Raw genomic sequence first — 57,671 nt, 5'->3', positions numbered from 1 at the left:
AGTACGCGCCGGAGGAGGTCAACACCAGGCTGGTCGACATCAAGGTGGGCGTCGGCCGCACCGGCCGCGTCACACCGTACGCCCAGGTCGAGCCGGTGCACGTGGCCGGATCCGAGGTCGAGTTCGCCACCCTGCACAACCAGGAGGTGGTCAAGGCCAAGGGCGTCCTGATCGGTGACACCGTGGTGCTGCGCAAGGCCGGTGACGTGATCCCCGAGATCCTCGGCCCGGTCGCCGATCTGCGGGACGGCAGCGAGCGCGAGTTCGTGATGCCGGCGCGGTGCCCCGAGTGCGGGACGCCGCTGAAGGCCATGAAGGAGGGCGACATCGACCTCCGCTGCCCCAACGCGCGTACCTGCCCGGCGCAGTTGCGGGAACGGGTCTCCTACCTCGCGGGCCGTGAGTGCCTGGACATCGAGCACTTCGGGGACGTCGTCGCGGCCGCCCTCACCCGCCCGCTGGAGCCGGCCGACCCGCCGCTGGTGGACGAGAGCGGCCTCTTCGACCTCACCGTCGAGAAACTGCTTCCCATCAAGGCGTACGTCCTCGACAAGGACAGCGGGCTGCCCAAGCGCGACCCGAAGACCGGCGAGGAGAAGATCGCCACCGTCTTCGCCAACCAGCAGGGCGAACCGAAGAAGAACACGCTTGCCCTGCTGGAGAACATCGAGGCCGCCAAGGCCCGCCCGCTGGCCCGCTTCATCAACGGCCTCTCCATCCGGCACGTCGGCCCGGTCTCGGCCGAGGCGCTCGCCCGCAACTTCCGCTCGATCGACCGGATCGACGAGGCCTCCGAGGAAGAACTGAGGAACACCGACGGGGTCGGCCCGATCGTGGCCGCCGCGGTGAAGCAGTGGTTCGCCGAGGAGTGGCACCGGGAGATCATCCGGAAGTGGAAGGAGGCCGGCGTCCCTCTCGTGGAGGAGGGGACCGGCGAGGACGAAGGCCCCCGCCCCCTCGAAGGCCTGACGGTCGTCGTCACCGGCACGCTCGAACACTTCACCCGTGACGGCGCCAAAGACGCACTCCAGAGCCGTGGCGCGAAGGTGACCGGCTCGGTCTCGAAGAAGACGTCGTTCGTGGTCGTGGGCGACAGTCCTGGTTCGAAGTACGACAAGGCGATGCAGCTCAAGGTGCCCGTACTGAACGAGGACGGCTTCACGGTCCTGCTCGAACAGGGACCGGAGGCGGCCGCAGAAGTCGCCCTTCCGGCCGAGGAGTAGGGGCAAGTGGCGGTTGAAGGTCACCCGTTCGGCGCATACCAGATGCATACGGGTGGCCGGTGTCCATTCGGGCAACCGTCGACGACCGCTGCCCGTGGAAGCCTTCTGCGGCCTACTGTTGAGATGTGCGCCCGCCGTGTCCGGCTGCGGTCGGGGCATCCCCGTGCTCGTGATGAGCGGGGGGAAGGGTTTTCCAACGCGGTGCCGTCGACGGTTGTCGGTCGACGGGCCGCGTTGTGTGGGCACCGCCGGCTGTGAGAGGGACGGGAATGGAACCGACCGAGAGCGCCGCCCCTGACTCACGGCTGCGCAGGCGCCGGGTCAGCGGCGTCTGGTGGGGAGGCCTGTGGGCGCCGCGCTCCGGGCGGCATCCGGGCGCGGACGGACCGCCGCCGCACACCGCCCTCGACACCCGCGCCCCCGCACGCTCCGCCGGCACCGCCTCCTCCGGCCCGCAGGGCACCTCGGGGCAGCCCGGCGCCGCGCGGCAGGCCGGACCCTCGGGGCTCACCGGCGCCTCCGGGCTGACCGACGCCTCGGGACTGCCCGGCGCGGAGTCCGACCGGCACCTGTCCTGGCCCGCGCTGCCCGCCGCGGTCATCGCGGCGGCCGGGTTCGTGCTCGGCGCCGGGTTCTACCGCGCCTTCGCCGGCAGCCACGCGCTCTTCCCGTCCGGCACGGCCGGCTGGTCGCTGGCCGTGCTGACCGGTGTCATCGTCGGCCACCTCGTGATGCTCGGCCGCGCCCGCTGGTGGGGCGGCACCGGCTCCGGCGCCGCCCTCACCCTCGCCGTCCTGCTGCTGTACGGCTGGGTGTCGGCCGGCATGGTCAGCCTCACCGTCGTCGTCCTGGTCGGCATAGCCCGGCGCCACCGCTGGCGACAGGGCGTCCTGCACGGCGCGGTGGACATCCTCGGCATCGGCGCGGGCGCGCTGCTGCTCGCCGCCTGCGGACCGGTGCCGTCCGTCGAACGGCCCTGGTACCCCGACAACTGGACGGTCTACACCGCCCCGCAGGTGATCCTGGTGGCCGTCGCCTACCTCGCGGTCACCCGCGTCCTGCTCTGGTACCTGCACGCGCCGCGCTTCGGCGGACTGCCCACGGTCGCCCGGACCGCGCTGGTCAGACAGGGTCTGGTCGCGGTGGCCCTGCTCGGGATCGCCCCGCTGATCTGCGTGGTGGCCGTGGCCAAGCCGATCCTGCTGCCCCTGTTCGCGATCCCGCTGATCGCCCTCGACTCCACCCTGTGGATAGCCCGGGCCCGCGCCGAGGAGCAGCTGCGCGACCCGCTGACGGGACTGCCCAACCGGCAGTGGCTGCTGGAACGCATCTGGACCGCCCTGGACGACGCCGAGCGCATCGGCGCCCGGGCCGCGCTGATGCTGATCGACCTCGACCGGTTCCGTTCGGTCAACGACACCCTCGGCCACCTGGCCGGTGACCGGCTGCTCCTCCAGATAGCCGAACGGCTGCGGGGCGCGCTGCCGCGCGGGGCGGAGGTCGCGCGGCTGGGCGGTGACGAGTTCGCCGTCTTACTGCCCGTCGCCGACTCCACCACCTCCGCGACCCGGGTCGCGCGCGGGCTCGTCACCATGCTCAGCTCTCCGCTCGACCTCGACGGGCTCACCCTGGTGCTGGAGGCCAGCGCCGGGGTCGCCGTCTTCCCCGACCACGCGCTCGACGCGGAGGGGATGCTGCGCCGGGCGGACGTGGCGATGTACCAGGCCAAGCGGGACCGTACGGGCGTGGAGGTGTACGAGTCCAAGCGGGACTCCAACACCCCCGACCGGCTCGGACTGCTGGGCGATCTGCGGCGGGCGCTCGACGCGCACGAGGTGCAGCTGCACTACCAGCCGAAGGTCCGGTTCGACGGGCAGGTGGCGGGGCTCGAGGCGCTGGTCCGGTGGGTGCACCCGGAGCGCGGGAAGGTCCCGCCTGACGAGTTCATAGCGATCGCCGAGTCGTCCGGGCTGATGCCGCACCTCACGGAGTACGTGCTGGATACGGCGCTCGGGCAGGTCGCCCGCTGGCGGGCGCAGGGGCTGTACGTCCCGGTCGCGGTCAACGTCTCCCCGCGCGACGTCCACACCCCGGGCTTCGCCGGCTCCGTCGCCGCCCGGCTGGCCCGGCACGGAGTGCCCGCGGGAGCGCTCCAGCTGGAGATAACGGAACACGTCCTGCTGGAGGACCCGCAGCGGGCCGCCGACACGCTGAACGGTCTGACCGGGCACGGCGTGAAGATGTCGCTGGACGACTTCGGCACCGGCTACTCCTCGCTGGTGCACCTGCGCCGTCTCCCGGTGAGCGAGCTGAAGATCGACCGCTCCTTCGTGGCACGGCTGGCGGTCGACACGGAGGACGCGGAGATCGTGCGCTGCACGGTGGACCTGGCCCATTCCCTCGGGCTCCTGGTCGTCGCGGAGGGCGTGGAGGACGACGAGACCTGGGAGCGCCTGCGGGACCTGGGCTGTGACGCGGTCCAGGGCTGGCTGGTGGCCGCGGCGATGCCCCCGGACGAGACGACGGCGTGGCTCCGCGCCCGGGGCTCCCGCGGCTGGCAGCGCCCGGCCGCCGCCCTCCCCGCGGCCGCCACCGACGACTGACCTCTCCCGCCCGGGCCACCGACTCACCCGTTCGGCGCATCCCGGCGACGACCTTTTCGGCGTCCGCTCCCGCGGTCGGCCCCGGCTCCCGCGGTCGGCCCCGGCTCCCGCAGCCAACCCTCGCAGCCGGACCCCGCCCCCGCACCCGGCTCCCGCAGCCGTCCGAGCCCCCAGCCGCCGGGGGCTTCCCCCAGGCCCCGGCCCCGCTCAGTCCGCCCCCGCCGCGAAGTGGCCGATGAGCAGCTTCAGCCGGCGTTCGTGGGCCTCCTCCGGCAGGCGTCCGCTGCGCATCAGGGTGACCAGGCCGTGCAGTCCCGCCCAGTACGTCTCCGTGAGGATCCCGGGCTCGTCGCCCGGGGCGGCGACCGGTGCGACCGCCGCGGACAGTTCGTCGAAGCACTCCCACAGGACCGCCGGGGCCTCGGTGGTGGCGAACGGCAGGGCCACGGTGTGCGTGAACATCGCGTCGTAGAGCGCGGGCCGCCGCCGCGCGAACGCGGTGTAGACCTCGCCCACCGCCGCGAGCCCCGCCCGCACGCCCGACGCGTCCGCGCGCGCCGCCCGCAGCTGCGCCGCCAGCTCCGCGAAGCCCTCCAGCGCGACCGCCGCCATGATCGCGTCCTTGCCCTTGAAGTGGCTGTAGAGGACGGGCTGGCTGTACTCGATCTCGGCCGCGAGGCGCCGTGTCGTCACCGCGTCCCAGCCCTCGGTCTCCGCCAGCTCCCGTGCGGCCGTGACGATCAGCCGCTCACGCTCCGCTCGTTCGCGCTCCCGGCGCGTCTGGATCGACATGAAAGGAACTCTAGCACCGCTAGCAGTTCTGTCGATGCTCTGCTAGCGTCGCTCATGTTCCTAGCGATGCTAGACAACATGAGGGGGAGACTCATGACCGTCACCGCGTACACCCTGGCCGTCGTGCTCAACGTGTTCTGCCTGTTCCTCGGGTACCGGTTCCTGTTCCAGCCCGCCGCCGCGGCCGCCGGCTACGGCGCCCCGGCCGATCCCGCGGGCGACGCCGGCGCCTACCTCACGATCAAGGGCCTCAGGGACGGCACCTTCGGCGTCGTCGGCCTCGTCCTGCTCGCCTTCGCCGGCGCCACCGCCGAGGCCTGGTTCCTGCTCGCCGTCGCGCTCGTGCCGCTCGGTGACACCCTGATCGTCCTGCGGCACGGCGGCGCCAGGGCCGTGGCCTTCGGAATCCACTTCGCCACCGCCGTCGTCGTGCTCATCGGCGCCGCACTGCTCTTCGCCGTCTGAGTCTTCGCCGTCCGAGTCACACCTCACCCACCGGAGGGGACACGCCATGTCGCTGTTCGTGCCGAAGTTCGACGAGACCGTCATCGTCCGGGACGCCGACGCCGAGGTGATCGGGGACGCGCCCGTCGCCGTCAAGCTGCTCGCCGACAGCAGCGCCTCAGGCGGCGCCCTGTCGACCGTACGCGTCACGCTCGGGGAGGGGGCCGACGGCGCCCGCCCCCATCTGCACCGCAACTCCGCGGAGATGTTCTTCCTGCTCGACGGCGAGGCCAGGGTCCTGTCCGGCGACGAGATCGTCACCGCCGAACGCGGCGACCTCGTCATCGTCCCGCCCCACCGCGCGCACGCCTTCGCCGCCGCCCCCGGCAGTCGCGCCGATCTGCTGATCGTGATCGCGCCGGGCGTCGAGCGCTTCGAGTACTTCCGTCACCTGCGGCGCGTCCGCCTCGGCGAAGTCACCCCCGAGAGCCTCCTGGAGGTGCAGGAGCTGTACGACAACCACTTCCTGCGCAGCGACGTCTGGGACGGCCGCGAGGGCTGAGACGAAGGACGCCCCGGCAAACCGTTTCACGGCCACGGCCCCCCGACCCCTAGGATTGGCCCCACACCACATTCACTCACCCCAGAGGAACGCTGCATGCCTGGCATTACGCGCGAGGAGGTCGCCCACCTCGCCCGGCTGGCGCGTCTGGAGCTGAAGCCCGAAGAGCTCGACCACTTCGCGGGACAGCTGGACGACATCATCGGCGCGGTCGCCCGCGTCAGCGAGGTCGCCGACCAAGACGTACCGCCGACCTCGCACCCGCTCCCGCTGACCAACGTCATGCGGGCGGACGAGGTCCGTCCGTCGCTCACCCCCGAGCAGGCGCTCTCCGGCGCCCCGGCCCAGGAGCAGCAGCGTTTCAAGGTGCCGCAGATCCTGGGGGAGGACTAACCGCCATGACGGACAACGTCAACATCATCAAGCTGACCGCTGCAGAGACCGCCGCGAGGATCGCCGCCGGTGAGCTCACGGCCGTGCAGGTCACCGAGGCCCACCTCGCCCGCATCGAGGCCGTCGACGAGAAGGTGCACGCCTTCCTGTACGTCGACCGCGAGGGCGCGCTGGCCCAGGCCCGCGCCGTCGACGCCAAGCGCGCCAGGGGCGAGAAGCTCGGCCCGCTGGCCGGCGTGCCGCTCGCGCTCAAGGACATCTTCACCACCGAGGGCGTACCCACGACCGTCGGTTCGAAGATCCTCGAGGGCTGGATCCCGCCGTACGACGCGACCCTCACCAAGCGTCTGAAGGCCGCCGACGTCGTCATCCTCGGCAAGACCAACATGGACGAGTTCGCCATGGGGTCGTCGACGGAGAACAGCGCCTACGGCCCGACCGGCAACCCCTGGGACCTCACCAAGATCCCCGGCGGCTCCGGCGGCGGGTCGAGCGCGGCCCTCGCCTCCTTCCAGGCGCCCCTGGCCATCGGCACCGACACCGGCGGCTCCATCCGCCAGCCGGCCTCCGTCACCGGCACGGTCGGCGTGAAGCCGACGTACGGGGCCGTCTCCCGCTACGGCATGGTCGCCTTCTCGTCCTCCCTCGACCAGGGCGGTCCCTGCGCCCGTACGGTCCTGGACGCGGCGCTGCTGCACGAGGTCATCGCCGGGCACGACCCGCTCGACTCCACCTCGATCGACGCCCCGGTCCCGCCGGTCGTCGAGGCCGCCCGCAACGGCAGCGTCGCCGGGATGCGCGTCGGTGTCGTGAAGCAGTTCCGCGGCGAGGGCTACCAGGCCGGCGTCATCCAGAGGTTCGACGAGTCCGTCGCGCTGCTGAAGGAACTGGGCGCGGAGATCGTCGAGCTGGACTGCCCGTCCTTCGACCTCGCCCTGTCGGCGTACTACCTGATCGCGCCGTCCGAGTGCTCCTCCAACCTGGCCCGCTTCGACGGCCTGCGCTACGGCGTGCGGACCGGCGACGACGGCACCCGCTCGGCGGAGGAGGTCACCTCCCTCACCCGTGAGGCGGGCTTCGGCCCCGAGGTGAAGCGCCGCATCATGCTGGGCACCTACGCCCTGTCGAGCGGCTACTACGACGCCTACTACGGCTCCGCCCAGAAGGTCCGCACGCTCATCACGCGCGACTTCGAGAAGGCCTTCGAGCAGGTCGACGTGATCGTCTCGCCGACGACCCCGACCACCGCCTTCGCGATCGGCGAGCGTGCCGACGACCCGATGGCGATGTACCTGGCCGACCTGTGCACCATCCCGACCAACCTGGCGGGCAACGCGGCCATGTCGCTGCCCTGCGGTCTCGCCCCGGAGGACAACCTCCCGGTCGGCCTCCAGATCATCGCCCCGGCGCTGAAGGACGACCGCCTCTACAAGGTCGGCGCCGCCGTCGAGGCCGCCTTCGTGGAAAGGTGGGGTCACCCGCTCCTCGAGGAGGCTCCGTCGCTGTGAGTGCACTGAACAAGGCCAAGGGCTTCAAGAAGTCCAAGTCCGGTACGTACCTGTCCATCGCCACCACGGCGTTCGGCGTGATCGGTGTCGCCAAGCGGGTGAAGAAGGCCCGCGCCGAGAACGACACGCTCGTGCTGGTCGACGCCGTCGTGTCCGCCGCCGCCATCGTCACCGGCCTCGCCATCCTGTACCGCGAGCTGAAGCGGCTGGGCGACGACGACGTCCTGCTGGGCTGAGAGGGAAGTTTCACCGTGACCACCACGACCGACCTGGAGTCGTACGAGGACGCGCTGGCGTCGTACGACCCCGTCATGGGCCTCGAGGTCCATGTCGAACTCGGCACCAAGACCAAGATGTTCTGCGGCTGCTCGACCGAACTCGGTCAGGACGCCAACACGCAGACCTGCCCCACCTGCCTCGGCCTGCCCGGCGCGCTCCCGGTCGTCAACGCGATCGGCATCGAGTCGGCGATCAAGATCGGTCTCGCGCTGAACTGCGAGATCGCCGAGTGGTGCCGCTTCGCCCGGAAGAACTACTTCTATCCGGACATGCCGAAGAACTTCCAGACCTCCCAGTACGACGAGCCGATCGCCTTCGACGGCTACCTCGACGTGCAGCTGGAGGACGGCGAGACCTTCCGCGTGCAGATCGAGCGCGCCCACATGGAGGAGGACACCGGCAAGTCGACGCACGTCGGCGGCGCCACCGGCCGTATCCACGGCGCGTCCCACTCGCTGCTGGACTACAACCGGGCCGGCATCCCGCTGATCGAGATCGTCACCAAGCCGATCGAGGGCGCGGGCGCGCGTGCCCCCGAGGTCGCGCGGGCGTACGTCCGTGAGCTGCGCGAGCTGATCAAGGCGCTCGGCGTCTCCGAGGCCCGGATGGAGATGGGCCAGATGCGCTGCGACGTGAACCTGTCGCTGCGCCCGCACGGCCGCGAGAAGTTCGGCACCCGGAGCGAGACCAAGAACGTCAACTCCCTCCGCTCCGTGGAGCGCGCGGCCCGTTTCGAGATCCAGCGGCACGCCGCGGTCCTGAACGCCGGCGGCACGATCATCCAGGAGACCCGCCACTTCCACGAGGACACCGGGTCCACGACCTCGGGCCGCGTCAAGGAGGAGGCCGAGGACTACCGGTACTTCCCCGAGCCGGACCTCGTGCCGGTGGCCCCGTCCCGCGCGTGGGTCGAGGAGATCCGGGCGGCCCTGCCCGAGCTGCCGCTCGCCCGCCGGACCCGCCTGCTCGCCGAGTGGGGCATCTCCACCACCGACATGCAGGCGATCCTCAACGCCGGCGCGCTGGACCTGATCGTCGCCACGATCGACGCCGGTGCCGACGCGGCCTCCGCCCGCAAGTGGTGGATGGGCGAACTGGCCCGCAGCGCCAACGAGTCGGGCGCCCCGCTCGACGAACTGGCCATCACGCCCGAGCAGGTGGCCCGGGTGACCGCCCTGGTCTCCTCCGGCGACCTGAACGACAAGCTGGCCCGTCAGGTCATCGAGGGCGTCCTCGCGGGTGAGGGCACCCCCGACGAGGTCGTCGACAAGCGCGGGCTGAAGGTCGTCTCCGACGACTCCGCGCTCGGCACGGCGGTCGACGAGGCCATCGCCGGCAACCCGGGCATCGCCGACAAGATCCGCGGCGGCAAGGTGGCCGCGGCCGGGGCCCTGGTCGGCGCCGTGATGAAGGCCACGCGCGGCCAGGCCGACGCGGGCCGCGTCAAGGAGCTCATCCTGGAGAAGCTGGGGGTCAGCGAGGGCTGACCTCGGCAGGACCGACAGGAGGGGGTGCGCCCGATACCGGCGCACCCCCTCTCGGTCTCAAAGCCGAAGGCGCTACGCTCGCCCGCCATGAGTGCACGAACCGACTCAGACGCCCAGGACGACATAGACGACGAGGACGAGGAGTACGGCCCCGACGACGCCCGCCGAGCCCGCTGGACGGCGACCGGCACCGGCGCCCTGCTCACCCTCGCCGGTCTCGCGGCCTCCCTGCTGCGCCTCACCGGCTCCGCGCCGGTCCTCGTCCCGGTGGCCTACGCCCTCGGCGCGGTCGTCTGCGCCCTCGCCGCGTTCCTCGGCTCCCGGGGCCGTACCCGGCGCGCCCTGTGGCTGCTCATCGCCGGGGTGATGGTGATGGCGTTCGGCGACCAGGCCGACTGACGTGCCCTGACACGGCGGTCGTTATTGTCCTGTGATCTGCCTCCCAATCATGTGAAAAGGCACACGAACGCCTCAAACGATCTCACTCGCCTGTAAGAGTGGCCTCGCATTGCTCATAAGTTCTTTGCGGGCTTTTCAGTTCAGACACGACTGTTCCCGGTCAAAGATCCACAATTCGTCCCCCCGGGAGCACGTCAGTGGCAGCTCTTGCACGATGGTGTGTACGCAACCGCCTGTTCGCGGTGCTGCTCTGGCTCCTCGCCCTCGTGGGCACCGCCACCGCAGCCGTCGCCACCGGCACCGCGTACTCCAACGACTACGACGTCCCCGGCACCGAGTCCGGCCGGGCCACCCAGCTCCTCACCGAGGGCTTCCCCGGGCTCGGCGGCGACAGCGACACCGTCGTCTGGCACACCACCTCCGCCACCGTCCGCGCCGCCGACGTCGAACAGACCATGACCCGCGCCCTGGAACGGATCGGCGACCTGCCCGGTGTGGCCTCCGTGGCCGGCCCCTACGACGACCAGGGCGCCGCGCAGATCAGCGACGACGGACACACCGCCTACGCCACCGTGACCTTCGAGGACCGCGCCGAGGACATCGACCGGGGTGAGGCCCGGGCCGTGGTCGACGTCGCCAAGGGCGCCGAGTCCGACGGACTGGAGGTGGAGCTCGGCGGCAGCGCGATCGCCCTCACCGAACCCTCCGGCGGACATCTCGCCGAGATCGTCGGCGTGGTCGTCGCCGCGGTCGTGCTCTTCCTCGCCTTCGGTTCGCTCGCCGCCTCGATCCTGCCCATCGCCACCGCCCTGGTGAGCGTCGGCACCGCCTACGCGGGGATCTCGCTCCTCGGGCACGCCATGACGGTCGCCGACTTCGCGCCCATGCTCGGCATGCTCGTCGGGCTCGGCGTCGGCATCGACTACGCGCTGTTCATCGTCACCCGGCACCGGCGCGGACTGAAACGCGGGCTCACGGTCACCGAGGCCGCCACCGACGCCGTGGCGACCACCGGACGCGCGGTGGTCTTCGCGGGCGCCACGGTCTGCATAGCCCTGCTCGGGATGCTGATCCTGCGCCTGAACTTCCTCAACGGCGTCGCGATAGCCGCGTCCCTCACCGTCGTCCTCACCGTCGCCGCCTCCGTGACCCTGCTGCCCGCCCTGCTGTCCTTCATCGGACCGCGCGCCCTCAACCGCCGCGAACGGCGCCGGCTCGCCGAGCACGGGCCCCAGCCGGAACTGCCGACCGGCCTCGCCGCCCGCTGGTCGGCGTTCGTGGAACGCCACCCCAAGCTGCTCGGCACCCTCGCCCTCGTGGTGATCGCCGTCCTCGCCCTGCCGACGTTCTCGCTCCGCCTGGGCACCTCCGACCAGGGCAACGACCCGCAGACGGCCACCACCCGCCAGGCCTACGACCTCCTCGCCGAAGGCTTCGGCCCGGGCGTCAACGGCCCGCTGACCCTGGTGACGCACGTCGACGGCGCCGAGGACCGGCTCGCCCTCGACAACCTCGACGCCACCCTGCGCACCACCGAGGGCGTGGCCTCCGTGACCCCGGTGACCTTCGACTCCGCCGGGCACACCGCGTACCTCACCGTCGTACCGGAGTCCGCCCCGCAGGACCGGCACACCAGCGAACTCGTGGACCGGCTGCGCGAGCAGGTGCTGCCCCGGGCCGAGACCGGTACCTCCCTCGACATCCAGGTCGGCGGGGTGACGGCGGGCTACGACGACTTCGCCGAGGTCATCGTCGGCAAACTGCCCCTCTTCGTCGGCGTCGTCATCGGCCTGGGCTGTCTGCTGCTCCTGCTCGCCTTCCGGTCCGTGGGCATCCCGCTCAAGGCCGCCGCGATGAACGTGGCCGCCGTGGCCGCCGCCTTCGGCGTCGTCGTCGCGATCTTCCAATGGGGCTGGGGCAGCGAGCTGCTGGGGCTCGGCCGGGCCGGGCCGATCGAACCCTTCCTCCCCGTGATCATGGTGTCGGTCCTCTTCGGCCTCTCCATGGACTACCAGGTCTTCCTGGTCAGCCGGATGTACGAGGAGTGGCTGGAGACCGGCGACAACCGGCGGGCCGTCCGCGTCGGGCTCGCCGAGACCAGCCGGGTGATCAACTCCGCCGCGGTCATCATGATCTCGGTCTTCCTCGCCTTCGTCCTCAGCGGCGACCGGGTGATCGCCATGTTCGGCATCGCGCTCGCCGCCGCCGTCGCCCTGGACGCCTTCGTCCTGCGCACCCTGCTGGTGCCCGCGCTGATGCACCTGCTGGGCGGCGCCAACTGGTGGCTGCCCCGCTGGCTCGACCGGCGCCTGCCCCGGATCAGCATCGAACCGCCCGAGTGCCGCGCCGCCCATGAGAGGCTCACCGAGGTAGTGGAGGCGCTGGAGAAGGAGCGAGCACCGGATGTACGCGATATCGCTGGGTGACGACGGAGCCGAGCTGCGGCCCCTGGAGCCGTGGAACGCCGAGGAGTTCCTCGCCCACCTGGAGCGCGGCCGCGCGTTCATCAACGAGTTCATCCCGTTCGCCTCGAAGGCCGTCGACGTGACCGGCTCCCGCGAGGTCCTCCAGCGGTACGCCGACATGCGCGCCGCCGACACCGGCTCGCTGCACGGCATCTGGCAGGACGGCCGGCTGGTCGGCGGGGTGCTCTTCCTGAACTTCGACGCCGAGCAGGCCAACTGCGAGGTCGGCTGCTGGCTGGAGCCCGCCGGCACCGGCCGTGGCCTGGTCACCCGGGCCATGCGGGTGCTGATCGACTTCGCCGTCGAACAGCGCGGCATGCACCGCCTGGAGTGGGTCGCCTCGGCGGGCAACACCAACAGCCTGAACGTCGCCCGGCGACTGGGGTTCACCCGCGACGGTGTGCGCCGCGAGGCCTACCCCTATCGTGGGGTGCGGCACGACCTCGAGGTGTGGTCCGTGCTGGCCCAGGAGTGGCGTGCCGCCCGCGCGGCCGCCGCTCACAACGATCATTAAGGGACCTCTCAGAGAGCGTCCGTACGGTGCGAGGTATGGGAACCAAGACTGTTGACGAGGCCGGCGCCGAGCCCGGCACCGAGGCCACCGACACCATCGACGCCCAGGGCGACGAGAAAACGGTGGACATCACCAAGACCGACCCGCAGGACGAGCTGACGCCGGCCGGCGACGCCGAGGCCTCCGAGGACGCCGACGAACTCGTCGCCGCGCCGGCCGACGGCCCCACCGGCGTCGGCCAGGGCGCGGCCGCCGTCGTCTCCGCCGCCCTCGGCTTCCTGTCGCTCACCGGCAGCTGGATCGGCACGATCGCGGGCGCCCGCCAGACCCTCGTCGGCCAGCTGGAGACCTCCTCGTCCGCGAGCGTCGCGAACCAGATCCAGGCGGTCTACGGCGACGCCTGGCAGACCACCGCGCTGTGGGCCGGCCTGTTCGCGCTGGCCGCGCTGGTCACCGGCGTCGTCGTGCTGGCCCGCCCCGCCTTCGGCAACCCGGCCCGGCCGCAGGCCCCCTGGATCAAGTCCGTCTCCTGGGCGGGTGTCGCCCTCGGGATCATCGGCCTGCTCCTGGCCGTCCTCAAGTACACCGACGCACTGCTCGGCCTGCCGTCCGCGAGCTGAGTCACCGCAGGTCACGAGGGGTCTTAGGCCGGCCGTAAGGAACCTTACGGCCGACCTGAGGCCCCTTTGGCGCGTCTAAGGCCCCGCCCGCCGCCGAAGATGCGGAACTCTCCCGATGTGGCGGACCCCCCTGGCGGACGAAAGTGGAGTCATCGCAGCGAGCGACGACATCACCACCGACCTTCAGGGGATCACCACCATGTACGAGTACGAGCTTCACCAGGCCCGTTCCGCCGAACTGCTCCGCCGGGCCGAGCACGAGCGGCTGGCCCGCGAGGCCGTCCGCGGCCGCCGCGCCGCCCGCCGCGAGGCCACCGAGCGCACCGCGCTCCGCGAGAACGCGGGTGACGGCACCCGGGAGAGCGCCGAGAGCGAACCGCATACCCGGCGCCCCCGCCGGCTCCGGTTCCCCCGGACCGCGTGAACACCGGGGTGCGCGAGGGCGGCCGCACGGGGGTCGGCCGCCCTCCCACGACCGCGCCGCCGGCCGCCGGCCGGCCACCGGCCGCGCACGGCCCGGCGATAACGGGTGGGCCCGTCCCGCCCCCGCGTGCGATGCTCGGCCCCGTGGAGACCAGGTCCGTCAGCCCCGTCTTCGTCGGCCGCGGCGACGAGTTGGACATCCTGAACGACGCGCTCTCCCGCGCCACCGCGGGAGAGCCGCAGGCGCTGCTCATCGGCGGTGAGGCCGGCGTCGGCAAGACCCGGCTCGTCGAGGAGTTCGCCGCCGCGGCATGCCGCCGGGGCGCCGTCGTCGCGCTGGGCGGCTGTGTCGAGATCGGCGCCGACGGACTGCCCTTCGCCCCGTTCTCCACCGCCCTGCGCACCCTGCACCGCGCCCTGCCCGACGCACTGGCCGCCGCCGCGGCCGGGCAGGAGGAGGAACTCGCGCGACTGCTGCCCGAGGTGGGCGAACCCGGGGCCGGCCGCCACGACGAGGAGGGCATGGCCCGCCTCTTCGAACTCACCGCCCGCCTCCTGGAACGCGTCGCCGCCGACCGCACGGTCGTCGTCGCCCTGGAGGACCTGCACTGGGCCGACGCCTCCACCCGCCACCTGCTCTCCTACCTGCTGCGCACCCTGCGCACCGGCCGGCTCGTCGTCCTCGCCACCTTCCGCGCCGACGACATCCACCGCCGTCACCCGCTGCGCCCCCTGCTCGCCGAACTCGACCGGCTGCGCACCGTACGGCGCCTCGAACTCGCCCGCCTCACCCGCGAGGAGGTCGGCCGCCAGATCGCCGGCATCCTCGCCCGCGAACCCGACCCCGCCCAGGTCGACGACATCTTCCGGCGCTCCGACGGCAACGCCTTCTTCGTCGAGGAACTCGCCGTCGCCGCCCACGAGGGCTGCCGCACCGGTCTCACCGACTCGCTGCGCGACCTGCTGCTGGTGCGGGTGGAGGCGCTGCCCGAGGGCGCGCAGCAGGTGGCCCGGATCGTCGCCGAGGGCGGCTCCACCGTCGAGTACCGGCTGCTGGCCGCCGTCGCCGGGCTCGCCGAGGACGATCTGATCGAGGCGCTGCGGGCCGCCGTGAACGCCCACCTGCTGCTCGCCACCCCCGACGGCGACGGCTACCGCTTCCGCCACTCGCTGGTCCGCGAGGCCGTCAGCGACGATCTGCTGCCCGGCGAGCGCTCCCGCCTCAACCGCCGCTACGCCGAGGCCCTGGAGGCCGGCCCGACGCTCGTCCCCGCCGACGAGCGCGTCATGCGGCTGGCCGGCTACTGGTACGACGCCCACGAACCGGCCAAGGCGCTGCCCGCCGTGCTGGACGCCTCCGTGGTGGCGCGCGCCCGCCGTGCCTACAGCGAGCAACTGCGCTTCCTGGAACGGGCGATGGAGCTGTGGGACATCACACCCGAGGAGGTGCGGTCCCGGCTGCGCCCCGTCGACTACACCGAGGCGTACCCGCCCCCACCGTCCGAACCCCGTGGGGGGACCTCCGACGGCTCCGATGCCGCCGCCACCCCGCTGCGCTATCTCGACCTGATGGCCGAGGCCGCCGTCGCGGGCCGCTTCTGCGGGGAGCGCGAACGCGCCCTGAAGACCATCAAACGCGCGCTGCGGCTGCTGCAGGACGAGGACGACCCGGTGCGCTCCGCCTGGTTCTGGGTGCAGCGCTCCCGGCTCGTGCGCGCCCTGGGCCGCGGGAGCGGGCAGGAGGAACTGGCCCGGGCGCAGGAGCTGGTGCGGGGGCTGCCGCCCAGCGAGGTGCACGCCGAGGTCCTCACCCACGCCGCCAACTGGTGCATGGTCCACGCCCCGGGCCCCGACGTCCTCCAGGCCGCCGAGCGTGCGGTCGCCTACGCCCGGATGGTCGGCGCCCGCGAGACCGAACTCAACGCCCGCCAGATCCTCGGGGTCCTCATGGTCGACTCCGGCGACATCGAGGCCGGGCTCGCGGAGCTGCACGAGGTCAAGGACCGGGCGCTGGCCGAGGACATCCCCTCCGTCGCGGTGAACACCTATGTGAACCTCCCCTCCGAACTGGAGGCGGTCGGCCGCTCCCGGGAGGCGGTGCCGGTCCTCGAAGAGGGGATCGCCTTCGCCCGGCGCCACGGACGGCCCGACAGCGAGGCCTGGATGTGGGGCAACCTCGCGGAGTCCCTGTTCGCCGTGGGCCGCTGGGACGAGTCGGACCGGGCCCTCGTGGACCCCGGGCGGGTCGGGCTCGGCGTCGGGGCCATGGGCGTGCACGCCACCCTGCGCACGGAACTCGCCGTGGCCCGCGGTGATCTGGCCGAGGCCCATGCCCAACTGGCCGTCGCCCAGGACTGCTTCGGTTCCCACGAGCGCGCCGCCCAGCACCACCTGCCGCTGGCCCGGCACGCCATCGCCCTGGCGGTGGCCGAGGGCCGCCTCGACGACGCCCGCGCCCACCTCGAACGCGCCCTGGACGCCGGCTTCCCGCCCGCCGCCCAGCGCTACGCCTGGCCCCTGCTCACCGCGGCGACCGCCGTGACCACCGAGGACCTCCTGCCCCGGGTCCGCGACGCCGCCAAGCGGCTCGTCACCGTCGCCCCGGTCTGGCAGGCCCACGACCACTGGCTGCGCGCCGAACTACGGCGGGCCGAGGGCCGCACCGACCCGGGGGAGTGGTCCGAGGCGGTCGCCGCCTTCGAGCGCCTGGAGCGCCCCTACGATCTGGCCCGCACCCGGTACCGCCTGGCCGAGGCCCTGCTCACCCACGGCGGGGACGACGAACGCGACCGCGCCGCCGAACTGCTGCGCCTCGCGCACGCCGTCGCCGCGCATCTCGGTGCCCGGCCCCTCGCCGACGAGGTGGCGCTCCTGGCCCAGCGCGCCCGGCTGGCCCTGGCCCCCGTCGTACGCCAGCGGTCCGCCGATCCGGCCGAGGCGCTCGGGCTCACCACCCGGGAACGGGACGTGCTGCGGCTGGTCGCCGCCGGCCGCACCAACCGCCAGATCGCCGAGCGGCTCTTCATCTCTCCCAAGACGGCGAGTGTGCACGTCTCCAACATCCTGGCCAAGCTGGGGGTGTCGGGCCGCGGCGAGGCGGCCGCGGTGGCCCACCGGCTGGGGCTGTTCCCGCCGGAGACGGACGAGCGGGTACTGGCCTGAGGCGGGCCCGACGCCCGTACGGGGGCACGCGAGGGACGGGTGACGCCGGGGACGCCGGTCAGCTCACCTTCAGCTCCAGGATCCGGTCGTCGCCCTCCTTGGGGGCGCCACGGCCGTCCGTGTTGCTGGTGGTGACCCAGAGCCTGTCGCCGCCCGCCGCGACCACCGTGCGCAGCCGGCCGTACTTCTCGTCCAGGAAGGACTGCGGGTCCGCCGAGGCCTCCGTGCCCGTGAGCGGGATGCGCCACAGGCGCTGACCGCGCAGGCCCGCCATCCAGACCGAGCCCTCGGCGTAGGCGATCCCGCTGGGGGAGGCCTCGTCGGTGTGCCACTGGGCTATCGGGTTCTCGTACCGCGTGTCGTCGGACTCGCCCTCGGCCTGCGGCCAGCCGTAGTTCGCGCCGGGCTCGATCGCGTTCAGCTCGTCCCAGGTGTTCTGGCCGAACTCCGCCGCGAACAGCCGCTGCTTGGCATCCCAGGCCAGACCCTGCACATTGCGGTGGCCGTACGAGTACACCGGCGAGTCCGGGAACGGGTTGCCCGGCGCCGGTTCGCCCTCCGGGGTCAGCCGCAGGATCTTGCCGCCCAGGGACCCCTTGTCCTGGGACAGGCCGCGGTCGCCGCTCTCGCCCGTGCCCGCGTACAGCATCCCGTCGGGTCCGAAGGCGATCCGGCCGCCGTTGTGGATCATGCCCTTCGGGATGCCCTTGAAGAGGGTGTCAGGGGCGCCCAACTGGTCGCCGGGGGAGCGCTTCGGGTCGTAGATCATGCGGACGATCCGGTTGTCCGAGGCCGAGGTGAAGTACGCGTAGACCATGCGGTCCGAGGCGTAGTCCGGGGAGAGGGCGAGGCCGAGCAGGCCGCCCTCACCGGCCGCCGAGACGCCGGGTACCTCGCCCAGCCCGGTCAGGTCGCCCGAGTCCTCGTCGACCAGGGTGATCGTGCCCTCGTCGCGGGAGGCGACCAGCAGGCCGCCCTCGGGGAGCTGCACCACGCCCCACGGGCTGTCCAGGCCCTCGGCGACCGTACGCACCACCTCGACCGTGCCCTTCGCGGGCGGGGTCTCCTCGGCGGCCGGCGAGGACGAGCCCCGCGCGGCCGAACGGCCCGGCGAGGCACTCGCGCCCCCCGACGACCCCCCGTCGTCCGAGGAACAGCCCGCGGTGAACAGCAGGGCACTCGCGGCCAGCGCGGCCGGTACTGCACGACGTCGCACGATCGCGCTCCCTTCGACACGGCGATTCCCGAAGCGGCTTCCCCCTGTCCTACGCCGGAGCCACCCCACTGGTTCCCGATCGGCCCCGACCCGACCCGAAAGCGCGACTCACTCCCACGATCCCCGGGCGGACGGCAGCTCCGCCACCTCGGCGAGATCCCGCTCGGTCAGCCGCGTCCCGGCCGCCCCCGCGTTCTCCGCCACCCACCGCTCCTGCTTGGCGCCCGGCACCGGGACCACGTGCCGCCCCTGCGCCAGCACCCAGGCCAGCGCCACCTGCGCGGCCGTCACACCGTCCCCGTGCCGGGCCGCCACCCTGCGCAGACCGGCCACGATCGGCTGGTTCGCGGCCATCATCTCCGCGGTGAAACGAGGGTGCCGGGCCCGCATGTCGTCCGGTTCGAAGCCCTCCCCGGGGGTCAGGGTGCCGGTGAGGAAGCCGTTGCCGAGCGGCATCGCCGCCAGGAAGCCGATGTCCCGCGCCGCGCACCACGGCAGCAGGTCGTCCAGCGCCTCCGGCGACCACACCGACAGTTCCGCCTCCACCGCGCTCACCGGGAACACCTGCTGCACCCGTCGCAGCTGCCGGATCGTCGCGTCGTACAGCCGCCCGCGGGAACGCCGGCCGCCCCGCGCGCCCACCGCGCACAGCCCCAACGCCCGTACCTTGCCCGCCCGGACGAGGTCCGCCATCGCGCCCCAGGTCTCCTCGACCGGGACCTCGGGGTCGGCGCGGTGCAGCTGGTAGAGGTCGATGACGTCCGTCTGGAGCCGGCGCAGCGACGCGTCGCAGGCCCGTCTCACATACCCGGGGCGGCCGTTGGCGACGATGTGCTGCTCGCCCACCAGCAGTCCGACCTTCGTCGACACGAAGGCTTCCGCCCGCCGCTCCTTCAACACCCGCCCCACCAGGAGCTCGTTGGTGAACGGGCCGTACATGTCGGCCGTGTCCAGGAGGGTCGAGCCCAGGTCCAGCGCCCGGTGCACCGCCCTGAGCGACTCGTCGCCCCGCTGCCGGGACCCGCTGTAGCCCCAGCTCATCGGCATGCACCCGAGTCCGACGGCCCCCGTCGCAAGCGCCCCCGCGCCGATCGTCCTGCGCTCCACCTGCTCGTGACCCTCCCTTTCCCGACCCCCAACCTAACCTCTGTGCACACGGGTGCCTGACATAGCCTCCTGACATGAGCATCGACGCGCCCCGTGACGTATGGCTGCCCATCCCGCCCGACGAGATCGACGGGCTTCCGGAGGGGCTCGACTACCTGTTCTGGGACGGGGGCGAGGGGGGCGATCAGGCGTACCCCGGGGACCCGGCGCGGTGCGCCGTGTACGTCGTGCCCTACATGAAGCGGCAGCAGGTCAGGGTCCGGCCGCTGCGGGAGATGCGGAACCTGCGGGTCGTGCAGACCCTCACCGCGGGCGTCGACGACATCACGGCACGGCTGTCGGACCTCGCGCCCGGCGTCCGGCTCTGCAACGCGCGCGGTGTGCACGAGGCGAGCACCGCCGAACTGGCGCTCGCCCTGACGCTCGCCGCCCTGCGCGGCATCCCCGGGTTCGTGCGCGCGCAGGACCGGGAGCAGTGGCGGAGCGGGTTCCATCCGGCGCTCGCCGACAAGAACGTCCTGATCGTCGGTTACGGCGCCATCGGTGCCGCGATCGAGGACCGGCTCGTGCCGTTCGAGGTGGCGCGGGTGGCGCGCGTCGCGCGCTCCCAGCGCACGACGGCGCGCGGTCTTGTGCATCCCTTCACCGAACTGCCCGCCCTGCTCCCCGAGGCGGACGTGGTCGTTCTCTCCACGCCCCTCGACGAGACCACCCGCGGCCTGGTCGACGGCGCCTTCCTGGCCCGGATGAAGGACGGCGCCCTGCTGGTCAACGTGGCCCGCGGCCCGGTCGTCGACACCAAGGCCCTGCTCGCCGAACTGGAGACGGGCCGGCTGACCGCCGCCCTGGACGTCACCGATCCCGAACCCCTGCCCCAGGGACACCCGTTGTGGCACGCGCCCGGCGTGCTGATCAGCCCGCACGTCGGCGGCCCCACCTCCGCCTTCCTGCCGCGCGCCAAGCGGCTGCTGGTGGACCAGCTCGGCCGTTATGTGAACCAGGAGCCGCTGCGCCACGTGATCCTTACGACGGGGGTGGCAGGCGCGTAGTCCGGTTCCGGCACCCTCCGCAGTTCTGTGGAAGCGGTCCGTACCCGCAGGCCGATGATCGTCACGGAGAGTAGAGAACCTATGTCCCTGAGTGACGAGACTGGTGTATCGTCCCGACAGGGGCTGCGCCGCGACCTTTCGGCGCCGGGGACGGACATTTCAGACTTGTGAGGGGGGCGACGGGCGATGCACGGCCTATGGACGAACGATCCGACGCGGCGGAACCGCCGGCGGCGGCCCTGGCGCACGGTCACGCGCAGAAGCGATCACGACACTCACCACTGCCCTCCCCACCCCAGGCCCGGCAACGGCCGCAGGAGGCAGGCGCATCCAGCGCACCGGGACCCGAGGGACCCGGGGGCGGCGCGGACCGGGAGGACCCGGTGAGTTCGCCGACGACCTCCTCCACCTCCCTCCTCGACGGAGTCGAGGGAGCGCTGCGCAAAGCGGCCCCGGTGAAGGCGCCGCCCACCGGGCCCCCGTCCACCGCCGGCGGGCGGAACATGGTCCACCAGTTGGTGCTGGCCCTGTTGTGCGCGGGATACGCCGTCGGTTCCGCGCTCGGCTGGGGCTCCGACCAAGTCGCCCTGATCATGGGGGACTTCGGACTGACCGCCGCGGCGGGCACCGCCGCCGTCTCCTGCTTCCTCTACGCGCGCACCCGCCGTGTCCGCTTTCGACCCGCCTGGCTGCTGTTCTCGCTCTCCTCGGCGATGGCCGCCCTGGGCAATCTGGTCTGGGGGTGGTACGAGGTCGTCCTGGACCGGCCCGTGCCCAGCCCCAGCTACGCCGACCTGTTCTTCCTGTGCTTCGCGCCCCCCGCCATCGTCGGGCTGCTGGTCCTGGCCGCCCGGCCGGTCACCAAGGCGGGCTGGGTCTGTCTGGGACTCGACGCCTGGCTGATCGCCGGCTCGCTGCTCACCCTCTCCTGGAGCCTCGCCCTCGCGCAGGCCGCGAAGTTCGACGGCCCGAGCGTCGCGCACGCCGCGCTGTCACTGGCGTACCCGCTGCTCGACATCGCCCTGGTGAGCATGGTGCTGGTGCTGCACTTCCGGCGCTCTGCGGTGAACCGCACGGCGGTGAACACGGCCGTCGGCGCGCTCGCCCTGACCGTGATGTGCGACGCCCTGTTCACCTCGCCCCTGATGCACCACAGCTACCGCTCCGGCCAGCTCCTGGACGCGGGCTGGTTCGCGGGCTCGCTGCTCCTGGCGTACGCGCCCTGGGCCGCCTCCCGACGGCAGGGGCCGGCCGGGGACGAGGGGCACACGCGCGTGGTGCACGAGCACCTGCCGGGAGCCCGCCCCGGCGGCCACCAGCACCACCACGCCCCCGCGCAGGGCGGCGACCACGGCCGGTATCCGGTCACCCGGCCCATCACCGGCTCGCTGGCCGCCCTCACCCCGTACCTCGCCGCCGCCGTCTGCACCCTGGGGATCCTCTACAACGTCCTCAACGGCCGCAGCGTCGACCGCGTGGTGCTGCTGACCGGCGGCGCGGTCGTCCTCGCCCTCGTGGTGCGCCAGGGCATCATGCTGCTCGACAACATCACCCTCACCCAGGAGCTGGCCCAGAAGGAGAACCACTTCCGCTCCCTGGTGCAGGGCTCCAGCGACGTCATCATGATCGCCGCCCCCAGCGGCATCCTGCGCTACGTCTCCCCGGCCGCCGCCGGTGTCTACGGGCGGCCCGCCGAGGCGCTGGTGGGCACCGAACTGGCCGATCTCATCCACCCGGAGGACCTGGGCTGCGTGGTGCACGAGGTGCGCCGCTTCCTCGCCGCCAGCCCCCAGGACGAACCCACGACCCGGATCGAGTGCCGCTTCCGCTCCGGCGACGGGGGAAGCTGGCTGAACGTCGAGTCCACCGTCAACCGCCACCACGGCGGCCTGATCTTCAACAGCCGGGACGTGACCGAACGGGTGCGTCTACAGGCGCAGCTCCAGCACAACGCCGAGCACGACCCGCTCACCGACCTGCCCAACCGCGCCCTGTTCACCCGGCGCGTCCAGCAGGCCCTGTCCGGCCGGCGCAGCTCCGACCGGGGCGCCGCGCTGCGCAACACCGCCGTCCTCTTCATCGACCTCGACGGCTTCAAGGCGGTCAACGACACCATCGGGCACCAGGCGGGCGACGAACTGCTCGTCCAGGCCGCCCGCCGGCTCCAGGAGGCGGTCCGCAAGGGCGACACCGCGTCCCGGCTGGGCGGCGACGAGTTCGCGGCCCTGATCGTCGGGGACACCACACGTGACCGCGCCGCCCGCGAGGGGCACATCCTGGAGCTCGCCGACCGCCTCAGGCTCACCCTCTCGCAGCCCTACCTGATCGATGGCAACGACGTCAGGGTCGCCGCGTCCATCGGTGTCGCCTTCGCCGAACCGGGCCTGGGCGCCGGTGAGCTGCTGCGCAACGCCGACCTCGCGATGTACCGCGCCAAGGCGAGCGGCAAGGGCCGGGTCGAGCTGTACAAGCCGCAGATGCAGCAGGACGTCGTCCGCAAGGCGGAGCTGGCCACGCGGCTGCGGGCCGCACTGCACGACGGCGAGTTCGCGCTGCTGCACCAGCCCGTGGTGCGGCTGGAGGACGGCCGGATCTCGTCGGTCGCCGCGCACGCGCGATGGCGCTCCTCGCAGGGGGTGCTGTTCACCCCCGCCGAGTTCCTGCGGGTGGCGGAGGACGGCGACCGGACGGCCGAGCTGGGCCGCTGGGTGCTGGAGGAGGCGGTCGCGCAGGCCGCCGACCGGTTGGCGAGCGGCCTGACCGTACCGGTGGGCGTGCGGATGAGCGCCCGGCGGCTGGTGGACCGGTCGATGCCGCCCGGTTCGGTGGAGGCGCTGCTGACCCGGCACGGCCTGCCGTCCGGGGCGCTGGTGATCGAACTGTCGGACCTCGACCCCAAGGTGCCGCTGGACGACCTGGAGCGCCGTCTGGGCGCCCTGCGCCGGCACGGCGTCCGGATCGCCCTCGACGGCTTCGGCGGCGGCTACGGCGCGCTCACAGCGCTGCGCAGGCTCCCCGTCGACGTCCTCAAGCTCGACCGGGGGCTGGTCGAGGGCGTCGTCGAGTCCGCCCGGCTGCACAAGATCACCAGCGGGCTGCTGCGGATCGCCTGCGACCTCGGGCTCCAGTCCGTGGCCGACGGGGTGGATCTGCCGGAACAGGTCGTCGCGCTGCGCGCCATGGGATGCACCCATGGCCAGGGCATGGCGTTCTCCGCCCCGCTCGACGAGTACCGGCTGCGCCGGGCGCTCGCCGCCGGCCGCTACCCGGTGCCGTACGGGCCCGCGGAACCCGCGTTCGCGGGCGGAGGTGCGGGGGTGTACACCAGTGGTGTAGCCGCCGTCCTGGGGAGCGGAAGTGCCCTTCGCTCACATAATGAGACGCCTGTCCCACCCACTTGACAGTCGGTGCGCGCCAGGGGGAGGGTCAATGCCATGCGCACCCGAATTCTCGTACTTGGAAAGCGCGTCGGCTGAAGCTGGTGACGTCCGGACCGACCCGGAACTCCCAGCGACCCACACCCGGCGCGCTCCCCTCGCTTGCCTTATGGCACGAGGGGTTTTTTGTTGCCCACCCTCAGTACCACCCTCAGCATCGAGAAGAGAATGCCGATGACCGAGCAGGCCACCGGGGCTCATCCGCAGCCGCGGCCCCGATCCGGAGGACAGCACTCCGCCCCCGTCGAGCACGTCACGGGCGCGCAGTCCCTCATCCGCTCCCTCGAGGAGGTCGGCGCCGAGACGGTATTCGGCATTCCCGGCGGTGCGATCCTTCCCGCCTACGACCCGATGATGGACTCCAAGCGGGTCCGTCACGTCCTGGTCCGGCACGAGCAGGGCGCCGGCCACGCGGCCACCGGCTACGCGCAGGCCACCGGCAAGGTCGGCGTCTGCATGGCCACCTCCGGCCCCGGTGCGACCAACCTGGTCACGCCCATCGCCGACGCGCACATGGACTCGGTGCCCCTCGTGGCGATCACCGGGCAGGTCGCGTCGAAGGCGATCGGCACGGACGCCTTCCAGGAGGCGGACATCGTCGGCATCACCATGCCGATCACCAAGCACAACTTCCTGGTCACCAAGGCCGAGGACATCCCGCGGGTCATCGCGCAGGCGTTCCACATCGCCTCCACCGGCCGCCCGGGTCCGGTCCTGGTCGACATCGCCAAGGACGCCCTCCAGGCGAAGACCACCTTCTCCTGGCCGCCCACCATGGACCTGCCCGGCTACCGCCCGGTGACCAAGCCGCACGCCAAGCAGATCCGTGAGGCCGCCAAGCTGATCACGGCCGCCAAGCGCCCGATCCTGTACGTCGGCGGCGGTGTCCTCAAGGCCGGCGCCACCGCCGAGCTGAAGGTCCTCGCCGAGCTGACCGGCGCGCCCGTCACCACCACGCTGATGGCGCTGGGCGCGTTCCCCGACAGCCACCCGCAGCACCTGGGCATGCCGGGCATGCACGGCTCGGTGGCCGCCGTCACCGGTCTCCAGAAGGCCGACCTGATCATCGCCCTCGGCGCGCGCTTCGACGACCGCGTCACCGGCAAGCTGGACAGCTTCGCGCCGTACGCCAAGATCGTGCACGCCGACATCGACCCGGCGGAGATCGGCAAGAACCGTGCCGCCGACGTGCCGATCGTCGGGGACGCCCGCGAGGTCATCGCCGACCTGATCCAGGCCGTGCAGAAGGAGCACAGCGAGGGCGGCGCGGGCGACTACAGCGCCTGGTGGAAGGACCTGAACCGCTGGCGCGACACCTACCCGCTGGGCTACGACCTGCCCGCCGACGGTTCGCTCTCCCCGCAGCAGGTCATCGAGCGGATCGGCCGGCTCGCCCCCGAGGGCACGATCTTCGCGGCGGGCGTCGGCCAGCACCAGATGTGGGCCGCCCACTTCATCCAGTACGAGAAGCCCGCCACCTGGCTGAACTCCGGCGGCGCGGGCACGATGGGCTACGCGGTCCCGGCCGCGATGGGCGCCAAGGCGGGCATGCCGGACCGGGCCGTCTGGGCGGTCGACGGCGACGGCTGCTTCCAGATGACCAATCAGGAGCTCACCACCTGCGCCCTGAACGGCATCCCGATCAAGGTCGCGGTCATCAACAACGGCGCCCTGGGCATGGTCCGCCAGTGGCAGACGCTGTTCTACAACCAGCGCTACTCCAACACCGTGCTGCACAGCGGCCCGAACGACGTCAATCCCGAGGCCCGCGGCACCCGCGTCCCCGACTTCGTGAAGCTGTCGGAGGCCATGGGCTGCCACGCGATCCGCTGCGAGTCCGTGGACGACCTCGACCGGGTCATCGAGGAGGCGAACTCGATCAACGACCGCCCGGTCGTCGTGGACTTCATCGTCCACGAGGACGCGATGGTGTGGCCGATGGTCGCCGCCGGCACCTCCAACGACGAGATCATGGCCGCCCGGGACGTCCGCCCCGACTTCGGCGACAACGAAGACGACTGAGCGAGAGAGACCAAGAGACATGTCCAAGCACACGCTCTCCGTCCTGGTGGAGAACAAGCCGGGCATCCTGGCCCGGATCGCCGCCCTGTTCTCCCGCCGGGGCTTCAACATCGACTCGCTCGCCGTCGGGGTCACCGAGCACGCCGACATCTCCCGGATCACGATCGTGGTGAGTGTCGACGCCCTGCCGCTGGAGCAGGTCACCAAGCAGCTCAACAAGCTCGTCGAGGTGCTGAAGATCGTCGAGCTGGAGCCGGCGCAGGCCGTCCACCGTGAACTCGTTCTGGTGAAGGTGCGCGCCGACAACGAGACGCGCTCCCAGATCGTCGAGATCGTCCAGCTGTTCCGCGCCAAGACCGTGGACGTCTCCCCGGAGGCCGTGACCATCGAGGCCACCGGCAGCAACGACAAGCTGTCGGCCATGCTCAAGATGCTGGAACCGTACGGCATCAAGGAGCTGGTCCAGTCCGGCACGATCGCGATCGGACGCGGCGCCCGTTCGATCACGGACCGTTCGCTGCGCGCTCTGGACCGGTCGGCGTAAGGATGGGTACGGGCGGTCGCCGATCACCGGCCGCCCGTATGCCGAGACCCCGAAACTTCACTTCCGCCCGCCGTCATACGGTGGGACGCAACACCTGCACCCAAGGAGAGAACCCAAAGTGGCCGAGCTGTTCTACGACGCCGACGCCGACCTGTCCATCATCCAGGGCCGCAAGGTCGCGGTCATCGGTTACGGCAGCCAGGGCCACGCCCACGCGCTGTCGCTCCGTGACTCGGGTGTCGACGTCCGCGTCGGTCTGCACGAGGGCTCCAAGTCCAAGGCCAAGGCCGAGGAGCAGGGCCTGCGCGTGGTGACGCCCGCCGAGGCCGCCGCCGAGGCCGACGTCATCATGATCCTGATCCCGGACCCGATCCAGGCCCAGGTCTACGAGGAGTCGATCGCCCCGAACCTGAACGACGGCGACGCGCTGTTCTTCGCGCACGGCTTCAACGTCCGCTTCGGCTTCATCAAGGCCCCGGCCGGTGTCGACGTCGCCCTGGTCGCCCCGAAGGGCCCGGGTCACCTCGTCCGCCGCCAGTACGAGGAGGGCCGCGGCGTCCCCGCGATCGCCGCCGTCGAGCAGGACGCCACCGGTGGCGCCTTCGCACTGGCCCTGTCGTACGCCAAGGCCATCGGCGGTACCCGCGCCGGTGTCATCAAGACCACCTTCACCGAGGAGACCGAGACCGACCTGTTCGGTGAGCAGGCCGTGCTCTGCGGTGGCACCGCGGCCCTGGTCAAGGCGGGCTTCGAGACCCTGGTCGAGGCCGGCTACCAGCCGGAGATCGCCTACTTCGAGTGCCTGCACGAGCTGAAGCTGATCGTCGACCTCATGTACGAGGGCGGCCTGGAGAAGATGCGCTGGTCCGTCTCCGAGACCGCGGAGTGGGGCGACTACGTCACCGGCCCGCGCATCATCACCGACGCCACCAAGGCCGAGATGAAGCAGGTCCTCACCGAGATCCAGGACGGCACCTTCGCCCGTAACTGGATGGACGAGTACCACGGCGGTCTGAAGAAGTACAACGAGTACAAGAACGCCGACTCCGAGCACCTGCTGGAGACCACCGGCAAGCAGCTCCGCAAGCTGATGAGCTGGGTGAACGAGGAGGCGTAAGCCTCATGCCGAGGGGCCGGAGCGCGCTGCTCCGGCCCTTTTGGCCATCCCGTCCAGCCACGGACGGGTGATCCTTCCGCGGAGGCGTGAGGTGGCCTCCGTCGCAGCACTACACTGCTGCCTACATACGCGTTCAGGCCCACAGCGTCGTGCGTCTTCCACGCGGCAAAGCCCCCCTCCTCCGCCTGCGGCCGTCGGGACGGCCGTCCGCACGCTTTGGACTTGTGAGGACTCACGTGAGCTCGAAACCTGTCGTACTCATCGCTGAAGAGCTGTCGCCCGCGACCGTGGACGCGCTTGGCCCGGACTTCGAGATCCGGCACTGCAACGGAGCGGACCGAGCCGAACTGCTCCCGGCCATCGCCGACGTCGACGCGATCCTGATCCGCTCGGCCACCAAGGTCGACGCGGAGGCGATCGCCGCCGCCGGCAAGCTGAAGGTCGTCGCACGGGCCGGCGTCGGCCTGGACAACGTCGACGTGCCGTCCGCCACCAAGGCCGGCGTCATGGTCGTCAACGCGCCCACCTCCAACATCGTGACCGCCGCCGAACTGGCCTGCGGACTCCTGCTCGCCACCGCCCGCCACATTCCGCAGGCCAACGCCGCGCTGAAGAACGGCGAGTGGAAGCGCAGCAAGTACACGGGCGTGGAGCTGGCCGAGAAGACGCTCGGTGTCGTCGGCCTCGGCCGCATCGGCGCCCTCGTCGCGCAGCGCATGTCCGGCTTCGGCATGAAGGTCGTCGCGTACGACCCCTACATCCAGCCCGCCCGCGCCGCGCAGATGGGCGTCAAGGTGCTCTCGCTGGACGAGCTGCTGGAGGTCTCGGACTTCATCACCGTCCACCTGCCGAAGACCCCCGAGACGGTCGGTCTGATCGGCGACGAGGCGCTGCGCAAGGTCAAGCCGAGCGTGCGGATCGTCAACGCCGCGCGCGGCGGGATCGTCGACGAGGAGGCGCTGTACTCCGCCCTCAAGGAGGGCCGGGTCGCCGGTGCCGGTCTCGACGTGTACGCGAAGGAGCCCTGCACGGACTCCCCGCTGTTCGAGTTCGACCAGGTCGTCGCCACCCCGCACCTCGGCGCCTCCACCGACGAGGCCCAGGAGAAGGCCGGTATCGCCGTCGCCCGCTCGGTGCGTCTCGCCCTCGCCGGTGAGCTGGTCCCGGACGCGGTGAACGTCCAGGGCGGTGTCATCGCCGAGGACGTCAAGCCCGGTCTGCCGCTCGCCGAGCGCCTCGGCCGGATCTTCACCGCGCTGGCCGGTGAGGTCGCGGTCCGCCTCGACGTCGAGGTGTACGGCGAGATCACCCAGCACGACGTGAAGGTGCTGGAGCTGTCCGCGCTGAAGGGTGTCTTCGAGGACGTCGTCGACGAGACGGTGTCCTACGTGAACGCCCCGCTGTTCGCGCAGGAGCGCGGTGTCGAGGTGCGCCTCACCACCAGCTCCGAGTCGGCGGACCACCGCAACGTCGTCACCGTGCGCGGCACGCTCTCGGACGGCGAGGAGGTGTCGGTCTCCGGCACGCTGGCCGGCCCGAAGCACCTCCAGAAGATCGTCGCGGTCGGCGAGTACGACGTCGACCTCGCCCTCGCCGACCACATGGTCGTCCTCAAGTACGAGGACCGTCCCGGTGTCGTCGGCACGGTCGGCCGGATCCTCGGCGAGGCCGGTATCAACATCGCCGGTATGCAGGTCGCGCGGGCGGCGGTCGGCGGCGAGGCCCTGGCGGTCCTCACGGTCGACGACACGGTGATCCCGACCGTGCTGGCCGAGGTCGCCGAGGAGATCGGCGCGACGTCGGCGCGTTCGGTGAACCTCGTCTGACACCTCGCGCCTCGCGCATCGCACCACGCACGGCGAACGCCGGACGGGCCGACAGGGCCCGTCCGGCGTTCGTGTGTGTCCGTCACTTTCCCCGGGCCCGCTTCAGCGTCGCCGTCGCCGCCACCGCCGCGCCGGTGAGCACCACCGCGCCCGCGACCGCCGCACCCTGCATTCCGCTGGTGAACGCCTCCCGTGCCGCCACCGCCAGGGCGTCTCCCGTGCGCCCCGGCAGCTGACCGGCGACGGCGAGGGCGCCGCCCAGGGTCTCCCGGGCCGGGGCCGGGGCGGAGGACGGCATCTCGTGGCGGTAGACGGCCGTGCCGATCGAGCCGAGGACGGCCATGCCCAGGGCGCCGCCGAACTCGGTGCCGGTCTCCAGCAGGGAGGAGGCGGAACCGGCGCGTTCGGCCGGGGCCGCGCTCATCGCCAGGTCCGTCATCTGGGAGAGCACCATGACGATCCCGGAGGCGAGCACCCCGCAGGCGGTCAGGACGAGCCACATCGAGTCGGTGCCGGCGAGGGCGAGCAGGGCGTATCCGGCCGCGGCGATCGCGAAGCCCGCCGTGACGACGTGGGCCCGGTCGACGCCCTTCTGGACGAGCGAGGTGGCCAGCGGGGCGGCCATGCCGATCGGCACCGAGGGCAGCAGCGCCCACAGGGCCGCCTCCAGGGCGCTCTTGCCGAGGACCGACTGAAGGTACTGCGTGGTGAAGTAGGCCGAGCCCATCATCCCGAACGCGGAGACGAGGTTCAGCACGACCGCCGGGGCGAATCCGGGCCCGCGGAACAGGGCCGGGGAGATCATCGGGTTCGCGGCCGTGCGCTGGCGGTGGACGAAGAGGGCGGCGAAGAGCAGGCCGACGGTGATCGAGACGACGTACTCGACGTGCCATCCGTCGGCGGTGAGTTCCTTCAGGCCGTAGATCACGGGGAGTACGGCGGCCATCGACAGCGGGACGCTCGGCCAGTCGAAGCGGCCCGGCGCGGGGTCGCGGGACTCCGGCAGCAGGATCGGGCCGAGGACCAGCAGCAGCGCCATCGCGGGCAGGTTGACCAGGAAGACCGAGCCCCACCAGAAGTACTCGACCAGCACACCGCTCATGACCGAGCCGAGCGCCACCCCGGCGGTCATCACGCCGGACCACAGGCCGATCGCCTTCGCGCGCTGGGCGGAGTCGGTGAACATCGTGCGGATCAGGGCCATCGTCGAGGGCATCAGGGTGGCGCCGCCGATGCCGAGGACCGCGCGGGCGGCGATCAGGGTCTCGGCGCTGTCGGCGTAGGCGGCGACCAGGGAGGCGGCGCCGAAGGCGACCGCGCCGCCGAGGAGCAGCCTGCGGCGGCCGATGCGGTCGCCGAGCGAGCCCATCGTCATCAGCAGGCCGGCCAGCACGAACGCGTAGATGTCGAAGATCCACAGCTGCTGGGTGCCGCTCGGCTCCAGGTCCGCGCTGATCGCCGGAATGGCGAAGTAGAGGACCGAGACGTCCATCGAGACAAGGAGCAGCGGCAGCATCAGCACGCCGAGGGCGGTCCATTCGCGGCGGCCGGCGCGGGGGCCGGCCGAGTTCTCGGTGGTGCATGGCGAGTTCGTCATGCCCAGGACTATACGAGCGTCTTAAACGGTTGTCTAGAACGAACGTATAAATCATTCGTCTAGGACGCCTGTATGGATCCTCGGGTACGCTGGCCCGCATGGGACACCGCGAGGATCTGCTCGAAGGCGCCAAGCGCTGCCTGCTGGAGAAGGGGTTCGCGCGCACGACCGCGCGCGACATCGTGAAGGAGTCGGGGACCAACCTCGCCTCGATCGGCTATCACTACGGCTCGAAGGACGCGCTGCTGGCCCAGGCCTACGTGACGCTGGTGGAGGAACTGTCCGGCGCCTTCGAGGGGGGCGGGGCGGACGAGCGGCCGGCCGAACTGCCGGGCGGGCCGGGATCCCTGGAACGGTTCCGGGCGGTGTGGGCGAACGTCGTCGCCACCATGCGGGAACCCGGCTCGCTCTGGCGGCTCAGTATGGAGATCGTCGTCATGGGCGACCAACTGCCGGGTGTGCGCGACGAGTTGGCGCGGGCCCAGCGCGAGGGATCGCGCGGTTTCGTCTCGCTGCTCATGGGCGTGCCCGAGGAGGAGGTCACGGACGACACCGCGGACACCCTCGGCAGCTTCTACACCACCCTGATGCTGGGCCTCATCGCGCAGTGGACCTTCGATCCCAAGACCGCGCCCGACGCCGACGCGCTCACCGAGGGGCTGCGCCGGATCGTCGAGGGCGCCACGAACCGCTGACCCGGCCGGCCGGGCGACATCAGAGCCGGGCCGCCTTCAGCGTCATGTGCAGCAGCAGCCGGTCCTCGCCGTCGTCCAGGTCCAGGCCCGTCAACTGCTCCACCCGGGACAGCCGGTAGTACAACGTCTGGCGGTGGATGCCCAGTTCGGCGGCGGTACGGCCGGCCTGGCCCGCGCGGTCGAGGTACACCTCGGCGGTACGGGCGAGTTCGCGGTGCGCGGGCGTCAACAGGGCGTGTACGGCGGGGTCCTGGGCGCTCTCCCGGGGCAGGGCCGTGAGCAGGCGGAACGGGCCGATCGACGCCCAGTGGGCGACCGGGCCCAGCCGGGGTTCGGCGAGCGCCGCCCGCGCGGAGGCCGCCGCCTCCTGCCAGACCGTGCCCAGCCCGGCCAGCCCCGCCCGTCCGGCGGCGATGCCCGCGGCCGCCCCGGGCGCCCGCTCCAGCAGCCGGGACGCCACCGCGCCCGCCGGGGTCAGCACGTCCGCCGAGCGCAGCCGCACCAGCACCGCCAGGCACTGGCCCGTCTCCCCCCACGGCACCGTGCACAGGGCCGTGGCCCCCGGGAGCGTGCGCAGGGAGGGTGCCTCGTCGGGGTCGGCGGACGGCCAGGGGGCCACGCACACCACCGTGTGCGGGACGTCGGCGCGGGTGCCGAGCGCCGTGTGCAGCTCGGCCACCGCCATGTCCCGCTGCCAGCCGCGCTCGGCGGTCAGCACCGCCCGCAGCTCCCGGGTGAGGTCCGCCCCGTGCTGGGCCTCGTCCGCGAGCAGCGCGCCGATCCGCCCGGCCACCTCCATCGCGGCCGCCAGCTGGGCCTGCGAGGGGCCCGGATCGTCGTCCAGCAGCCAGACGTAACCGAGGACGACACCCCGATGGCGCACGGGGAGGCAGACGCGCCCCCGGTACACACCCGCCTCGGGGGTGGGCGGGATGCGGACCGGGCCGGTCGCCCGGGTGATGCCGAAGCCCTCGAACCAGGTGCGGACGGCCGCCGTCGAGCGCCGGGTCAGGATCGAGCGGGTGCGTACCGGGTCCAGCGCGGCCGCGTCCAGCTCGTCCTCGCTGTCGTACGCGCCGAAGGCGATCAGCTCGAAGTCCCGGTTCTCCAGGGTCGCGGGGGCGCCGAGCAGCTCGGAGATCTCGTCGACGAGCTCCTGGTAGTCACCCCTGTGTTCGGACGTCACCTGGGCATTCTCTCCCATCCCCGCAGGCCCTTCATACATATGTCTGAGATCCGTGGCACGGATGCGTGACAGCTGTCGATGGCCGACGATCGGAGGGATCCTTAGGTTTCACGGTGGTTCTCCGTGCCGTTCCCGGATCGTCGGGCTCGGCCTCGTATGGGTTGGTATGTGGAGGTGCCCCGTGCTGGGTCCCGTGATTCTCGCCGCGTCGCGAAGCGACCGGATGCGACGCCTGATCTCGGCGGCTCCGGTGACGAAGCAGGTCGTCGACCGCTTCATCCCCGGTGAGACCGTCGACGACATCGTCCCGATCGTCGAGGAGCTCACGGACCGCGGCCTGGAGCTGACGATGGACGTCGTCGGCGAGGACATCACCACCCCCGAGCAGGCCACCGCCGCCCGCGACGCCTATCTGGCGCTGATCGACCGGCTGCGCGACCTCGGCCTGGGCGAGCGGGTCGAGATGTCGGTGAAGCTCTCCATGTTCGGCCAGGCGCTGGAGGGCGGGCACGAGCTGGCCCTCGCCAACGTCCGCCCGGTCGTCGAGGCCGCCGCCGCGATCGGCACCACCGTCACCCTCGACGCCGAGGACCACACCACCCTCGACTCGATGTTCGCCATCCACGAGGAGCTGCGGAAGGACTTCCCGCAGACCGGCTGCGTCATCCAGGCCTACCTCTTCCGCACCGAGTCCGACGCCCGCCGCCTCGCCGCGAACGGCAGCCGCGTCCGCCTCGTCAAGGGCGCGTACAAGGAGCCCGCCGAGGTCGCCTACCAGCAGAAGCACGAGATCGACAAGGCGTACGTCCGTGTCCTGCGCACGCTCATGGAGGGCGAGGGGTACCCGATGATCGGGTCCCACGACCCGCGCCTGATCTCCATCGCCCAGGAACTCGCCCGCAAGGCCGGCCGCAAGCTCGACGAGTACGAGTTCCAGATGCTGTACGGCATCCGCGGCGAGGAGCACCTGCGGCTCGCCGCCGAGGGCCACCGCATGCGCGTCTACACGGCGTACGGCACCGACTGGTACGGCTACTTCATGCGGCGCCTCGCGGAGAAGCCGGCGAACCTGCGCTTCTTCGTCCGCAGCATGCTGTCCAAGGGCTGAGCCCGAACCACCCGCTCAAGTCAAGGAGTTACGGATCTCATGGACGCTGTGACCCAGGTCCCCACCCCCGTCAACGAGCCGGTGCACGGCTACGCCCCCGGCTCGCCCGAGCGCGTCCGGCTGGAGGCCAAGCTCAAGGAGCTGGCCGACAACCCGATCGAGCTGCCGATGACCATCGGCGGCGAGAAGCGGATGGGTCGCGGCGAGCGTTTCGACGTCGTGCAGCCGCACAACCACAAGGCGCGCATCGGCACCTACGCCAACGCCACGCAAGCGGACGCCCAGGACGCCGTCGACGCGGCCCTCGCCGCCGCCCCCGCCTGGCGCGCGATGTCCTTCGACGACCGCGCGGCGATCATCCTGCGTGCCGCCGAGCTGCTGGCGGGGCCCTGGCGCGAGACGCTGGCCGCCTCCACCATGCTCGGCCAGTCGAAGACCGCCCAGCAGGCCGAGATCGACACCCCCTGCGAGCTCGTCGACTTCTGGCGCTTCAACGTCCACTACGCCCGTCAGATCCTCGCCGAGCAGCCGCCGGCGAACTCCCCGGGCGTGTGGAACCGAATGGACCACCGTCCGCTGGAGGGCTTCGTCTACGCGATCACGCCCTTCAACTTCACGGCGATCGCGGGCAACCTGCCCACCGCTCCGGCGCTCATGGGCAACGTCGTCGTCTGGAAGCCGTCCCCGACGCAGACCCACGCCGCCGTGCTGCTGATGCAGCTCCTGGAGGAGGCGGGCCTGCCCAAGGGCGTCATCAACCTCGTCACCGGTGACGGCATCGAGGTCTCCAAGGTCGCCCTGGAACACCGCGACCTGGCCGGCATTCACTTCACCGGCTCGACCAAGACCTTCCAGTACCTGTGGAAGACGGTCGGCAACAACATCGAGAAGTACCGCTCCTACCCGCGTCTCGTCGGCGAGACCGGCGGCAAGGACTTCGTCGTCGCCCACCCGTCGGCCGACCGCGCGGTCCTGAAGACCGCCCTGACCCGTGGTTCCTTCGAGTACCAGGGCCAGAAGTGCTCGGCGAGCTCCCGCGCCTACATCCCGGCCTCCATCTGGAACTCCGGTTTCAAGGAGGAGTTCGCGGCCGAGGTCGACTACCTGACCATGGGTGACGTCACCGACCTGTCGAACTTCATCGGCGCGGTCATCGACGAGCGGTCCTTCGCCAAGAACAAGGCGGCCATCGACCGCGCGAAGGCCGACCCGACCTGCACGATCGTCGCGGGCGGCACGTACGACGACTCCGTCGGCTACTTCGTGCGCCCGACCGTCGTCGAGTGCACGGACCCGGAGAACGAGGTCTTCACGACCGAGTACTTCGGCCCGTTCCTCGCCGTGCACGTCTATGAGGACGACAAGTACGACGAGATGCTGACCCAGATGGAGTCGGCGTCCGACTACGCGCTCACCGGCTCGGTCATCTCCGGCGACCGCGCGGCGGCCGCGTACACGATGGAGAAGCTGCGCTACGCGGCCGGCAACTTCTACATCAACGACAAGTCCACCGGCGCCGTCGTCGGCCAGCAGCCCTTCGGCGGCGGCCGTGCCTCCGGCACCAACGACAAGGCGGGTGCCCCGCAGAACCTGATGCGCTGGACGCTGACCCGCGCCATCAAGGAGACCCTGGTCGCCCCGACCGACTACGGGTACCCGCACATGGGCTGACGAGCAGCCGGATGCGCAGGGGCCGGGCGGATCGCCCGGCCCCTTGGTGCGTGCCCGTCCTTCCGCCGTTCGGTCCTGGGACCCGTCCGGCCGGTCAGGCTGCCGAGACACCCCCTAGCCGGGCATCTCCGTCCGCTCCCACCATTCGTACACCGGCAACCGGCCCTCCGGCGTGTCGCTCAGGCGGCCGGTGGGCCGGAAGTGCTCGTAGCCGTTGCGCAGCTCGATCTTCAGGTCCGCTCCGGGTGCGGCGGTGATCGGGACGATCCGGTCGGGCAGATCGTCCGGGCCGCCCTCGAGAAGTGCCTTGGCCTTGTCGCTCATGCCCTCACCGTTCCCTCGGCCGCACGGCGATGCCACACGCCGCGCGGAGGATCAGTCGTGTGGACGATCAGTGCCCGGGCGACCCCCGCACCAGGACCCCCACCGTGTCCCCGTCGTGCGGGTGTCCATGAAACCGCAGGTCGCCGCCGTGTGGCCCGAGGACCTGTCTCAGATAGTAGGAAGTCCGAGTAACTGTGGAGACATGCGCGTGCTCCTCCCTTAACTTTGTAGGAGCCGAACGTCTCGCTCGATCCAGCGAATGGCGGTCGTGAGCCGGACCCCCGTGCAGGCAACCCCTGCGGCCCCGCTCCCCGCCCTCCGGCGTCTCGTAACCCCTTCCGCACTCCCTGGTCTTCGAAGGAGTCGATTTCCCATGGCCGAGACGACCGTCCGCCGCGTCCGTCACACCTCCCGCACGAGCGAGTCCGACCGCAAGAACGCCGCCGCGGCCCTCCAGCGCGCCCTCGACCGCCGCGACAACGGCGGCGAGACCGGCCACCTGTAGGGCCGGCCTCTCCAATCCGGGAGCCGCACCCGCACGGGGCGCGGCGGGGTCTCGAACGGGACGTCGGACCCCGCCGCACCTCGACTCCTGATGTCCGCATGGCGGACGGTCCGTGTCATCCCATGGGACGAGGAGTAGGGTTCCCGCATGTCTCGCAGCATCAATCTCGCAGTGATTCCCGGTGACGGCATCGGCCAGGAGGTCGTGGCCGAAGGTCTCAAGGTCCTCTCCGCCGTCCTTCCGCAGGATGTGAAGCTGGAGACCAAGGACTACGACTTCGGCGCCCGGCGGTACCACGACACCGGTGAGACCCTCACCGACGCCGACCTCGACGCGCTGAAGCAGCACGACGCGATCCTGCTGGGCGCCATTGGCGACCCGTCGGTCCCCTCCGGCGTCCTGGAGCGCGGCTTCCTGCTCAAGCTCCGCTTCGCCTTCGACCACCATGTGAACCTGCGCCCGAGCAAGCTGCTCCCGGGTGTGGCGACCCCCCTCGCCGGTGAGCCGCAGATCGACTTCGTGGTCGTCCGCGAGGGCACCGAGGGCCCGTACACCGGCAACGGCGGCACCATTCGCAAGGGCACCGCGCACGAGGTCGCCACCGAGGTCTCCGTGAACACGGCCTTCGGTGTCGAGCGCGTGGTCCGCGACGCGTTCGCCCGCGCCCAGGCCCGCCCGCGCAAGAAGCTCACGCTCGTCCACAAGAACAACGTGCTGACCTTCGCCGGTCACCTGTGGACCAACATCTTCAACAAGGTCGCCGCGGAGTTCCCCGAGGTCACCACGGACTACATCCACGTCGACGCGGCCACGATCTACCTGGTCACCGACCCGGGCCGGTTCGACGTCATCGTCACCGACAACCTCTTCGGCGACATCATCACCGACCTCGCCGCGGCCGTCTCCGGCGGTATCGGCGTCGCCGCGAGCGGGAACATCAACCCGTCCGGCGAGTTCCCGTCGATGTTCGAGCCCGTCCACGGCTCCGCGCCCGACATCGCCGGCCAGGGCAAGGCCGACCCCTCCGCCACGGTCCTGTCCGTCGCCCTCCTGCTGCGCCACCTCGGCTACGAGGCCGAGGCGGCCCGCATCGAGGACGCCGTCTCCGCCGACCTCGCGGAGCGCACCGGCAAGGCCGCCCGCTCCACCGCCGAGATCGGCGACGCGCTCGCGGTACGCGTAACCGGCTGACCCTCCGAGCGCAAGAAGCCGTCGGGTCGCATCAGCGCCCGGCGGCTTCCGCATGTCCCCCGCCGGGTGCCACCATCATCCCCTGGGTCGCATTCACGCCGTTTTCTTCCTCGGACCCCGCTTGCGATAATCGAACGCGGAGCCGCGGAATGAGGGAATGCTCGGACGTCCTAGCACTGGCCACCGGCCGTGCGGACGTGAGCGCGGCCCGTCACTACAACCGGTGAAGGACAACCACTCATGACGACGCCCACGATCGAGCTCAAGCCTTCCGCCAGCCCTCTCGCCGCCACCGAGCGGGAGGCCCTGCTGGCGAACCCCGGGTTCGGCCGCCACTTCACCGACCACATGGTGACGATCAAGTGGACCGAGGGCCGCGGCTGGCACGACGGCCAGCTCGTCCCGTACGCGCCGATCCCGCTCGACCCGGCCACCACCGTCCTGCACTACGCCCAGGAGATCTTCGAGGGCCTGAAGGCCTACCGCCGCCCCGACGGCTCGGTCGCCACCTTCCGCCCGGACCGCAACGCCCAGCGCTTCCAGGCGTCCGCGCGCCGGCTGGCGATGCCCGAGCTGCCGGTCGAGACCTTCATCGCGGCCTGTGACGCGCTGGTCGCCCAGGACAAGGACTGGGTGCCCGCGCACGGCGGCGAGGAGTCCCTCTACCTGCGGCCCTTCATGATCGCGACCGAGGTCGGCCTGGGCGTGAAGCCGGCCAACGAGTACCTCTTCCTGGTGATCGCCTCCCCGGCCGGCGCCTACTTCCCCGGCGGCGTGAAGCCGGTCTCCATCTGGGTCTCCGAGGACCACGTCCGCGCCGTCCCCGGCGGCATGGGCGACGCCAAGACCGGCGGCAACTACGCCGCCTCCCTGCTCGCCCAGGCCGAGGCCGCCCAGCAGGGCTGCGCCCAGGTCTGCTACCTCGACGCGGTCGAGCGCAAGTGGGTCGAGGAACTGGGCGGCATGAACCTGTACTTCGTGTACGGCGACAAGATCATCACGCCGTCCCTCACCGGTTCCATCCTGGAGGGGGTCACCCGTGACTCCCTGCTCACCGTCGCGCGCGACCTCGGCTACACGGCCGAGGAGGGCCGGGTCTCCGTCGACCAGTGGCAGCGGAACTCCGCCGACGGCACCCTGACCGAGGTCTTCGCCTGCGGCACCGCCGCCGTGATCACCCCGGTCGGCACGGTCAAGCGCACCGGCTCCGAGTGGCAGCAGTCGGACGGCGAGCCCGGCGAGGTCACCCTCAAGCTGCGCCAGGCCCTGCTGGACATCCAGCGCGGCACGGCGCAGGACAAGCACGGCTGGATGCACGAGCTGGGCTAGCCGGGCCGGTCGGCCGGGCCTGGCGGTGTGGCCTCCCGGTCAGGCCTCGCCGCCGGTCAGGGCCGCCGTGGGTGACGCGTCCACGGCGGCCTCCGTGTGTTCCCGGGCGGGGGACAGCAGCAGGTAGGCGACCGCGCCGACCAGCCCCGACAGCAGGAAACTGCAGTCCACCCCACCGGTCAGCCCCAGCAGCGGCCCCTCGTACGAGGGCAGCGACACCGCGAGCACGCCGACCGCGGCGCCGACCGCCCAGGACACCGTCGCCGGGATGTTCCAGCCGGACCGGTACCAGTAGATCCCGCCCCGGGAGCGGCGGTTGAAGACCTGGAGGGCCTCGGCGTCGTACCGGCCGCGGCAGCGGACGAAACCGATCAGGGTGATGACCGCCCACGGGGTGCCGACGGCGGTCAGCAGGAGGACGAACGACGTCATCGCGTCCTGCGTGCTGGAGGCGTAGTGGCCGGCGAAGACGCAGGCCGTGGCGACGACGGCGACCGTGTACGTGGCCCGCGCCCGGGAGGCGCGCGGCAGGATGGCGTCCAGGTCGAGGCCCATGGAGTAGAGCATCAGGCCCGCGTTGCCGACCGAGCCCGCGGAGGCGGCGAGCAGCAGCGGGACCAGGTACCAGCTGGGGGAGGCGTCGACCAGCGGGCCGGCGTAGTCCAGGGCCGCGCCGGCCGCGTACGCCGTGAAGGTGCCGAACAGCTGCGGCACCAGCAGGCCCAGGAGCAGCCCCAGCCAGGTGGCGCGCAGCACGCGGCGGGAGGAGTGCCGGGCGGGCGAGATGTAGCGGGTGTAGTCGCCCAGGAGGGTGATGAAGGCGATGGGCCCGGAGAGTCCCGCCGCCACGGTGGCCAGGAGCCAGGTGGGCCAGAAGCCGCCCAGCAGATAGCCGCCGGCCTCGGGCAGGGCGTCCGTCGTGAAGTGCGGGGCGTACGCGAGCACCCCGAGGGCCAGCAGGGCCGTCATGCCGATCGCCAGCACCCGGGACATCGCCAGCAGCACCTGGTAGCCGTAGACCGCGCCCGCCACGGTGGCCGCCGCGAGCAGCGCGTAGACGACGCCGTACGACAGCCCGTTCGGCTCCAGGCCGAAGAGCCGGCCCAGGACGCCCACCATCACGTCCCCGCCGATCCACACCGTCAGCGCGGTGTAGCCGAGGGCCAGCAGCAGGCCGACCACCGAGCCGACCAGCCGGCCGCGGACGCCGAACTGGGCGCCCGAGGAGGTGGACAGGTTCGTCGCGGTGCGCAGGGAGATCAGGGCGAGCGGGGCGGTGAGGGCGGTGCCCACCACGGTGCCCGCCACGATCGAGGCGATCGAGGCCCACCAGCCCAGCCCGAAGGACGGCGGCAGCCAGCCGAAGACGATGACGCCCAGACAGAGGTTCGAGCCGAGCAGGATCGAGACGAGATCGCGGGGACCGCTGGTGCGTTCCTCGTCCGGGACGGTGTCGACTCCGCGCTGTTCCATCGGCATGGCTGGTCTCCTTCGACTGCTGCCTCGCCCATCAGTTTGAGCGGCGTTCAATGTGACCTAGTCGAAGTTGGTCCGTCAACGTTTCGGTTGCATGAATCTCGTGTTTAGAGTGATGCTCTAAGTCGAAGGACGCAAGGAGGTGCCGCGACGTGAGACTGACCCCCACCGAACGCGACCGGCTGCTGCTCTTCGGAGCCGCCGAGCTGGCCCGCGCCCGCAGGGCCCGGGGCCTGCGGCTGAACGTTCCGGAGGCCACCGCCCTCATCGCCGACACCGTCTGCGAGGCCGCCCGCGACGGCGTCCGGCTCGCCGAGGCCGTCGAGCGCGCCCGCTCGGTGCTCGGCCCGGACGACGTCCTGCCCGGAGTCGCGGACGTCGTCACCGAGGTCCATGTCGAGGCCGTCTTCGACGACGGTTCACGGCTCGCGGTGGTCTCCGACCCGATCGGCGGCGGCCTGGGCGAGCAGGCCCCCGGCGCGCTGCTGCCGGGACCCGAGCACACCGAGCCCGCACCGGCGCTCCGGCTGACCGTCACCAACACCGCCGGCGTGCCGGTCTCCGTCACCTCCCACTTCCACTTCTTCGAGGCCAACCCGCGGCTGGACTTCGTCCGCGCGCGGGCCTACGGGATGCGGCTCGCCGTGCCCGCCGGGTCCTCCGTGCGCTTCGGCCCGGGGGAGAGCGCCGAGGTCGGGCTGGTGCCGATCGGCGGCGAGCGGATCGCCATCGGCTTCGCCGGACTGGTCGACGGCCCGCTGGACGCGCCGGGCGCCAGGGAAGAGGCCCTGCGCCGGGCCGCCGCGTGCGGCTATCTGGGAGCCGGAGAGGGAGCCGGTGCCGGTGGGGGAGCCGCAGAAGGAACCGAAGAAGGAACCGAAGACGGGGCCGCCGAGGGAGCGTCACGATGAATCCGTACGAGTACGCGTCCGCGCACGGCCCACGCGCCGGCGACCGGGTCCGGCTCGGCGACTCGGGGCTGGTGATCCGGGTGGAGTCGGACTCCCAGCGTCACGGCGACGAGTTCCTCGCCGGGTTCGGCAAGACCGCCCGGGACGGACTGCACCTCAAGGCCGCCGCGGTCCGCGAGACCTGTGACGTCGTCATCAGCAACGTGGTGGTGATCGACGCGGTCCTGGGGATCCGGAAGGTGTCCATCGGCATCCGCGAGGGGCGGATCCACGCGATCGGACGGGCCGGCAACCCCGACACCCTCGACGGGGTCGACGTCGTCGTGGGCACGGGGACGTCCATCGTGTCCGGCGAGGGGCTGATCGCCACCGCCGGGGCCGTCGACACCCATGTCCATCTGCTGTCACCGCGGATCATGGAGGCCTCGCTCGCCTCCGGCGTGACCACCATCGTCGGGCAGGAGTTCGGGCCGGTGTGGGGCGTCGGGGTCAACTCGCCCTGGGCGCTGCGGCACGCCTTCAACGCCTTCGACGCCTGGCCGGTCAACATCGGCTTCCTGGGCCGGGGTTCGTCCTCCCACCCGGCACCGCTCGTCGAGGCGCTCGCCGAGGGCGGCGCGTCCGGGTTCAAGGTGCACGAGGACATGGGCGCCCACACCCGGGCGCTGGACACGGCGCTGCGGGTCGCCGAGGAGCACGACGTCCAGGTGGCCCTGCACAGCGACGGCCTGAACGAGTGCCTCTCCGTCGAGGACACCCTGCGCGTGCTGGAGGGGCGGACCATCCACGCCTTCCACATCGAGGGCTGCGGCGGCGGACATGTGCCCAACGTCCTGAAGATGGCGGGCGTCCCGAACGTCATCGGCTCCTCCACCAACCCCACCCTGCCCTTCGGCCGGGACGCCGTCGCCGAGCACTACGGCATGATCGTCTCCGTCCACGACCTCAAGACCGACCTGCCCGGCGACGCCGCCATGGCCCGCGACCGCATCCGGGCCGGCACCATGGGCGCCGAGGACGTGCTGCACGACCTGGGCGCGATCGGCATCACCTCGTCCGACGCGCAGGGCATGGGCCGCGCGGGCGAGACGGTCCGCCGTACGTTCGCCATGGCCGGGAAGATGAAGGCCGAGTTCGGCGCGCCCGAGGACCACGACAACGAACGCGTCCTGCGGTACATGGCCAAGCTGACCATCAACCCCGCCCTCGCGCACGGACTCGCGCACGAGGTCGGCTCGATCGAGGCCGGCAAGCTGGCCGACATCGTGCTGTGGCGGCCCGAGTACTTCGGCGCCAAGCCGCAGCTGGTGCTGAAGGCCGGCTTCCCGGCGTACGGCGTGGTCGGCGACCCCAACGCGGCGACCGACACCTGCGAACCCCTCGTCCTCGGCCCGCAGTTCGGGGCGTACGGCGCCACGCCCGCCGACCTCTCGGTGGCGTTCGTCGCGCAGGCCGCGCTCGACCAGGGCAACGACCGGATGCCGACCCGCCGCCGCCGGGTCGCGGTACGCGGCACCCGCGGGATCGGCCCGGCCGATCTGCGCCTCAACTCCCGTACCGGGGCCGTCGACGTCGACCAGCGCACCGGCCTGGTCACCCTCGACGGCGAGCCGCTGCGCTCCGAACCGGCCGAGTCCGTCTCCCTCAACCGCCTGTACTTCCTCTAAGGAGACCGGACATGACATCGGACATGACACCCGGCATGACACCGGAGATGACACCGCACATGACCACCCCCGCCGCCGACGGCTTCCGGATGCCCGCCGAGTGGACCCCGCACGCCCGCACCTGGATGGCGTGGCCGGGCCCCAACCCCACCTTCGACGACCGGGACGACCTCATCGCCGCCCGGATGGCCTGGGCCTCGGTCGCGCGGACCGTGCTGCGCTTCGAGCCGGTGACGGTCGTCTGCGGTCCCGGCCGGTCGGCGGACGCGCAGGCGCTGCTCGGCCCGGGCGTCGACATCGTCGAACGCGACCTCGACGACGCCTGGATGCGCGACATCGGGCCCACCTTCCTGACGAACGGCCGTGAACTCGCCGCCGTGGACTGGACGTTCAACGGCTGGGGCGCGCAGAGCTGGGCCCGCTGGGAGCACGACGCGAAGATCGCCTCGCATGTCGCCGATCTCGCCGGGGCGCGGACGTACGCCTCGCGGCTGGTGAACGAGGGCGGCGCGATCCATGTCGACGGCGAGGGCACGGTCCTGCTGACCGAGACGGTCCAGCTCGGCCCGGAGCGCAACCCCGGCTGGACGCGCGAGGAGGTCGAGGCCGAGATCCACGCCATGCTCGGCACCCGCAAGGCGATCTGGCTGCCCCGCGGCCTCACCGGCGACTATCCCCCGCACGGCTTCGGCACGCTCGGCCATGTCGACATCGTCGCCGCGTTCGCCCGCCCCGGGGTCGTCGTCGCGCACTCCCAGCCGGACCCCGCGCACCCCGACCACGAGGTGACCGAGGAGGTCATCGGCCTGCTGAAGGCCCAGACCGACGCGCGGGGCCGCCGCCTGGAGGTCGTCGAGGTCCCGGCGCCCACCGTCCTGGAGGCCGACGGGCACTGGGCCGACTACTCCTACATCAACCACTATCTGTGCAACGGCGGAGTCGTCCTCTGCGGTTTCGACGACCCGCGGGACGAGACCGCGGCGGGCATCTTCCGCCGGCTGTTCCCCGAGCGGACGGTGACGCTGGTCGACGCCCGTACGATCTTCTCCGGCGGTGGCGGCATCCACTGCATCACCCAGCAGCAGCCGAAGGTCTAGGAGTGGCGGATGGCCGGTGCGCGCAGGAACGCTCCGCCCCGTGAGGACGTCCTCGCGGCCGCCATGGCGATGATCGCCGAGCGGGGGCTGGAGAAGCTGACGATGGCGGCGCTCGGCCGCGAGGTCGGCATGAGCAGCGGCCATCTCCTCTACTACTTCCGCTCCAAGGACGAGCTGCTGCTCCAGGCACTGGAGTGGAGCGAGGGCCGCCTCGGCGCCGAGCGCGCCCGGCTGCTCACCCGGCCCGCCCCCGCCCGCGAGCGGCTCGACGCGTATGTCGACCTGTACGTCCCGGACGGCCACCGTGATCCGCACTGGACGCTCTGGCTGGAGGTCTGGAACCGCTCGCTGAACGCCGACGAATCCGCCCGCGACCGGCAGGCCGCGATCGAGGGCGCCTGGCACCGCGACCTGGTCGCCCTGCTCGCGGAGGGGGTCTCGCGCGGCGAGTTCCGTGCCGTCGACCCCGACCGCTTCGCCACCCGGCTGCGCGCCCTGCTCGACGGCTTCTCCATCCATGTGGCGATCGGTCTGCGCGGCACCGACCGCGCACAGGTGCTCGGGCACGTCCACGAGTTCCTCGGAACGGCGCTGCTCGCATCCTGAGACACCCCGTGAGCAAGGGGGCGCGCTGTGCCAAACTGCCCCCGTGTTCTCGTTCGCCACGATTATTGGCAGCAGGCGCGCCGGTCCGCAGTGACCACCACGTACGACCAGGTACGGGTGGCCACCGTCGTCCTCGACCCGCGCGCAGACCTCTCGCACCCGCGAGAGGTTTTTCGCTTTTCTGGCCCACCCGCAGCCGGGAGCGAGCGCACGAGGGACCATGGGGACGGTGGAGCCGGTCATTCCGGTAAGACCGAAGATCCACAACAGGAGCCTTGAGACCATGACCGAGACGGCAACCAGCGAGCTCGACGACTCGTTCCACGTCTTCGACACCACCCTGCGCGACGGCGCCCAGCGGGAGGGCATCAACCTCACCGTCGCCGACAAGCTCGCGATCGCACGGCACCTGGACGACTTCGGCGTCGGCTTCATCGAGGGCGGCTGGCCCGGCGCCAACCCGCGCGACACCGAGTTCTTCGCCCGCGCCCAGCAGGAGATCGAGTTCAAGCACGCCCAGCTGGTCGCGTTCGGCGCCACCCGCCGGGCCGGCGCGAAGGCGTCCGAGGACCCGCAGGTCAAGGCGCTCCTGGAGTCCGGGGCCCCGGTCATCACCCTCGTCGCCAAGTCCCACGACCGCCATGTCGAACTCGCCCTGCGCACCACGCTGGACGAGAACCTGGAGATGGTCCGGGACACGGTCACCCACCTCACCTCCCAGGGCCGCCGCGTCTTCGTCGACTGCGAGCACTTCTTCGACGGCTACCGCGCCAACCCCGAGTACGCCAAGGCCGTGGTCCGTGCCGCGTCGGAGGCCGGCGCGGACGTTGTGATCCTCTGCGACACCAACGGCGGCATGCTGCCGGCCCAGGTGCAGGCGGTGGTCTCGACGGTCCTCGCCGACACCGGCGCCCGCCTCGGCATCCACGCCCAGGACGACACCGGCTGCGCGGTGGCCAACACCCTGGCCGCGGTGGACGCGGGGGCGACCCACGTCCAGTGCACGGCGAACGGCTACGGCGAGCGCGTCGGCAACGCCAACCTCTTCCCGGTCGTCGCGGCCCTGGAGCTGAAGTACGGCAAGCAGGTGCTGCCCGAGGGCCGGCTGCGCGAGATGACCCGGATCTCGCACGCGATCGCCGAGGTCGTCAACCTCACCCCCTCCACGCACCAGCCGTACGTCGGTGTCTCCGCCTTCGCCCACAAGGCCGGCCTGCACGCCTCCGCCATCAAGGTCGACCCGGACCTCTACCAGCACATCGATCCCGAGCAGGTCGGCAACACCATGCGCATGCTGGTCTCCGACATGGCGGGCCGCGCCTCGGTGGAGCTGAAGGGCAAGGAACTCGGCGTCGACCTCGGCGGCGACCGCGAACTCGTCGGCCGGGTCGTCGAGCGCGTCAAGGAACGCGAACTCAGGGGCTACACCTACGAGGCGGCCGACGCGAGCTTCGAACTCCTGCTGCGCACCGAGGTCCAGGGCGGCAAGCCGCTGCGCTACTTCGAGGTGGAGTCCTGGCGCGCGATCGTCGAGGACCGCCCCGACGGCACCCACGCCAACGAGGCCACCGTCAAACTCTGGGCCAAGGGCGAGCGGATCGTCGCCACGGCCGAGGGCAACGGCCCGGTCAACGCCCTCGACCGCTCCCTGCGCGTCGCCCTGGAGAAGATCTACCCGCAGCTGGCCAAGCTGGAGCTGGTCGACTACAAGGTCCGCATCCTCGAAGGCGTCCACGGCACGCAGTCCACCACCCGCGTCCTGATCTCCACGACCGACGGCGCGGGGGAGTGGTCCACGGTGGGCGTGGCGGAGAACGTCATCGCCGCGTCGTGGCAGGCGCTGGAGGACGCGTACACGTACGGGCTGCTGCGGGCGGGCGTGACGCCGGCCGAGTGACCGGCGGGCCGCCGCACCCCGGGCGGTCCGGCGTCAGGGGCCCCGCCAGACGTTGTCGTAGGCGGCGTCCTCGATGCGGCGCCGCTGCCGTACGGCCTCCAGTTCGTTCAGCGCGCCGCCCACGGCCGCCAGTACGGTCTCCGTGTCGTCGGTGAGGTCCACGGGTTCGACCGCCGTCTCCTCGGGGATGCCCAGGGCGGCCGCCAGCCCGGCGAGCACCGGCTCGCGGGAGGCCCAGCGGGCGGCCGCGTCGTGCCGGGCCGGCGAGTCGGCCGGAGCGCCCCGCCGCCAGGTGCGGCGGGGCCGGCCGGCCCGCTCCTCGGCCTCCAGGGCGGCGGCGTAGGCGGCGGCCAGCCCGTCGCCCCGGCGCCACAGCCAGTCCTCGACGGACTCGTACGGTGGCTGCCGGACGACGGCCGCCGCGGCCTCGTCCAGCAGCCGGTCGCCCGTGGCCGGCGCCAGCCCGGGCACGATGCGGTCGTCGTCCAGCGTGACGGCCTCGGTGCCGAGCAGATCGGCCAGTTCGGCTCCCGCCAGGGCGAGCGACAGGTCTCCCCGCTCGACGGGCCGGGCGGACCGTACGTCCAGGGAGACGAACAACAGGTCCCGTGCTGTGGTCATGTGTCGGACTCCAGATCGGTTTTCCCCCATCGTCCACCCGGCACCGGCCCGGGGCACGCCCGGTGCGGGTGCGGCTCGCTCCTCCCGACGGGACGTCTTGACGGGTCTGCGTGGCGCCAGTTAACTCACGACGTGATCTAAGGCATGAGTGAACCGTGCGAGCCCCAGTGACCCGTGACCCGTGACCCGAGACCCGAGAGCCGAGGGAAGGTCCATGCCAAGGGATTGGTCCGTACCGAGAACGGCCCTGCTCGTCACCACCGCCCTGTTCGCCGCGTTGCTGTCGCCGGCCGCCTCCCGGGCCGCCGACGACCCCGCACCCACCCCCGTCGACCGCTTCGAGGGCGAGGTGCCCTTCGCCGCCCAGCCCGCCGAGGGCATCTTCACCTGGGGCGGCGACGCCGACGACCCGCCGGCCCTGCGGCTGGCGGAGCGCCCGGACGCCCCCGACGGCGAGAAGGTCCTCGCCGGGACCTACGCCATCAGCGGCTGGGGCGGCTTCACCCACGACTACGCCGCGACCCGGCCCGCCCACGACTGGTCCGCCCACCGCGGGATCCGGTTCTGGTGGGACGGCCGGGGCGACGGCAGGAAGATCAACTTCGAGATCAAGGACGGCGGCGCCCACGGCGAGGCGTCCGAGCTGTGGACGACCTCCGTCACCGACGACTTCACCGGCTGGAAGCGGATCGAGATCCCCTTCTCCGATTTCGTGTACCGCACCGACTACCAGCCCGTCGGCGGCATCGACCACGTCCTCGGACTCACCCAGATGTGGGGCTACGCCGTCACCCTGCCCACCGGCGCGGGCGGCGAGTTCGCGATGGACGGCGTGGAGCTCTACGGCCGCGCGGACCAGTCGCTGCGCGCCTCCGTCACCACCGGCGCCGTCGTCCACCCGGTGCGGGAGGGTGACACCGCCGCCGTGCGCGTCACCCTCGCCACCACCGGCGCCGCCCCCGTCGACCAGCCGGTGACCGTCGCCTACGAGACCGCCGGGGGCTCCGCGTCCGCCGGCGCCGACTACACCCCGGTCGCCGGCACCGTCACGTTCCCCGCGGGCACCGCCTCCGGCACCTCCCGCACGATCAAGGTCCCGACCGTCAGGGACCGCACCGCGGAGGCCGCCGAGACCATCCCGCTGAAACTGACCGTCACCGGCGCCAAGCCGCCCGCCGAGACCCCGCAGGTCGTCGTCGACGCGCACGGACTGCCGTACCTGAACGCCGAGCTGCCGGTGAAGCAGCGGGTGAAGGACCTGCTCTCCCGGATGTCGACGGCGGAGAAGGCCGGCCAGATGACCCAGGCCGAACGCGGCGCGGTCTCCGCCCCCGGTGACATCGCCGCCTACGACCTCGGCTCGCTCCTCTCCGGTGGCGGCTCGACCCCGACCCCCAACACCGCCGAGGCCTGGGCGGCGATGATCGACGCCTTCCAGCTCCGGACGCGGACGACCCGCTTCCAGATCCCGCTGATCTACGGTGTCGACGCGGTCCACGGCCACAACAACCTGGTCGGCGCCACGGTCATGCCGCACAACATCGGCCTCGGCGCCACCCGCGACCCCGGGCTCGCCCGGCGCACCGGCGCGGTGACCGCCGCGGAGGTCCGCGCCACCGGCGTGCCCTGGGACTTCGCGCCCTGCCTCTGCGTCACGCGCGACGAACGCTGGGGCCGCTCCTACGAGGCCTTCGGCGAGGATCCGGCGCTGGTCGAGTCGATGGAGACGGTGATCCAGGGCCTCCAGGGCGCCCGCGACGGCAGCGACCTGAAGGACGACGACAAGGTCCTGGCCACCGCCAAGCACTTCGTCGGCGACGGCGGCACCACCTACGGCTCCTCCACCACCGGCACGTACACCATCGACCAGGGCGTCACCGAGGTCACCCGGCGGCAGCTGGAGGCCGTCCACCTCGCGCCGTACCAGGAGGCGGTCGACCGGGGCGTCGGCACGGTCATGCCGTCGTACTCCTCCCTCGACGTCGTGGGCGACGGCCTGGGACCGGTCAAGATGCACGCCCGCGCCGACATGATCAACGGGGTCCTGAAGGACCGGATGGGCTTCGACGGCTTCGTGATCAGCGACTGGAACGCCATCGACCAGCTGCCGGGCGACTACGCCTCCCACGTCCGCACCGCCGTCAACGCCGGCGTGGACATGATGATGGTGCCCTACAGCTACAAGGAGTTCAGCTCGGCCCTGATCGCCGAGGTGAAGGCCGGGGGCGTCGGTCAGCGGCGGCTGGACGACGCCGTCGCGCGCATCCTCACCCAGAAGTTCCGCCTCGGCCTCTTCGAGCAGCCGTACGCCGACACCACCGGCGCCTCCCGCATCGGCTCCGCCGCCCACCGGGACGTCGCCCGCGAGGCGGTCGCCGCGTCGCAGGTGCTGCTGAAGAACGACGGCGGTCTGCTGCCGCTGAAGAAGACCCAGAAGGTCTATGTGGCCGGCTCCAACGCCGACGACATCGGCAACCAGAGCGGTGGCTGGACGGTCACCTGGCAGGGCGCTTCCGGCGACATCACCCCCGGCACCACGATCCTGGAGGGCCTGCGGAAGTCCGGTGGCGCGATCACCTGGTCCAAGGACGCCTCCGCGCCCCTGACCGGGCACGACGTCGGTGTCGTCGTGGTCGGCGAGACACCGTACGCCGAGGGCGTCGGCGATGTCGGCAACGGCAACGACCTGGAGCTGAGCCCCGCCGACCGGGCCGCAGTCGACAAGGTGTGCGCGGCCATGAAGTGCGCGGTGCTGGTCGTCTCCGGACGTCCTCAGCTGATCGGCGACCGGCTCGGGGAGATCGACGCCCTGGTCGCGAGCTGGCTGCCGGGCACCGAGGGCGACGGCGTGGCCGACGTGCTCTACGGGCGGGAGGCCTTCACCGGACAGCTGCCCGTCACCTGGCCCCGCTCCGAGGCCCAGCTGCCGATCAACGTCGGTGACACGGCCTACGACCCGCAGTACCCGTACGGCTGGGGTCTGACGACCCTGACCAAGGTGCCGCAGGGCGGCGCGGTCACCCTGAAGGCGCTCCGGCTCGCGGCGGCGGCCGCCGAGCGCACGGGCTCCGACACGGCCGGCCGCGCCCTGGTCACCAAGGCCCGGCTGATCGTCCAGCAGAAGGCCGGCGCCGCTCTCACGGCCCGGGTGGCCAAGCCCTTCGCCGACGCGGACCATCTGCTGCTGACCGGCCGGTACGGGGCGGCGGTGGAGAAACTGACGGAGGCGTACCGGGCGGCCTGAAAGCCGGCCGTCCCCGTCCGCTTCCGATGACCGGTTTGGTGGGATTCAGGTAGTTTCTAGGTATGAAGGTCGTGCCATCGGCCCGGAGCCCCCTCACCCTGCCGGCCGCGGTCGCGCTCGCCGTCCTGGCCGTCCTGGCCATGCTGACGGCGGGCGCGCCGCGCGCCGACGCGGCCACCAGTGTCTCGACGATCGCCCAGGCGCTGCGCGAGGGCCCGGTCTACGTCGACCCCGGGGCATCCGGCCAGCTGTCCCCGGCGGACGCGCGCGCCCTCCAGAAGAAGATCGAGAGCGCCGACAAGCCCCTGTTCATCGCGGTCCTCCCGGCCGGGTACCCGACCGAGGACCTCTTCACCGACCTGCGCACCGCCACCGGCGTCACCGGCCTCTACGCGATCCGGCTGGGCGAGCTCTTCGACGCCCGCGCCGACTCCTCGGTCCTGCCGCGCCAGGCCGTGCGCAACCTCGTCGACAGCGTCGAGGGCGAGAGCGACGCCACGGACCCCGCGGCCCAGCTGAACGACTTCACCGACCGCGCCCTGGCCAACATGGGCGGCTCGGCGCCCGCGAGCTGGAGCTCGTCCGGCGGGGGCGGCGGGGTGTCGACGGCCGGGCTCGTCACCGCGGGCGTGGTGCTGCTGGCCGGCGGCGCGGGCGCCTACACGCTGGTCCGACGCAACCGCAGGCGGCACGCGGAGGAACAGCGCGCCGCCCTCGAACGGCTGCGGGTCGTCGTCGACGAGGACATCACCGCTTTCGGCGAGGAACTCGACCGGCTGGACTTCCACCCCTCCGAGCCCGGGGCCGACGACGCCATGCGCGCCGACTACGAGCGTGCCCTGGACGCCTACGACCGGGCCAAGTCGGCCATGGCGGCGGCGAACCGGCCGGAGGACGTCCGCCCGGTCACCGAGGCGCTGGAGGACGGCCGCTTCTGCCTGGCCCGGCTGGCCGCCCGCCGCGAGCGCCGCGCCCTGCCCGAACGCCGCCCGCCCTGCTTCTTCGACCCCCGCCACGGCCCCTCCGCCACCGACGCCGCCTGGACACCGCCCGGCGGGTCCCCGCGCGAGGTCCCGGTCTGCGCGGCGGACGCCACCCGGCTGGCGGACGGCCGCGACCCGGTGATCCGTGAGGTCGACAGCGACTACGGCCGCCGCCCGTACTGGGAGGCGGGCCCGGCCTACGGCCCCTGGGCCGGCGGCTACTTCGGCGGCGGCCTTCTGCCCGGCCTGCTCATCGGCACGATGCTCGGCGGCATGATGGCCGCCCCGTCCTACGGCACCGACTACGGCACCGGCTACGGCGACTTCGGCGGCTACGAGGGCGGTGACGTCTCCGGCGCCGACTTCGACGCGGGCGACTTCGGCGGCTTCGGCGACGGCGGGGGCCTCGGGGGAGGGGACTTCGGCGGCGGCGACTTCGGCGGAGGGTTCTAGAACGGCTCCCGTCCCCGCACGGGCCCCGCACGGCGGAACGGGCCCGGCGCGGTGCGGCGCCGGACCCGTGGATCCCGTACGGCCGAGACGGCTCACGACGTCCCGGCGGGGGGGTGTCAGAGCGAGGCCGCCGCGGAGGCGATCGCCGAGGCGAAGGTGGACACCTCGGAGTAGACGCCCGGGGCGTTGGGCCGGGCGCAGCCGATGCCCCAGCTCACGATGCCGACCTGGATCCACGCGTTGGCGGAGTCCCGGCGGAACATCGGGCCGCCCGAGTCGCCCTGACAGGTGTCGACCCCGCCGGCCGTGTATCCGGCACAGATCTCGTCGCTCGCGACGAGCCCGCTGTAACCGCTGTACGAGCGGCAGGTCGCGTCACTGACGAACGGCACGGTGGCCTTCAGCAGGTACCGCTGCTGGGCCCCGCCCTCGGAGGCCGAGCCCCACCCGGCGACGGTGAACGTGCCGGTGTTGTACTGCGTCGTGGTGGCGATCTTCAGCGTCGGCAGGTTGATGGGCTGCGCGAGCTTGATCAGAGCCCAGTCCTTGCCGTTGCCGTTGTAGCCGGGGGCCCGGTAGACGTAGGTGGAGCGGACCTGCACCCGGCCGCTGGTGGACTGGAGGTCCACGACACCGGCGGTGGCGGTGATGCTGGTGTTCGCGCCGGTGCTGCCCACGCAGTGCGCGGCGGTGAGCACGATCTGCTGGGTGTACAGGGCGCCGCCGCAGCCCATCGAGAGCCGGACCATGAACGGGAACTCGCCCTGGGCGGCGCGGGTCCCGCCGACGACGGGCGAGGGGGCGGCCTGTGCGGACGACACCGGCTGAAGGCTGGCGACGGCGAGTGCGACGGCGCCGACGGCCGCGAGTCTCTTGAGGGCGGTGAGGAGCTTCTTCAAGGTGCTGCCTCCGTGTGGGGGGGTGGACCATGAGAGATCATGGCTTGACGTGCCCATGTCAGATCACACGGCAAAGAAAGGGCCATGCCCTGGCATGGTCAGGTCAAATCTGTTGCTGGATTATGTGAACCCTGTGAGCCCACGCACAAGGGGGCCGATTCAGCCACCCCTTCCACGGCACCCCTCCCGCGGCACCCGGCCCCGCTACGCCGAGGCCGCCCCGAGCCGCACCGGTGCCCGTCGTCCCCCGGCCCGCACATGAGATCGATCCGCGCCTCGTCCTCGAACAACGGCATCCAGTCGACGCCGAGGCGCTGTCGCCGATGGGACACCGGCACTAGGACGGTATCCGGCCTACTGCACTCCTACGGTGTCCCCATGCCCTCAGCAGCGGATCCCGACACCGCCCTCCCCTTCGCCTCCGCCGACGCCCTCGACGACTGGCTCGCCCGGCACCCGGCCCCGCGGGCGGGCCTGTGGGTGAAGGTGGCCAAGAAGGACGCCGGGGCGGTCTCGGTCGGTGCGCGGGACGTCAACGACGTGGCCCTCTGCCACGGCTGGATCACCGGGCACCGCAAGGGGCTCGACGCCACCCACTACCTCCAGCGGATCACCCCGCGGCGGCCCGGCAGCCTCTGGTCGGCGGTGAACGTGCGGCGGGTCGAGGAGCTCACCGCCGAGGGACGGATGCGGCCGGCCGGTCTCGCCGAGGTGGCGGCCGCGCGGGCCGACGGGCGCTGGGCCGCGGCGTACGCCTCGCAGAAGGAGGCTGCCGTGCCGCGGGAGCTGGTGGCCGCGCTGGCGGCCCACCCCCGGGCCGGGGCGGTGTTCGACGGGCTGGGCCGCACGGACCGGTATCTCGTCATGCTCGGTGTGCTGCGGGCCCGGACCCCGCGGAGCCGGGAGGCTCGGGTGGCGGCCGCCGTGGCGAAGCTGGAGGCGGCCGCCGGGACCTCGTGAGCGGTGCCCGGTCCGGCGCGGCGCTCGGTCCCGCGCCGTGCTCGGTCCCGCGTCCGCCCGGTCCTGCGTCCGTTCAGTCCTGGGCCGCCGACTTGGCGAAGCCGAGCAGTTCCTCGAAGTCGATCCCGCCCGGATCGCCGTGGTCGTTCTCCGGGACGTGCATGTGACCGCACACGCCCTTGAAGGCGTTCCAGCTCGTATGGCTCATCCGCTGTCCGCCCGCGTTCCCGAAGGACTTGGGGAACGCGGGCCACAGGGTCGGCCCGCGCAGCGGCACGTCGTGATGGAGGTGGGTCCACGCCAGGAAGCGGGCCACCCCGCGCAGCGCCCACTCGGGGGCCTTGGGCCAGTAGACGTGTCCCTTGCCGCTCGCCGTCCATTTGGCGTGGGTCTTGGGGTCGCAGGTGCCGACAAGCTCCACCTGGCAGACGTTGAGGGTGTTCGTCTCGACGCCGCCGCGCAGGTTGGCGAGCGCGCGTGAGGAGATGTCGATGTCGAAGTGCTGGAACCACTTCAGCTTGCCGGTGGCGAGGTCCGGTACCGCCGTGAGGTTCGGCGCGCTCGCGCCGCCCTGGTAGTCGGGCAGCGACCGGCCCTCCGTGGTGTGCAGGACGACGACGTTGACCTCCATGCGGTCGCCGCCGAACTTCTCCTGGAACCAGTGGTCCCGGTTCGCGCCCGGGTAGTGCTGGGGCCCTGTCCTGGTGCTCATGTCCGCGACTGTGGCACAGGTCACAGCAAGGGGCCGGAAGTTGATCACTTCCGGCCCCTTCTTGCTGCGTATCGCTTGGATATGCCCTATTTAGGCGTATTGTCAGGCGTTCTTGATCGCCGAGATGTCGAAGTTCAGCTTGATCTTGTCCGAAACGAGAACGCCGCCCGTCTCCAGCGCCGCGTTCCAGGTCAGGCCCCACTCGGAGCGCAGGATCTCCGCCTTGCCCTCGAAGCCGACGCGCTCGTTGCCGAACGGGTCCTTGGCGGAACCGTTGAACTCGAGGTCGATGGTGAGCGGCTTGGTGACGCCGAGGATGGACAGGTCACCGGTGATGCGGTAGTCGTCGCCGCCGAGGGCCTCCGCGCCCGTGGAGCGGAACGTCATCGTCGGGAACTCGTCGGTCTTGAAGAAGTCGGCGCTCTTGAGGTGGCCGTCGCGGTCCGCGGAGCCCGTGTCGATGCTCTCCATCGTGACGTCGAGGGAGGCGGTGGAGCGCGACGGGTCCGTGCCGTCCAGGTGCAGCGTGCCGCTGAAGTCGAGGAACTTGCCCTTGACGTTGGTGACCATGGCGTGACGGGCGACGAAGCCGAGGCTGGAGTGGGACGCGTCGATCGTGTAGTCGCCGGTCAGGGCGGCCAGCTCCGGGTTCACGGGGGCGATGGTGGCGGTGGCGGTCTCGGTGTCGCTCTTGCGGCCGAAGATACCCATGGTGTGCTCCTTGGGGACGGGGCGGGCGGGGTGAAGGTCCAGGATGTTTAATCCTCAACGACTTCCAACGAGGACGACCATAGACCTATTCCGTTCAATATTCAACATCTCTGTGGGGGTGTGTCGCGAGGGGATGGAGGGCGGGTGGTGAGCGGGTCGGGGGTGGATCGAGTGTGGATCGGGAGCGGCCGGATCCCCCGGCCGGCGGAGTCGGGCGCACCCCCGTCACCCGGTCGGCCGAGCCGTCGAGGGGTCGGATGTGAAGGGGATCTCACCCCCGCCCTTTGTCGGACCCCCACAACGGCGAGGGCCTCTGAGCAGTCGGAACGGCTGCATGCCCCCCGGGTTCTGTTCAGGGGTACCAGGAAAACGCGCCGGAGACTGTACGGAGTCGACGTCTCGCTTTCCTTGGTGGGCTTCGTAAGGTCACTACATGACCGTTTTGGAAGAGACGACGGGCGAGCAGACCGCAGAGCCTTCGGAACCCACGGATGCGCGCGGCCGCGTGGCCGAGCTGCACCAGATCCGTGCCCAGGCGCTGGCCGGCCCGAGCGAGAAGGCGACCCAGGCGCAGCACGCCAAGGGCAAGCTGACCGCCCGGGAGCGCATCGAGCTGCTCCTCGACCCGGGGTCCTTCCAGGAGGTCGAGCAGCTCCGCCGGCACCGGGCGACCGGTTTCGGCCTGGAGGCCAAGAAGCCGTTCACCGACGGTGTCATCACCGGCTGGGGCACGGTGGAGGGCCGGACGGTCTTCGTCTACGCCCATGACTTCCGCATCTTCGGCGGCGCGCTGGGCGAGGCTCACGCCACGAAGATCCACAAGATCATGGACATGGCCATCGCGGCCGGGGCCCCGCTGGTCTCGCTGAACGACGGCGCCGGCGCTCGTATCCAGGAGGGCGTCTCCGCCCTCGCCGGCTACGGCGGCATCTTCCAGCGCAACACCAAGGCGTCCGGCGTGATCCCCCAGATCTCCGTGATGCTCGGCCCCTGCGCGGGCGGCGCGGCCTACAGCCCCGCCCTCACCGACTTCGTCTTCATGGTCCGCGAGACCTCGCAGATGTTCATCACCGGCCCGGACGTCGTCAAGGCGGTCACCGGCGAGGAGATCACCCAGAACGGCCTCGGCGGCGCCGACGTGCACGCCGAGACGAGCGGCGTCTGCCACTTCGCGTACGACGACGAGGAGACCTGCATCGCGGAGGTGCGCTACCTCCTGTCGATGCTCCCGCAGAACAATCGCGAGAACCCCCCGCGCGTCGCGTCGGGAGACGCGGCCGACCGCCGCGGTGACGTCCTGCTCGACCTGGTCCCGGCGGACGGCAACCGGCCGTACGACATGACCAAGGTCATCGAGGAGATCGTCGACGACGGCGAGTACCTGGAGGTCCACGAGCGCTGGGCGCGCAACATCATCTGCGCCCTGGCCCGTCTGGACGGCCAGGTCGTCGGCATCGTCGCCAACCAGCCGCAGTCGCTGGCCGGCGTGCTGGACATCGAGGCGTCCGAAAAGGCCGCGCGCTTCGTCCAGATGTGCGACGCCTTCAACATCCCGATCGTCACCTTCCTGGACGTCCCCGGCTTCCTCCCGGGCGTCGACCAGGAGCACGGCGGCATCATCCGCCACGGCGCGAAGCTCCTCTACGCCTACTGCAACGCGACCGTGCCCCGGATCTCGCTGATCCTGCGCAAGGCCTACGGCGGTGCCTACATCGTCATGGACAGCCAGTCCATCGGCGCCGACCTCACCTACGCCTGGCCGACGAACGAGATCGCCGTGATGGGCGCGGAAGGCGCCGCCAACGTCATCTTCCGGCGTCAGATCGCCGAGGCGGAGGACCCCGAGGCCATGCGGGCGCGCATGGTCAAGGAGTACAAGTCCGAGCTGATGCACCCGTACTACGCGGCCGAGCGCGGCCTGGTCGACGACGTCATCGACCCGGCGGAGACCCGCGAGGTGCTCATCCGCTCCCTGGCGATGCTCCAGTCGAAGCACGCCGACCTGCCGTCCCGCAAGCACGGCAACCCCCCGCAGTAACCCGGCGGATCCTCCCCCGTACCCCTGCGGAAACCTCATCCACGGAGACTGACAGCCATGAGCACTCCCGACATTCGCGTCGAGAAGGGTCACGCCGAGCCCGAGGAAGTCGCCGCCATCACGGCGATCCTCCTGGCCCGCGCCGCGGCCCGTACCTCCGAGCCCGTCCCCACCCACCGAGGCCGCCCCAGGGCCGGCTGGCGCCGCCTGGAGCGCGAGGGCGGCTTCCGCGCCCCGCACAGCTGGCGCTAGCCGCCACGCGGCCTCAGGCCACCACACACACGAAGAAGGGCCCCTCTCCGCGGAGAGGGGCCCTTCTTCGTACGTGCTGTGAGGTGCTGTGAGCCGCAGGCCCGTTCGGCACCGCAGAACCCCGCCACCGCGCGACGCGGTGGCGGGGACGGGGGGCCTACCGCAGGCGGGCCATCAGCGCGTGCTCGACCAGGGTGATGAGCGCCGACTTGGCGTCGGAGCGGTGGCGGGCGTCCGTCGTGATGATCGGGGTGTCGGGTCCGATCTGGAGCGCCTCACGCACCTCGTCGGGCTGGTAGGGCTGCGAGCCGTCGAAGCCGTTGAGGGCGACGACGAACGGCAGGCC

47 protein-coding genes and 1 pseudogene (1 of these 48 running past the window's edge) are annotated in these 57,671 nt (G+C 71.8%); 36 read left to right on the top strand and 12 right to left on the bottom strand.

What is annotated here, in order from left to right; genetic code table 11:
- A protein-coding gene (gene ligA, locus IE275_RS36330; protein ID WP_189716920.1) for an NAD-dependent DNA ligase LigA crosses the window boundary here: on the top strand, window positions 1–1,223 show its 3' portion. 970 nt of this gene lie to the left of the window's left edge; the window shows 1,223 of its 2,193 coding nt (coding positions 971–2,193); its start codon lies beyond the left edge, outside the window; the stop codon is at window positions 1,221–1,223.
- A gap of 269 nt (window positions 1,224–1,492) precedes the next feature.
- A complete protein-coding gene (locus IE275_RS36325; RefSeq protein ID WP_189716919.1) occupies window positions 1,493–3,826 on the top strand; it encodes an EAL domain-containing protein in 2,334 nt (777 codons plus the stop codon).
- Between the two features lie 207 nt (window positions 3,827–4,033).
- On the opposite strand, the gene IE275_RS36320 is transcribed toward IE275_RS36325, so the two are convergent.
- Complete coding sequence (locus IE275_RS36320; protein WP_189716918.1) at window positions 4,034–4,618, bottom strand: TetR/AcrR family transcriptional regulator; 585 nt, start codon at window positions 4,616–4,618, stop codon at window positions 4,034–4,036.
- Window positions 4,619–4,711: 93 nt separating this feature from the next.
- Between IE275_RS36320 and IE275_RS36315 the strand changes: the two genes are divergently transcribed.
- The 12 genes from IE275_RS36315 to IE275_RS36260 all read left to right on the top strand — a co-directional run bounded on the left by IE275_RS36315 (window position 4,712) and on the right by IE275_RS36260 (window position 16,874).
- Window positions 4,712–5,083, top strand: coding sequence for a DUF4267 domain-containing protein (locus tag IE275_RS36315; protein WP_189716917.1), 372 nt, complete (start codon window positions 4,712–4,714; stop codon window positions 5,081–5,083).
- Between the two features lie 46 nt (window positions 5,084–5,129).
- Entirely contained in the window at window positions 5,130–5,624 is a 495-nt protein-coding gene (locus IE275_RS36310) for a cupin domain-containing protein (RefSeq protein ID WP_189716916.1), read from the top strand.
- 96 nt (window positions 5,625–5,720) lie between these two features.
- Entirely contained in the window at window positions 5,721–6,017 is a 297-nt protein-coding gene (gene gatC / locus IE275_RS36305) for an Asp-tRNA(Asn)/Glu-tRNA(Gln) amidotransferase subunit GatC (protein WP_018531282.1), read from the top strand.
- Window positions 6,018–6,022: 5 nt separating this feature from the next.
- Complete coding sequence (gatA, locus tag IE275_RS36300) at window positions 6,023–7,525, top strand: Asp-tRNA(Asn)/Glu-tRNA(Gln) amidotransferase subunit GatA (protein ID WP_189716915.1); 1,503 nt, start codon at window positions 6,023–6,025, stop codon at window positions 7,523–7,525.
- Window positions 7,522–7,761 (top strand): hypothetical protein, encoded by a 240-nt coding sequence (locus IE275_RS36295; RefSeq protein ID WP_189716914.1) that lies wholly within the window; start codon window positions 7,522–7,524, stop codon window positions 7,759–7,761. The genes gatA and IE275_RS36295 overlap by 4 nt, the downstream gene beginning before the upstream one ends.
- A 15-nt stretch (window positions 7,762–7,776) precedes the next feature.
- Entirely contained in the window at window positions 7,777–9,291 is a 1,515-nt protein-coding gene (gene gatB, locus IE275_RS36290; RefSeq protein WP_189716913.1) for an Asp-tRNA(Asn)/Glu-tRNA(Gln) amidotransferase subunit GatB, read from the top strand.
- 87 nt (window positions 9,292–9,378) lie between these two features.
- Window positions 9,379–9,690, top strand: coding sequence for a hypothetical protein (locus IE275_RS36285; RefSeq protein ID WP_189716912.1), 312 nt, complete (start codon window positions 9,379–9,381; stop codon window positions 9,688–9,690).
- A gap of 197 nt (window positions 9,691–9,887) precedes the next feature.
- Complete coding sequence (locus tag IE275_RS36280; protein WP_189716911.1) at window positions 9,888–12,116, top strand: MMPL family transporter; 2,229 nt, start codon at window positions 9,888–9,890, stop codon at window positions 12,114–12,116.
- Window positions 12,094–12,669, top strand: coding sequence for a GNAT family N-acetyltransferase (locus IE275_RS36275; protein WP_189716910.1), 576 nt, complete (start codon window positions 12,094–12,096; stop codon window positions 12,667–12,669). The genes IE275_RS36280 and IE275_RS36275 overlap by 23 nt, the downstream gene beginning before the upstream one ends.
- 35 nt (window positions 12,670–12,704) lie before the next feature.
- Entirely contained in the window at window positions 12,705–13,289 is a 585-nt protein-coding gene (locus IE275_RS36270; protein WP_189716909.1) for a hypothetical protein, read from the top strand.
- A gap of 199 nt (window positions 13,290–13,488) precedes the next feature.
- Window positions 13,489–13,713: a hypothetical protein gene (locus IE275_RS36265; RefSeq protein WP_189716974.1), complete on the top strand. Its 225-nt coding sequence runs from the start codon at window positions 13,489–13,491 to the stop codon at window positions 13,711–13,713.
- A 131-nt stretch (window positions 13,714–13,844) separates the two neighbouring features.
- A complete protein-coding gene (locus IE275_RS36260; protein WP_189716973.1) occupies window positions 13,845–16,874 on the top strand; it encodes a helix-turn-helix transcriptional regulator in 3,030 nt (1,009 codons plus the stop codon).
- A 58-nt stretch (window positions 16,875–16,932) separates the two neighbouring features.
- Here the strand turns inward: IE275_RS36260 and IE275_RS36255 are convergent, their stop codons facing one another.
- Both IE275_RS36255 and IE275_RS36250 read right to left on the bottom strand, forming a co-directional pair.
- Window positions 16,933–18,090, bottom strand: a complete 1,158-nt coding sequence (locus IE275_RS36255; protein WP_189716908.1) for a PQQ-dependent sugar dehydrogenase — start codon at window positions 18,088–18,090, stop codon at window positions 16,933–16,935.
- 108 nt (window positions 18,091–18,198) lie between these two features.
- A complete protein-coding gene (locus IE275_RS36250) occupies window positions 18,199–19,197 on the bottom strand; it encodes an aldo/keto reductase (RefSeq protein WP_189716907.1) in 999 nt (332 codons plus the stop codon).
- A 74-nt stretch (window positions 19,198–19,271) separates the two neighbouring features.
- Here IE275_RS36250 and IE275_RS36245 point away from each other — a divergent pair, with 74 nt between their 5' ends.
- From IE275_RS36245 to serA, 6 genes are all read left to right on the top strand, one after another.
- On the top strand, window positions 19,272–20,246 hold the full coding sequence (locus IE275_RS36245; RefSeq protein WP_189716906.1) for a 2-hydroxyacid dehydrogenase: 975 nt from the start codon (window positions 19,272–19,274) through the stop codon (window positions 20,244–20,246).
- Window positions 20,247–20,629: 383 nt separating this feature from the next.
- Window positions 20,630–23,647: a putative bifunctional diguanylate cyclase/phosphodiesterase gene (locus IE275_RS36240; RefSeq protein WP_189716905.1), complete on the top strand. Its 3,018-nt coding sequence runs from the start codon at window positions 20,630–20,632 to the stop codon at window positions 23,645–23,647.
- A gap of 210 nt (window positions 23,648–23,857) precedes the next feature.
- The gene (locus IE275_RS36235) at window positions 23,858–25,705 is read left to right on the top strand and encodes an acetolactate synthase large subunit (protein ID WP_189716972.1); all 1,848 of its coding nucleotides are present in this window, start codon (window positions 23,858–23,860) and stop codon (window positions 25,703–25,705) included.
- Between the two features lie 19 nt (window positions 25,706–25,724).
- The gene (ilvN, locus tag IE275_RS36230) at window positions 25,725–26,249 is read left to right on the top strand and encodes an acetolactate synthase small subunit (protein WP_030793721.1); all 525 of its coding nucleotides are present in this window, start codon (window positions 25,725–25,727) and stop codon (window positions 26,247–26,249) included.
- Between the two features lie 118 nt (window positions 26,250–26,367).
- Window positions 26,368–27,366 (top strand): ketol-acid reductoisomerase, encoded by a 999-nt coding sequence (ilvC, locus tag IE275_RS36225; protein WP_189716904.1) that lies wholly within the window; start codon window positions 26,368–26,370, stop codon window positions 27,364–27,366.
- A gap of 236 nt (window positions 27,367–27,602) precedes the next feature.
- Window positions 27,603–29,192, top strand: a complete 1,590-nt coding sequence (gene serA, locus IE275_RS36220) for a phosphoglycerate dehydrogenase (RefSeq protein ID WP_189716903.1) — start codon at window positions 27,603–27,605, stop codon at window positions 29,190–29,192.
- 82 nt (window positions 29,193–29,274) lie between these two features.
- Here serA and IE275_RS36215 read toward each other — a convergent pair whose 3' ends face one another.
- Window positions 29,275–30,789 (bottom strand): MFS transporter, encoded by a 1,515-nt coding sequence (locus tag IE275_RS36215; RefSeq protein WP_189716902.1) that lies wholly within the window; start codon window positions 30,787–30,789, stop codon window positions 29,275–29,277.
- A 98-nt stretch (window positions 30,790–30,887) separates the two neighbouring features.
- On the opposite strand from IE275_RS36215, the gene IE275_RS36210 reads away from it, so the two are divergent.
- Window positions 30,888–31,484, top strand: a complete 597-nt coding sequence (locus IE275_RS36210) for a TetR/AcrR family transcriptional regulator (protein WP_189716901.1) — start codon at window positions 30,888–30,890, stop codon at window positions 31,482–31,484.
- A 19-nt stretch (window positions 31,485–31,503) separates the two neighbouring features.
- Here IE275_RS36210 and IE275_RS36205 read toward each other — a convergent pair whose 3' ends face one another.
- Window positions 31,504–32,688 (bottom strand): PucR family transcriptional regulator, encoded by a 1,185-nt coding sequence (locus tag IE275_RS36205; RefSeq protein ID WP_189716900.1) that lies wholly within the window; start codon window positions 32,686–32,688, stop codon window positions 31,504–31,506.
- A 163-nt stretch (window positions 32,689–32,851) separates the two neighbouring features.
- Here IE275_RS36205 and IE275_RS36200 point away from each other — a divergent pair, with 163 nt between their 5' ends.
- Complete coding sequence (locus tag IE275_RS36200; RefSeq protein ID WP_189716899.1) at window positions 32,852–33,778, top strand: proline dehydrogenase family protein; 927 nt, start codon at window positions 32,852–32,854, stop codon at window positions 33,776–33,778.
- A 39-nt stretch (window positions 33,779–33,817) separates the two neighbouring features.
- Window positions 33,818–35,449 carry an L-glutamate gamma-semialdehyde dehydrogenase gene (gene pruA, locus IE275_RS36195; RefSeq protein ID WP_189716898.1) on the top strand — a complete coding sequence of 544 codons (1,632 nt, stop codon included), beginning with the start codon at window positions 33,818–33,820 and terminating at the stop codon, window positions 35,447–35,449.
- 114 nt (window positions 35,450–35,563) lie between these two features.
- Here pruA and IE275_RS36190 read toward each other — a convergent pair whose 3' ends face one another.
- The gene (locus IE275_RS36190; protein WP_189716897.1) at window positions 35,564–35,773 is read right to left on the bottom strand and encodes a DUF5988 family protein; all 210 of its coding nucleotides are present in this window, start codon (window positions 35,771–35,773) and stop codon (window positions 35,564–35,566) included.
- A 373-nt stretch (window positions 35,774–36,146) separates the two neighbouring features.
- On the opposite strand from IE275_RS36190, the gene IE275_RS46905 reads away from it, so the two are divergent.
- The 3 genes from IE275_RS46905 to IE275_RS36180 all read left to right on the top strand — a co-directional run bounded on the left by IE275_RS46905 (window position 36,147) and on the right by IE275_RS36180 (window position 38,798).
- The gene (locus IE275_RS46905; protein ID WP_268255323.1) at window positions 36,147–36,278 is read left to right on the top strand and encodes a hypothetical protein; all 132 of its coding nucleotides are present in this window, start codon (window positions 36,147–36,149) and stop codon (window positions 36,276–36,278) included.
- 147 nt (window positions 36,279–36,425) lie between these two features.
- The gene (locus tag IE275_RS36185; RefSeq protein WP_189716896.1) at window positions 36,426–37,469 is read left to right on the top strand and encodes a 3-isopropylmalate dehydrogenase; all 1,044 of its coding nucleotides are present in this window, start codon (window positions 36,426–36,428) and stop codon (window positions 37,467–37,469) included.
- A gap of 240 nt (window positions 37,470–37,709) precedes the next feature.
- Window positions 37,710–38,798, top strand: a complete 1,089-nt coding sequence (locus tag IE275_RS36180) for a branched-chain amino acid aminotransferase (protein ID WP_189716895.1) — start codon at window positions 37,710–37,712, stop codon at window positions 38,796–38,798.
- A gap of 39 nt (window positions 38,799–38,837) precedes the next feature.
- Here the strand turns inward: IE275_RS36180 and IE275_RS36175 are convergent, their stop codons facing one another.
- Complete coding sequence (locus tag IE275_RS36175; protein ID WP_189716894.1) at window positions 38,838–40,277, bottom strand: cytosine permease; 1,440 nt, start codon at window positions 40,275–40,277, stop codon at window positions 38,838–38,840.
- 149 nt (window positions 40,278–40,426) lie between these two features.
- Between IE275_RS36175 and ureA the strand changes: the two genes are divergently transcribed.
- The 5 genes from ureA to cimA all read left to right on the top strand — a co-directional run bounded on the left by ureA (window position 40,427) and on the right by cimA (window position 46,452).
- Window positions 40,427–41,185, top strand: a complete 759-nt coding sequence (gene ureA, locus IE275_RS36170; RefSeq protein ID WP_229870961.1) for an urease subunit gamma — start codon at window positions 40,427–40,429, stop codon at window positions 41,183–41,185.
- Window positions 41,182–42,852, top strand: coding sequence for an urease subunit alpha (locus tag IE275_RS36165; protein ID WP_189716893.1), 1,671 nt, complete (start codon window positions 41,182–41,184; stop codon window positions 42,850–42,852). Before ureA ends, IE275_RS36165 begins: the two co-directional genes overlap by 4 nt.
- A 59-nt stretch (window positions 42,853–42,911) precedes the next feature.
- The gene (locus tag IE275_RS36160) at window positions 42,912–43,949 is read left to right on the top strand and encodes an agmatine deiminase family protein (RefSeq protein WP_189716971.1); all 1,038 of its coding nucleotides are present in this window, start codon (window positions 42,912–42,914) and stop codon (window positions 43,947–43,949) included.
- Window positions 43,950–43,958: 9 nt separating this feature from the next.
- Window positions 43,959–44,555, top strand: coding sequence for a TetR/AcrR family transcriptional regulator (locus tag IE275_RS36155; protein WP_189716892.1), 597 nt, complete (start codon window positions 43,959–43,961; stop codon window positions 44,553–44,555).
- A 283-nt stretch (window positions 44,556–44,838) separates the two neighbouring features.
- Window positions 44,839–46,452 (top strand): citramalate synthase, encoded by a 1,614-nt coding sequence (gene cimA, locus IE275_RS36150; protein ID WP_189716891.1) that lies wholly within the window; start codon window positions 44,839–44,841, stop codon window positions 46,450–46,452.
- Window positions 46,453–46,485: 33 nt separating this feature from the next.
- Here cimA and IE275_RS36145 read toward each other — a convergent pair whose 3' ends face one another.
- Window positions 46,486–47,073, bottom strand: coding sequence for a GPP34 family phosphoprotein (locus IE275_RS36145; protein WP_189716890.1), 588 nt, complete (start codon window positions 47,071–47,073; stop codon window positions 46,486–46,488).
- 214 nt (window positions 47,074–47,287) lie between these two features.
- Here IE275_RS36145 and IE275_RS36140 point away from each other — a divergent pair, with 214 nt between their 5' ends.
- Both IE275_RS36140 and IE275_RS36135 read left to right on the top strand, forming a co-directional pair.
- Window positions 47,288–50,317, top strand: a complete 3,030-nt coding sequence (locus tag IE275_RS36140) for a glycoside hydrolase family 3 protein (protein WP_189716889.1) — start codon at window positions 47,288–47,290, stop codon at window positions 50,315–50,317.
- Window positions 50,318–50,379: 62 nt separating this feature from the next.
- Complete coding sequence (locus IE275_RS36135; RefSeq protein ID WP_189716888.1) at window positions 50,380–51,753, top strand: hypothetical protein; 1,374 nt, start codon at window positions 50,380–50,382, stop codon at window positions 51,751–51,753.
- A 116-nt stretch (window positions 51,754–51,869) separates the two neighbouring features.
- On the opposite strand, the gene IE275_RS36130 is transcribed toward IE275_RS36135, so the two are convergent.
- Window positions 51,870–52,652, bottom strand: coding sequence for a serine protease (locus tag IE275_RS36130; RefSeq protein ID WP_189716887.1), 783 nt, complete (start codon window positions 52,650–52,652; stop codon window positions 51,870–51,872).
- Window positions 52,653–53,030: 378 nt separating this feature from the next.
- Here IE275_RS36130 and IE275_RS36125 point away from each other — a divergent pair, with 378 nt between their 5' ends.
- Entirely contained in the window at window positions 53,031–53,612 is a 582-nt protein-coding gene (locus IE275_RS36125; protein ID WP_189716886.1) for a YdeI/OmpD-associated family protein, read from the top strand.
- Between the two features lie 73 nt (window positions 53,613–53,685).
- On the opposite strand, the gene IE275_RS36120 is transcribed toward IE275_RS36125, so the two are convergent.
- Together IE275_RS36120 and IE275_RS36115 are read right to left on the bottom strand one after the other, a co-directional pair.
- Entirely contained in the window at window positions 53,686–54,324 is a 639-nt protein-coding gene (locus tag IE275_RS36120) for a hypothetical protein (protein ID WP_189716885.1), read from the bottom strand.
- A gap of 102 nt (window positions 54,325–54,426) precedes the next feature.
- Entirely contained in the window at window positions 54,427–55,035 is a 609-nt protein-coding gene (locus IE275_RS36115) for a YceI family protein (RefSeq protein ID WP_189716884.1), read from the bottom strand.
- Between the two features lie 433 nt (window positions 55,036–55,468).
- On the opposite strand from IE275_RS36115, the gene IE275_RS36110 reads away from it, so the two are divergent.
- Both IE275_RS36110 and IE275_RS36105 read left to right on the top strand, forming a co-directional pair.
- A complete protein-coding gene (locus IE275_RS36110; protein WP_189716883.1) occupies window positions 55,469–57,073 on the top strand; it encodes an acyl-CoA carboxylase subunit beta in 1,605 nt (534 codons plus the stop codon).
- A 57-nt stretch (window positions 57,074–57,130) separates the two neighbouring features.
- Window positions 57,131–57,325 carry an acyl-CoA carboxylase subunit epsilon gene (locus IE275_RS36105; protein WP_189716882.1) on the top strand — a complete coding sequence of 65 codons (195 nt, stop codon included), beginning with the start codon at window positions 57,131–57,133 and terminating at the stop codon, window positions 57,323–57,325.
- Window positions 57,326–57,482: 157 nt separating this feature from the next.
- On the opposite strand, the pseudogene IE275_RS36100 reads toward IE275_RS36105, so the two are convergent.
- Window positions 57,483–57,671: pseudogene (locus tag IE275_RS36100) on the bottom strand (ATP-binding protein); the annotation flags it as partial.

The sequence above is a fragment of the Streptomyces phaeofaciens genome (assembly GCF_014648915.1).
In the GTDB taxonomy this organism is placed as follows: Bacteria; Actinomycetota; Actinomycetes; order Streptomycetales; family Streptomycetaceae; genus Streptomyces; species Streptomyces phaeofaciens.
Note: the sequence above shows the minus strand (reverse complement) of the source record. Positions and strands in the feature narration are given on the sequence as shown.

Coding starts and splice junctions, on each gene's coding strand:
- pruA (WP_189716898.1), top strand. CDS start 33,818: ATGGACGCTGTGACCCAGGTCCCCACCCCCGTCAACGAGCCGGTGCAC.
- IE275_RS36120 (WP_189716885.1), bottom strand. CDS start 54,324: ATGAGCACCAGGACAGGGCCCCAGCACTACCCGGGCGCGAACCGGGAC.
- IE275_RS36265 (WP_189716974.1), top strand. CDS start 13,489: ATGTACGAGTACGAGCTTCACCAGGCCCGTTCCGCCGAACTGCTCCGC.
- IE275_RS36260 (WP_189716973.1), top strand. CDS start 13,845: ATGCTCGGCCCCGTGGAGACCAGGTCCGTCAGCCCCGTCTTCGTCGGC.
- IE275_RS36105 (WP_189716882.1), top strand. CDS start 57,131: ATGAGCACTCCCGACATTCGCGTCGAGAAGGGTCACGCCGAGCCCGAG.
- IE275_RS36155 (WP_189716892.1), top strand. CDS start 43,959: ATGGCCGGTGCGCGCAGGAACGCTCCGCCCCGTGAGGACGTCCTCGCG.
- IE275_RS36175 (WP_189716894.1), bottom strand. CDS start 40,277: ATGCCGATGGAACAGCGCGGAGTCGACACCGTCCCGGACGAGGAACGC.
- IE275_RS36165 (WP_189716893.1), top strand. CDS start 41,182: ATGAATCCGTACGAGTACGCGTCCGCGCACGGCCCACGCGCCGGCGAC.
- IE275_RS36185 (WP_189716896.1), top strand. CDS start 36,426: ATGTCTCGCAGCATCAATCTCGCAGTGATTCCCGGTGACGGCATCGGC.
- IE275_RS36145 (WP_189716890.1), bottom strand. CDS start 47,073: ATGACCACAGCACGGGACCTGTTGTTCGTCTCCCTGGACGTACGGTCC.
- IE275_RS36315 (WP_189716917.1), top strand. CDS start 4,712: ATGACCGTCACCGCGTACACCCTGGCCGTCGTGCTCAACGTGTTCTGC.
- IE275_RS36140 (WP_189716889.1), top strand. CDS start 47,288: ATGCCAAGGGATTGGTCCGTACCGAGAACGGCCCTGCTCGTCACCACC.
- IE275_RS36270 (WP_189716909.1), top strand. CDS start 12,705: ATGGGAACCAAGACTGTTGACGAGGCCGGCGCCGAGCCCGGCACCGAG.
- IE275_RS36210 (WP_189716901.1), top strand. CDS start 30,888: ATGGGACACCGCGAGGATCTGCTCGAAGGCGCCAAGCGCTGCCTGCTG.
- IE275_RS36215 (WP_189716902.1), bottom strand. CDS start 30,789: ATGACGAACTCGCCATGCACCACCGAGAACTCGGCCGGCCCCCGCGCC.
- ilvN (WP_030793721.1), top strand. CDS start 25,725: ATGTCCAAGCACACGCTCTCCGTCCTGGTGGAGAACAAGCCGGGCATC.
- IE275_RS36310 (WP_189716916.1), top strand. CDS start 5,130: ATGTCGCTGTTCGTGCCGAAGTTCGACGAGACCGTCATCGTCCGGGAC.
- IE275_RS36180 (WP_189716895.1), top strand. CDS start 37,710: ATGACGACGCCCACGATCGAGCTCAAGCCTTCCGCCAGCCCTCTCGCC.
- gatC (WP_018531282.1), top strand. CDS start 5,721: ATGCCTGGCATTACGCGCGAGGAGGTCGCCCACCTCGCCCGGCTGGCG.
- IE275_RS36190 (WP_189716897.1), bottom strand. CDS start 35,773: ATGAGCGACAAGGCCAAGGCACTTCTCGAGGGCGGCCCGGACGATCTG.
- IE275_RS36125 (WP_189716886.1), top strand. CDS start 53,031: ATGCCCTCAGCAGCGGATCCCGACACCGCCCTCCCCTTCGCCTCCGCC.
- IE275_RS36285 (WP_189716912.1), top strand. CDS start 9,379: ATGAGTGCACGAACCGACTCAGACGCCCAGGACGACATAGACGACGAG.
- IE275_RS36110 (WP_189716883.1), top strand. CDS start 55,469: ATGACCGTTTTGGAAGAGACGACGGGCGAGCAGACCGCAGAGCCTTCG.
- IE275_RS46905 (WP_268255323.1), top strand. CDS start 36,147: ATGGCCGAGACGACCGTCCGCCGCGTCCGTCACACCTCCCGCACGAGC.
- IE275_RS36275 (WP_189716910.1), top strand. CDS start 12,094: ATGTACGCGATATCGCTGGGTGACGACGGAGCCGAGCTGCGGCCCCTG.
- IE275_RS36135 (WP_189716888.1), top strand. CDS start 50,380: ATGAAGGTCGTGCCATCGGCCCGGAGCCCCCTCACCCTGCCGGCCGCG.
- IE275_RS36245 (WP_189716906.1), top strand. CDS start 19,272: ATGAGCATCGACGCGCCCCGTGACGTATGGCTGCCCATCCCGCCCGAC.
- IE275_RS36115 (WP_189716884.1), bottom strand. CDS start 55,035: ATGGGTATCTTCGGCCGCAAGAGCGACACCGAGACCGCCACCGCCACC.
- IE275_RS36320 (WP_189716918.1), bottom strand. CDS start 4,618: ATGTCGATCCAGACGCGCCGGGAGCGCGAACGAGCGGAGCGTGAGCGG.
- IE275_RS36160 (WP_189716971.1), top strand. CDS start 42,912: ATGACCACCCCCGCCGCCGACGGCTTCCGGATGCCCGCCGAGTGGACC.
- IE275_RS36325 (WP_189716919.1), top strand. CDS start 1,493: ATGGAACCGACCGAGAGCGCCGCCCCTGACTCACGGCTGCGCAGGCGC.
- IE275_RS36205 (WP_189716900.1), bottom strand. CDS start 32,688: ATGGGAGAGAATGCCCAGGTGACGTCCGAACACAGGGGTGACTACCAG.
- cimA (WP_189716891.1), top strand. CDS start 44,839: ATGACCGAGACGGCAACCAGCGAGCTCGACGACTCGTTCCACGTCTTC.
- gatA (WP_189716915.1), top strand. CDS start 6,023: ATGACGGACAACGTCAACATCATCAAGCTGACCGCTGCAGAGACCGCC.
- IE275_RS36235 (WP_189716972.1), top strand. CDS start 23,858: ATGACCGAGCAGGCCACCGGGGCTCATCCGCAGCCGCGGCCCCGATCC.